General features: G+C 71.0%; 34 protein-coding genes. 14 read left to right on the top strand and 20 right to left on the bottom strand.

The genetic code is table 11. The annotated features are described in order from the left end of the window. Positions 1–402: 402 nt before the first annotated feature. From AB0I28_RS17315 to AB0I28_RS17305, 3 genes are read right to left on the bottom strand one after another with little or no spacing between them, the layout of a single operon-like run. A complete protein-coding gene (locus tag AB0I28_RS17315; protein WP_357494264.1) occupies positions 403–1,176 on the bottom strand; it encodes a methyltransferase domain-containing protein in 774 nt (257 codons plus the stop codon). A 46-nt stretch (positions 1,177–1,222) separates the two neighbouring features. After that, positions 1,223–1,663 carry an SRPBCC domain-containing protein gene (locus tag AB0I28_RS17310; RefSeq protein WP_357494262.1) on the bottom strand — a complete coding sequence of 147 codons (441 nt, stop codon included), beginning with the start codon at positions 1,661–1,663 and terminating at the stop codon, positions 1,223–1,225. Between the two features lie 55 nt (positions 1,664–1,718). Next, on the bottom strand, positions 1,719–2,714 hold the full coding sequence (locus tag AB0I28_RS17305; RefSeq protein WP_357494260.1) for an NAD(P)/FAD-dependent oxidoreductase: 996 nt from the start codon (positions 2,712–2,714) through the stop codon (positions 1,719–1,721). 114 nt (positions 2,715–2,828) lie between these two features. Here AB0I28_RS17305 and AB0I28_RS17300 point away from each other — a divergent pair, with 114 nt between their 5' ends. The 6 genes from AB0I28_RS17300 (at position 2,829) to AB0I28_RS17275 (ending at position 8,045) form a co-directional block, all read left to right on the top strand. Further along, complete coding sequence (locus tag AB0I28_RS17300; protein WP_357494258.1) at positions 2,829–3,257, top strand: DUF6210 family protein; 429 nt, start codon at positions 2,829–2,831, stop codon at positions 3,255–3,257. Between the two features lie 166 nt (positions 3,258–3,423). After that, positions 3,424–4,716: a PhoH family protein gene (locus AB0I28_RS17295; protein ID WP_357494256.1), complete on the top strand. Its 1,293-nt coding sequence runs from the start codon at positions 3,424–3,426 to the stop codon at positions 4,714–4,716. A gap of 89 nt (positions 4,717–4,805) precedes the next feature. Next, positions 4,806–5,471 carry a lytic transglycosylase domain-containing protein gene (locus AB0I28_RS17290; RefSeq protein ID WP_357494254.1) on the top strand — a complete coding sequence of 222 codons (666 nt, stop codon included), beginning with the start codon at positions 4,806–4,808 and terminating at the stop codon, positions 5,469–5,471. Positions 5,472–5,663: 192 nt separating this feature from the next. Continuing rightward, entirely contained in the window at positions 5,664–6,329 is a 666-nt protein-coding gene (locus AB0I28_RS17285; protein WP_357494252.1) for a lytic transglycosylase domain-containing protein, read from the top strand. Positions 6,330–6,618: 289 nt separating this feature from the next. Then, positions 6,619–7,617 carry a trypsin-like serine protease gene (locus AB0I28_RS17280; RefSeq protein WP_357494250.1) on the top strand — a complete coding sequence of 333 codons (999 nt, stop codon included), beginning with the start codon at positions 6,619–6,621 and terminating at the stop codon, positions 7,615–7,617. A 77-nt stretch (positions 7,618–7,694) separates the two neighbouring features. Next, on the top strand, positions 7,695–8,045 hold the full coding sequence (locus tag AB0I28_RS17275) for a carboxypeptidase-like regulatory domain-containing protein (protein WP_357494248.1): 351 nt from the start codon (positions 7,695–7,697) through the stop codon (positions 8,043–8,045). A gap of 2,244 nt (positions 8,046–10,289) precedes the next feature. Here the strand turns inward: AB0I28_RS17275 and AB0I28_RS17270 are convergent. From AB0I28_RS17270 to AB0I28_RS17240, 7 genes are all read right to left on the bottom strand, one after another. After that, positions 10,290–10,976, bottom strand: coding sequence for a lytic transglycosylase domain-containing protein (locus tag AB0I28_RS17270; protein ID WP_357494246.1), 687 nt, complete (start codon positions 10,974–10,976; stop codon positions 10,290–10,292). A 222-nt stretch (positions 10,977–11,198) separates the two neighbouring features. Further along, a complete protein-coding gene (locus AB0I28_RS17265) occupies positions 11,199–11,981 on the bottom strand; it encodes an isoprenyl transferase (protein WP_357494244.1) in 783 nt (260 codons plus the stop codon). A gap of 21 nt (positions 11,982–12,002) precedes the next feature. Beyond that, a complete protein-coding gene (locus tag AB0I28_RS17260; RefSeq protein WP_357494242.1) occupies positions 12,003–13,838 on the bottom strand; it encodes a phosphoenolpyruvate carboxykinase (GTP) in 1,836 nt (611 codons plus the stop codon). Positions 13,839–14,078: 240 nt separating this feature from the next. Continuing rightward, complete coding sequence (locus AB0I28_RS17255; protein WP_357494241.1) at positions 14,079–14,948, bottom strand: DMT family transporter; 870 nt, start codon at positions 14,946–14,948, stop codon at positions 14,079–14,081. 219 nt (positions 14,949–15,167) lie between these two features. Next, positions 15,168–15,749 carry a hypothetical protein gene (locus tag AB0I28_RS17250; protein WP_357494239.1) on the bottom strand — a complete coding sequence of 194 codons (582 nt, stop codon included), beginning with the start codon at positions 15,747–15,749 and terminating at the stop codon, positions 15,168–15,170. A gap of 104 nt (positions 15,750–15,853) precedes the next feature. Continuing rightward, positions 15,854–18,031, bottom strand: coding sequence for a hypothetical protein (locus tag AB0I28_RS17245; RefSeq protein ID WP_357494237.1), 2,178 nt, complete (start codon positions 18,029–18,031; stop codon positions 15,854–15,856). 117 nt (positions 18,032–18,148) lie between these two features. Beyond that, entirely contained in the window at positions 18,149–19,924 is a 1,776-nt protein-coding gene (locus tag AB0I28_RS17240) for a thioredoxin domain-containing protein (RefSeq protein WP_357494235.1), read from the bottom strand. Positions 19,925–20,573: 649 nt separating this feature from the next. On the opposite strand from AB0I28_RS17240, the gene AB0I28_RS17235 reads away from it, so the two are divergent. The 6 genes from AB0I28_RS17235 to AB0I28_RS17210 all read left to right on the top strand — a co-directional run bounded on the left by AB0I28_RS17235 (position 20,574) and on the right by AB0I28_RS17210 (position 27,403). After that, positions 20,574–21,998 (top strand): hypothetical protein, encoded by a 1,425-nt coding sequence (locus AB0I28_RS17235; RefSeq protein ID WP_357494234.1) that lies wholly within the window; start codon positions 20,574–20,576, stop codon positions 21,996–21,998. A 95-nt stretch (positions 21,999–22,093) separates the two neighbouring features. Further along, a complete protein-coding gene (locus AB0I28_RS17230; RefSeq protein ID WP_357494232.1) occupies positions 22,094–23,008 on the top strand; it encodes a hypothetical protein in 915 nt (304 codons plus the stop codon). Between the two features lie 4 nt (positions 23,009–23,012). Beyond that, the gene (locus tag AB0I28_RS17225; protein ID WP_357494230.1) at positions 23,013–23,948 is read left to right on the top strand and encodes a LysR family transcriptional regulator; all 936 of its coding nucleotides are present in this window, start codon (positions 23,013–23,015) and stop codon (positions 23,946–23,948) included. Positions 23,949–24,003: 55 nt separating this feature from the next. Then, a complete protein-coding gene (locus AB0I28_RS17220) occupies positions 24,004–25,176 on the top strand; it encodes an MFS transporter (protein ID WP_357494228.1) in 1,173 nt (390 codons plus the stop codon). A 201-nt stretch (positions 25,177–25,377) separates the two neighbouring features. After that, a complete protein-coding gene (locus AB0I28_RS17215) occupies positions 25,378–26,496 on the top strand; it encodes an LCP family protein (RefSeq protein ID WP_357494226.1) in 1,119 nt (372 codons plus the stop codon). A 61-nt stretch (positions 26,497–26,557) separates the two neighbouring features. Further along, positions 26,558–27,403, top strand: coding sequence for an NAD-dependent epimerase/dehydratase family protein (locus AB0I28_RS17210; protein ID WP_357494224.1), 846 nt, complete (start codon positions 26,558–26,560; stop codon positions 27,401–27,403). A gap of 207 nt (positions 27,404–27,610) precedes the next feature. Here the strand turns inward: AB0I28_RS17210 and AB0I28_RS17205 are convergent, their stop codons facing one another. From AB0I28_RS17205 to AB0I28_RS17195, 3 genes are all read right to left on the bottom strand, one after another. Continuing rightward, on the bottom strand, positions 27,611–27,808 hold the full coding sequence (locus AB0I28_RS17205) for a helix-turn-helix transcriptional regulator (protein WP_357494293.1): 198 nt from the start codon (positions 27,806–27,808) through the stop codon (positions 27,611–27,613). A gap of 73 nt (positions 27,809–27,881) precedes the next feature. Continuing rightward, positions 27,882–28,733 carry an ABC transporter permease gene (locus AB0I28_RS17200; RefSeq protein ID WP_357494222.1) on the bottom strand — a complete coding sequence of 284 codons (852 nt, stop codon included), beginning with the start codon at positions 28,731–28,733 and terminating at the stop codon, positions 27,882–27,884. Next, on the bottom strand, positions 28,730–29,614 hold the full coding sequence (locus AB0I28_RS17195; RefSeq protein WP_357494292.1) for an ABC transporter ATP-binding protein: 885 nt from the start codon (positions 29,612–29,614) through the stop codon (positions 28,730–28,732). The genes AB0I28_RS17200 and AB0I28_RS17195 overlap by 4 nt, the downstream gene beginning before the upstream one ends. 168 nt (positions 29,615–29,782) lie before the next feature. Between AB0I28_RS17195 and AB0I28_RS17190 the strand changes: the two genes are divergently transcribed. Together AB0I28_RS17190 and AB0I28_RS17185 are read left to right on the top strand one after the other, a co-directional pair. Then, positions 29,783–30,712 carry an ADP-ribosylglycohydrolase family protein gene (locus tag AB0I28_RS17190; protein WP_357494220.1) on the top strand — a complete coding sequence of 310 codons (930 nt, stop codon included), beginning with the start codon at positions 29,783–29,785 and terminating at the stop codon, positions 30,710–30,712. A gap of 46 nt (positions 30,713–30,758) precedes the next feature. Next, positions 30,759–31,124 carry a hypothetical protein gene (locus AB0I28_RS17185; protein WP_357494219.1) on the top strand — a complete coding sequence of 122 codons (366 nt, stop codon included), beginning with the start codon at positions 30,759–30,761 and terminating at the stop codon, positions 31,122–31,124. A 1-nt stretch (position 31,125) separates the two neighbouring features. Here AB0I28_RS17185 and AB0I28_RS17180 read toward each other — a convergent pair whose 3' ends face one another. From AB0I28_RS17180 to AB0I28_RS17150, 7 genes are all read right to left on the bottom strand, one after another. Next, positions 31,126–31,923: a hypothetical protein gene (locus tag AB0I28_RS17180; protein WP_357494217.1), complete on the bottom strand. Its 798-nt coding sequence runs from the start codon at positions 31,921–31,923 to the stop codon at positions 31,126–31,128. Between the two features lie 2,286 nt (positions 31,924–34,209). After that, positions 34,210–35,076 (bottom strand): gamma-glutamyl-gamma-aminobutyrate hydrolase family protein, encoded by an 867-nt coding sequence (locus AB0I28_RS17175; RefSeq protein ID WP_357494215.1) that lies wholly within the window; start codon positions 35,074–35,076, stop codon positions 34,210–34,212. After that, on the bottom strand, positions 35,073–35,837 hold the full coding sequence (locus tag AB0I28_RS17170; RefSeq protein WP_357494213.1) for a 3-oxoacyl-ACP reductase: 765 nt from the start codon (positions 35,835–35,837) through the stop codon (positions 35,073–35,075). The genes AB0I28_RS17175 and AB0I28_RS17170 overlap by 4 nt, the downstream gene beginning before the upstream one ends. Before the next feature lie 25 nt (positions 35,838–35,862). Further along, the gene (locus tag AB0I28_RS17165) at positions 35,863–37,209 is read right to left on the bottom strand and encodes an aldehyde dehydrogenase family protein (protein WP_357494211.1); all 1,347 of its coding nucleotides are present in this window, start codon (positions 37,207–37,209) and stop codon (positions 35,863–35,865) included. Positions 37,210–37,214: 5 nt separating this feature from the next. After that, on the bottom strand, positions 37,215–38,564 hold the full coding sequence (locus AB0I28_RS17160) for a glutamine synthetase family protein (protein WP_357494291.1): 1,350 nt from the start codon (positions 38,562–38,564) through the stop codon (positions 37,215–37,217). 96 nt (positions 38,565–38,660) lie between these two features. Then, positions 38,661–41,213, bottom strand: coding sequence for an ATP-dependent Clp protease ATP-binding subunit (locus AB0I28_RS17155; protein ID WP_357494209.1), 2,553 nt, complete (start codon positions 41,211–41,213; stop codon positions 38,661–38,663). A gap of 328 nt (positions 41,214–41,541) precedes the next feature. Beyond that, on the bottom strand, positions 41,542–42,720 hold the full coding sequence (locus tag AB0I28_RS17150; protein WP_357494207.1) for a cytochrome P450: 1,179 nt from the start codon (positions 42,718–42,720) through the stop codon (positions 41,542–41,544). Between the last annotated feature and the right edge of the window lie 656 nt (positions 42,721–43,376).

The raw sequence follows: 43,376 nt of genomic DNA, 5'->3' as shown, positions 1-43,376 counted from the left end.
TCCTGACAGGCATGGGATCGGGCTGCGGCACCTCCTCCGGTGCCGGGTCCCCGGCGTCTTGTTACGCCTGAACTGGCGGGTACCCGGCGCGAAGCCGCCGGCCCCGGCCGGAAGTGACGCCTGAACTGCCGGGCCCCCGGCGCGAAGCCACCGGCCCCGGCCGGAGGTGACGCCTGCCGGTGGTGGGCCGGGTGAGTGATGCCTGACCACCCGAGGGCTGTCACGCCGGGTCAACAGGTCCCCGGTGCCGGGTACGGCTCACCTGGCGGGTACCCACCTACAGCAGCCGAGCCGTCCCACCCCGGGCTCACGGCAGATGCCAAGCGACCGAGGCTCCCCCTGCCGTGCCCCACCTACCCGGCCGCCAGCCCTCCCCCACCCCAACCTTCCGAACCCCACCCCTCACACCTTCCGCGCCGTCACCAGCGCGAAGCCCAGGTACTCACCACCGTCCGTCTCCAGCATCTCCACCACCGGCGCGTTCGCCTCCTCGCCCCCCGGCTGAACCTCCGCGCACGCACGCGCCCACAGCAGCCAATCCCCCCACCCATCCGCCTGCATGCGCGCCGACGTCACCGTCACCAGCTCGGTGACCTCCCACTGGAACCGCCACCACTCCGGCGTATGCCACGCGATCGCCTCCCAGCCCACCACCGCCTTCACGTGCGCGGGGATCGCACCCAGGTCCCTCACCTCGCGCGTCATCCCCGGCGTCGCCATCCCCAGCTGCCCACCGGGCCGCAGGAAACCGGCGAGGTAGGGCAAGTACCCGTCGGCGGTACCGAAGTACTCGAACGCGTCCACGCACACGATCGCGTCGAAGCTCTCCGGTTCGAAGGGCAGAACATGCGCCTCGGTATGCACGGCCTCGACCTTGTCGGCGACACCGGCCTCGGCGTGCACGGCCGCTGCCTCCTCCGCCGGGACCCACCAGTCGGCGGCGACGACGTCCACACCGAACTCGCGCGCGAGGAACACCGAGGTGGCGCCCTTCCCCGACCCGAGGTCGAGCACGCGCATGCCCGGCCGCAGGTCGAGGTCGGTGGCCAGGTCCTCCAGCAGCCAGAGCGGGTTCGGGCCCATGTCGAGGCCGATCAACCAAGCCGGGTCATAGGTCGACGAACGCGGATAGCGCTCAGGGCGCACGAGTGCCTGGACGGCGGTCTTGTCGGTCATGACGCAAAGCCAAACCGACGGGACAGGCGGAGGCAAGCGGGTTTCGCTAGACCCCCGCCACGAGTCTGGGCAAGAAGAACTCCCACCCCGCTCGGTGGCTCCCGGCGTCGGCGCGTCCGGCTTCGTCGTCGGCGTAAAGCCCGTGTGTGAGCGTCAAACGCGTACGCCCTCCTTCGGCGACCGCCTCCACGGCAACGCGGTACTCGGGCACCATCGGCTCGTGTTCCCACGCCCAGGTGAACCCCACCCGTCGAGCGGGTTCGTGCGCGAGCAACTCGCCCCGCATCGTCTGCCCCAACCTCGCGAACGCGGCCACGTACGGCTCCCCCACCATGCCGACGGTCAGTTCCGCAGACCACCAGCGGGCGACCGCCTCGGGCGTGACGAACGCGGCGATCAGCGCGGCCTCCGACCCGGCGGGCGCCACGGCCTCGACGGTCAGCAGCAGGCACCCGTCGGACTGGATGTCGAGCCTGGTCAGAGTCATGTGGGGAGTATGCCCGCCGGGTATGACACTCGGCGGGCGCGAGACAGCGGGCGGGCTATCCGGCGTCGGAGGAGTGCCCCGGGAAAAGGTGCGCGGAGGGGTCGATGGCGACGGCGGCGTTGTTGACCGCGGTGGCCGCCTCGCCGAAGCCGGTGGCGATCAGCCGGACCTTCCCCGCGTACTCGGTGATGTCCCCGGCCGCGAACACGCGCGGAAGGTTCGTGGCCATGGACGGGTCGACCAGGATGTGCCGGCGGTCGAGTTCGAGTCCCCACTCGGTGAGCGGCCCCAGGTCGGCGACGAAGCCGAGCGCGGCGACGATCGTGTCGGCCGGCAGCGAACGCGGGCCGTCCTCGCCTTTCACCGCGACCTCGACGCCGGTGACGCGCTCGTGCCCATGCAAGGCCGTGACCTGGGCGTTCACCACGATGGGAACGTCGAGCGCCTTGACCCGCTCGACGGTGTGGGCGTGGGCGCGGAACTTGTCACGCCGGTGGACGATCGTGACGCTGCGGGCGATCGGGTGCAGCGCGAGCGCCCAGTCGAAGGCGGAGTCCCCGCCGCCGACCACGACGACGTCCTCGTCGGCGTGCACGGCCAGCTGGGGCACGAAGTACACGATCCCCTCGCCGGTGAAGCCGTCGGCGGCAGGCAGGGGGCGCGACGTGAAACTGCCGATGCCGCCGGTGATGAGCACGGCTCCGCAGTCGAGGGTGCTGCCGTCGTCCATGGTCAGGCGCGGCAGGTTCTCCTCGTCGTAGGACAGCTGTTCAGCACGTCTGCCGAGGCGGTAGCCGGGGTTGAACGGCGCGGCCTGCTTGACCAGGTTCTCGACCAGGTCGCGGCCGCGGATCTCGGGGAAGCCGGCCACATCGAAGATCATTTTCTCGGGGTACATGGCGGTGATCTGGCCGCCGGGCTCCGGCAGCGCGTCGATCAGTGTCACCGCCAGGCCGCGAAATCCCGCGTAATAGGCCGCGAACAGGCCGGTGGGACCGGCTCCGATGATCGCGATGTCGGTCTTGTCGGGGCGTCCGGACACGTTCGTCATGGCACTCACCGCCCTAGGAGGCGAAGCTCGTCCTTCGACGGTATCCGAGATGGTCGTACGGTTAAAGGTCCACACGGTCCTTGAGCGAAGGGGTCGCGCGGGGGAGACTGCCATATGCCTTCGACTCGTTACGTCTTCCTCGACCCGATCGGCGCGAGCACCGGCGGATGGCTGTCGGTGATCATGAACGCGCCCACCGGCGTGGTCTACCAGACCCAATACGGCGGTACGGCCTGCCGGCCGGGCGCCGTCGAGGGCTATCTGGTGCCGATCTTCGGCGACGAGCCCGACGAGGGCCTGCGCGATCTGTTCGAGCTGCACTTCCAGGGCGCCGGCACGCGCGGGCACGACTGGAACGACGCCGAACTGACCCGGCTGCGCACTTTGATCGCCGAGGTCGAGTACTGGGTCTGCGACGGCCGCGACGAGACCCCGCACCCGCTCGTACTGGACGAACGCCTGCTGCACGAGGTCGACGAGGCGTGGATTCCGGTGTCCACTCCCGACGGTCCGGGAATCCTCACCTGGATGAACTCCGACTGACGGGTGCGCGACACGCCGGGACATCGACACTGGTCAAAACACCGGCGCAGGTTGACTTTCGAGGAGATCACTCCGCGTTGTTCTGGTGCAACCAGTGAAATCGCGGCTACCTTCAAGGTCACGGGTGAGCTCTCCCGGCTCACCCCCGGCTTCGTGGGAGCTGATCGTGACGACACCTCGCACGTTCGTTCTGGACACCTCGGTGCTGCTGAGCGACCCGGCCGCCTTCCGGCGGTTCGCCGAGCACACCGTCGTGCTCCCGCTCGTGGTGATCTCCGAGCTCGAAGGCAAGCGGCACCACCCGGAACTCGGCTGGTTCGCCCGCCAGTCGCTGCGACTGCTCGACGAGCTGCGCATCAAGCACGGCCGCCTCGACCAGTCGCTGCCGGTCAACGAGGTGGGCGGCACGCTGTGGGTCGAGCTCAACCACGCCGACGCCGCGGTCCTCCCGCACGGATTCCGCATCGACGCCAACGACCACCGGATCCTCGCCGTGGCGCTCGGGCTGGCCGCCGACGGCGCCGACGTCCGGCTGGTCACCAAGGACATGGCGCTGCGGGTCAAGGCGGCCTCGGTCGGCCTGCCCGCCGAGGAGTACCGCCACGAGCAGGCCAGCGACCCGACCTGGTCGGGCATGGCCGAGCTCAACATCAGCGACGAGGACATGTCGGCGCTCTACGCCGGTGAGGCCGTGTCCCTCACGGAGGCCGCCGACCTGCCCTGCCACACCGGGCTGGTGCTGTCGGGCAACAAGGGTTCGGCGCTGGCGCGCGTGCGCCCCGACAAGACGATCACGCTGGTCCGCGGCGACCGGGAGGCCTTCGGCATCCACGGCCGCTCCGCCGAGCAGCGCGTGGCCCTCGACCTTCTGCTCGACGACTCGATCGGGATCGTCTCGCTGGGCGGGCGCGCGGGCACCGGAAAGTCGGCGATGGCGCTGTGCGCGGGTCTCGAACAGGTCCTGGAGCGCAACAAGCACCGCAAGGTCATGATCTTTCGTCCCCTGTACGCCGTGGGCGGCCAGGAGCTGGGCTACCTGCCGGGCACCGAGGCCGAGAAGATGTCGCCGTGGGCGCAGGCCGTGTTCGACACGCTCGGCGCGGTCACCAACGACAACGTCATAGAGGAGGTCTTGGAGCGCGGGATGCTCGAAGTCCTTCCCCTCACGCACATCCGGGGCCGCTCCCTGCACGACGCCTTCGTGATCGTCGACGAGGCGCAGTCGCTGGAGCGCGGGGTCCTGCTGACCGTCCTGTCGCGAATCGGGGCCGGTTCGCGGGTCGTGCTGACCCACGACGTCGCCCAGCGCGACAACCTCCGCGTCGGGCGCCACGACGGCGTCAGCGCGGTCGTGGACGCCCTCAAGGGACACCCGCTGTTCGCGCACGTGACGCTCACCCGTTCGGAGCGTTCCGAGATCGCCGAAGTCGTCACCGATCTGCTGGAGGACCTGCCCTAACGTAGGCGCGCGTGGCCGGGCTTTACATCCCACCGGGAATCCGGCAGGGTGGGGCCCGGCCTGCGTCGCCGAGTGAGAGGAACGAGCGCGTGCTGCGAACGTTGACGCGCATCGGATGCCGGACTTTCGCGGTACTCCTCCTCTTCGCCGGCGTGGCCGCCGGCATCAACCTCGGGCTGGGTTCCGGGAGCGTGCACGACGACCGGGACACCCGTGAGACCGCCGCCGACGCCGCCCGCGCCGAAGCCGAGGACGCCACGACCCGCGACTGGTGGCGCGAGTACACCGAGTCCGCCGCCGACTCCGACGCCGAAGGCAAGGCCGAGGAGCTGACGAAGATCGTCGGCGAGCAGGCGAGCAGCGCCGACGAGGAGTACGAGCGGCGCAAGGAGGAGAAGGAGAACTCCATTCCGGGCGTCGATCCCGGGGAGATCCCCGACGACTGCGACGAGTACTCCGGCAATCGCGCGATCGGCTGCACCCTGCTTCTCAAGGAGGGCTTCGGTCTCGACCAGATGCCGTGCCTCGACAAGTTGTGGGACCACGAGAGCGGCTGGAACGAGCGGGCCGAGAACACCGGTTCGGGCGCCTACGGCATTCCGCAGGCCCTGCCCGGCAGCAAGATGGGGACGAGCGGTTCGGACTGGCAGACCAACCCGGCGACGCAGATCGACTGGGGATTGGGCTACATCCGGGGCCGCTACGGGGATCCGTGCGGGGCGTGGACGCATTTCGTGAACAACGGGTCGTACTGAACCCGACACGACCGGACAATATGGGCGGTGGTTCCCCCACCGCCCTTTTCGTTCCCGGTAGAGTTCTCCTGTTTGGGCCGTCGGGCTTTACATCGTGCCGGGATTCCGGCAGGGTGGGGCCCGGCTTGTGACCGCCGTCCCGCCTCATGAGGGACGCGGCTCGCGAATGTCGCCGGATGAGAGGAACAACGCGTGCTGCGTACGCTGACGCGCATCGGCTGCCGAACCTTCGCCGTACTCCTGCTGTTCGCCGGCGTCGCCGCCGGAATCAACCTCGGGCTCCAGCCCGGTGGTGGGCACGACGATCGCGACACGCGGGAGACCGCCGCCGACGCCGCTCGTGCCGAGGACGAACTGCGGACCACCCGTGACTGGTGGCGCGAGTACGCCGAGTCGGCCGCCGACTCCGACGCCGAGGGTAAAGCCGAGGAGCTGACGAAGATCGTCGGCGAGCAGGCGAGCTCCGCGGACGAGGAATACGAACGCCGCAAAGAGGAGAAGGAGAACGAGATCCCCGGTGTCGATCCCGGTGAGATCCCCGACGACTGCAACGAGTACTCCGGGAACCGCGCGATCGGCTGCACCCTGCTTCTCCAGGAGGGTTTCGGTCTCGACCAGATGCCCTGTCTCGACAAGTTGTGGAACAAGGAGAGCGGCTGGAACGAGCAGGCGCACAACACCGGTTCCGGGGCGTACGGGATTCCGCAGGCGCTGCCTGGCAACAAGATGGAGTCCAGCGGTTCCGACTGGGAGACCAACCCGGCCACCCAGATCGACTGGGGCCTGGGCTACATCAAGGGCCGCTACGGCGAACCTTGTGAGGCTTGGACCCACTCGGTGAACAACGGCTGGTACTGAGAACTGAGGACCGGCGCCGGCAGGCGCCATCTGAGAGAACTGCGCGAAAGGGCGGTGGAGGATTCCTCCACCGCCCTTTCGTCGCTCCTGAGTGGACTGTCCACAAAGGCCACGGAGGTGGCAGATCAACGACACAGCCGCCACTTTCCGTAGCGCCGGGGCAACGCTGGGACCCGGATGCGCCGGGGGGCGATGACGTTGCGAGGTCACTGCGAGACTCGGCGTCGAGGATGTTGAAAGCTTCGCGTCCCGTGCGTCCGCTTCCAACCCACGCAAAGCAGGAGCGCACATGCTCAAGCACGTTCGTAACCGGGGGACGATCCTGATCGGTGCCGTAGTGGCCGTTCTGGTGCTCACCCTCTCCCCGCAGGCCGCCGCCGATCCGGCCGCCACCGGCCTGTTGAACCCGACGGCGCCCACGTCGCCCGACGGACGCACCATCGACCCGGCCGTGCTGGCCGAGCGGATCAACACCAGGATCGCCCCGGCCACCGCGCCGTCGACCAAGAGCGCCGCCTCCGACGGCGCCGACCGGCGTTCGGTGCAGGCCCAGGAGGGCATCATCGGGCCCATGTCGGCGCCCGGGACCTCGACGGTCATCGGGCCCGACGACAACAGGTACGCGACCAACCCCGCCGACTGGTACCCGGCCAGTTCGACGGTGTTCTTCACCCGGACCGTCGGTGCGTCGGTCAACCGCTGGTGCACCGGCTGGCTGATCAACGCCAACACGGTCATCACGGCCGGCCACTGCGTCCACACCGGAGGCTCGGGCGGGTCCTGGTACAGCGCGGCGTCCTTCACCGCCTGGCCGGGCCGCTTCGGGGCCAGCACCCCGTTCGGGTCCTGTTCGGTGTCGCAGGTCCACTCCGTCTCCGGCTGGACCGTCAGCAACAACCCGGAGTACGACTACGGCGCCATGAAGCTCAACTGCAGCGTCGGCAACACCACCGGGACCTTCGGATTCATGTGGCAGAGCGCGTCGCTGGACGGCACGGCCACCTACAACCGCGGGTACAGCCAGGACAAGGCTTTCGGTGAGCAGTGGGCCAGCTACGACCAGATCCGCGCCTCGCAGGTCCGGCGGCTGTTCTACCAGCACGACACCGAGGGCGGCAACAGCGGCGGCCCGGTCTACACCTACAGCAATACCAACTGCGGTGGGCCGTGCGGCGTCGCCGTGCACGCCTACGGCACAGGTGGTGGCGCACCGGGCGCGACCAACAACAGCGGTACGCGCATCACCGAGGGCGTCTTCAACAACTTCATCTACTGGGAAGGCCTGTAACAGGCCGACAGTGGCCGCCGGTGGACGGAGGAACCCCGTCCACCGGCGGCTCGGTCGTACGGAAAAGGGGTGTGCTCGTGTCGGACTCCATGTCCTTCGATCCCGACCGCTCGGTCACCGACCCGCCACCGTCCCCGCCTCCAGCGAGAGGCGCCGGGACGGTGCTGGTCGCTGTGTCCACTCAGGACGGTCGGCCGCTGGCCGACATCGGTGTGGAAGTGCGCGCGATCGGCATGGAAACGCCGTGGACGGTGGCGATGGATCTGCCTCGCACGACCGACCTGCGCGGGCAGTACATCTGGACCGGCCTGCCGGCGGGCGAGTACGCCTTCGCCGTGCGCGTGCCGGGGCGGCGGCGGTCGCAGCCCCGGCGGGTGCGGCTGGCGGCCGGGGAGACGCGGGCGGTGGTGTTCACGGTGGAGGGGTGAAGGTGAGGGGTGGATGGTGCTGACTCCGCGCGGTGGAGGGTGAGGAGTCGGTGAGAGGTGGGGGTATCGGCTCCGCGCGGTGGAGAGGTGAGGAGTGGAAGGCGCGACTCCGCCCGGTGGACGGGCGGTGGCGCAGCCGTGCGGCGCTGAGGTGTGGTGAGGCGAGCGCGGCTGTTTGATGGGTGCGCGGTTCGCGGGGAGGGCGCTCCGACGATGTGCCGGGATGCGCCGCCGTGCGGCGACGGAGACCTTGGGGCGGGCGAGGAGGCCGACGAGGCCGCCGCCGAGGGCGGTGAGTTCGCCGGTGGGCAAGCGAGACCGATGCGCCGGTGATGATTCCCGGGCCGAGATCGCCCTCGCGATGGCGGTGATGGCGCCGGCGCCCGGGCGAGGGTCCGGCGACGAAGCAGCTGCGAGCCAGGGCTCGGTGGCGTGGCGGTGGAGGTGGCACTCCCGAGCGATCTCGCCGGTGTGGCTCGCCGAAGATCCGGTCGCTTCGTCCGCCGCGACCCGTGCCGCGTCACCGGCGGCTGGCGCGACTCACCGGGCACTCCGCCGCCGTCATCGAGGCTCCGGCGACGCAGAAGTGCAGGCGACATGAGGCCGCTTGGGAAGCGGCGCGCGGAAGCGCGGCACGAGCGGGCGTAGGAGATGGGCAAGCGGCTGTGGGTGTGGCGGCGTGGCGGTGTGGTGGCGCGAGCGCGGGGCGGGATGGGGCGCTATTCCTCCCTCAGGGACTCCTCGAACCGCTTCAGCACCGCTTCGGTCAGATCGGCCCGCAGTCATCGAGCTCCGGCGACGCAGGAGTGCACAGGAGGCGTAAGTGTGGGCGGCGTAGGCGCCATGCGCGCGTGGGAGGCGGTGGTGGCGGAGGCGCGGGGCGGCGGGAGAGCTCGGCGCAGACGGCGCCTGCGATAGGCGGTGAAAGCATGGCGGCGCGACCGGCGCGACCGGCGCGAGCGGAGGAAGGTGGAGGGGTGGGGCGGTGCGGGCCGCAGGCGGCGCAGACATGCGGCAGGCGGGCAGGTGGCGTCAGCAACGCAGGCGCCACGAACGTGCGGGACGCGCGAGCGACCCAGCTGTGATGGGCGTGGCGGCGCGAGCGGCGGGCGGCAGGACGCGGCGCAGGCGTGGTGACGCAGGGGTGCGGAAAAGGGGCGGCGCAGGCATGACGGCCCCACGAGCGCGCGGGAGGCGCGAGCTGCTCGGCCGCGAGGCGGAGGGGGCGGGCGGCGTGTGAAGGCGGGGCGGCTCAGCCGAGGAGCGGTGTGAGCGGCGCACGCGAGGCGGCGTGGGGCGGCACAGGGGGGGTGCAGACGTGCGGCGGGCGGGCTGGCAGGCAACGTCAGCAGCGCAGGCGCCACAGGCGAGGGAAGGCGCGGGCGGGCAGCGGCGCAGCCGTGAGGTGGTGGGGCATGGCGGCGGAGGCGGGACCAAGATCGGCGGGCGGAGGCGGTAGAGGCGTGGCAGCCTGCGGAGGCGGGAGCAACGCGGCCGTGGAGCGCTGGCGGCGTGGCGGTACCGGCCGGCAGGAGCGGGGCGGGCAGGCGGGCAGGCGGGCAGGCGGGCAGGCGGGCAGGCGGGCAGGCGGGCAGGCGGGCAGGCGGGCAGGCGGGCAGGCGGTACGAGTATGAGCGGCGCGGCCGTGCAGCGTGGGGACGGCGTGCGGGAGGGCACCGGCGGCGTAGTCAGTAGAAGCGTGCGTGCGGCGTCCGCCGCTTAGGCGGCATGGCCAGCGTGAGCGGCGTGGGCGGCATGGCCCGGCATGGGCGGCATGGCCAGCGTGAGCGGCATGGGCGGCATGGCCAGCGTGAGCGGCGTGGGCGGCATGGCCCGGCATGGGCGGCATGGGCGGCATGGCCCGGCATGGGCGGCATGGGCGGCATGGCCCGGCATGAGCAGTGTTAGCGGTGCGCAGGAGCGTCGGCGAAACCGCACCCCATCTCTGCGCGCCGGGCCCGTGCGGCGACGCTGCCGAACCTCGGCCACCGCGGTCGGTGGCCCGGTGCCCCACTCCCACGCCCACTCTCCCCACCCGCAACGAAAACCGGCCCGCCCCCGGAAGGGACGGGCCGGCCGTCGAGCGCGGACCCGAGAGCCCGACGCCTAACGCCTATGACCTGTGGCCTGTGTGACGCTGACCGCTGACCGCTGGCCTTGGCCTGCGGCCTGTGCTGACCGCTGGCCACTAGCCAATAGCCAATAGCCCATAGCCTGCAACCTCTGGCCTAAGACCAGACCAACCTAGTACCAGTTGTTCGCCTGCCAGAACCCCCACGCACCGCAGGGACTGTCGTACCGCCCCTTGATGTACCCGAGGCCCCACTTCACCTGCGTCGCCGGGTTGGTCGCCCAGTCGCCGCCCTCGCTGCCCATCTTGCTGCCGGGCAGCGCCTGCGGGATGCCGTAGGCACCCGACGACGGATTCTCCGCCTTGTGGTTCCAGCCGCTCTCGTGGTCCCAGAGGCTGTTGAGGCAGCTCCACTGGTCCATGCCGAAGCCCTCGTCGACCATCACGGCGCAGCCGATCGCACGGTTGCCCGACAGGTGGTCGCAGGAGGCGGGCACGTTGACGGAGGGGCCGGAGCCCGAACCGGTCGTGTCCGTCTGCTCTTCGGTCTGCTTCGGCTCCTCGGTGGGCTTCTTCGGCTTCGGAGGGGTCTTCTCCGGAGTCGGAGCGGGACTCGACGGCGTGGCCGAAGGGGCCGTCCGGTCGGTACCGCGGGCGGCCTCGTCGTCGATGCGGCGGCTCGACGAGTCGCCCGCGAAGGAAGAGGCCGGGGTGGGTTCGCCGCCCGACACCACGCCCAGAAGGGCGGCGCCGACGACGAGCAGGCCGACCACGCCGAGGCTCACGTACCGGAGCCGGCCGGGCGAGGCGAACCTCGCCAGGCGTTCGCGGTCGAAGACACGCAGGAACTTCTCGCGCACGTTGTGGTCCTTCCGTTGGGAGCTGGGCCAAGGACGGACCATTCCCGAAGACGAAAAGACGACGGCTCACCGGCACGCGGTGACCATGACGAAACTCACTGCAACCACCGCTAAGCGGAATCCGACATGTCCGGAGCATCCGAAGGCAAGAGTCATACCGACGGATCACAGAGTGTGACCGACTTCATCGCACAGATGTTCGGTGACTCGGGTCACCATGATCTAGCTGCCGAAACGCCTCTGCCGGTTGGCGTAGGAACGCAGCGCGCGCAGGAAGTCGGCGTGCCGGAAGTCCGGCCAGTTCGCGTCGAAGAAGAAGTACTCGGCGTACTCCGACTGCCACATGAGGAAGCCCGACATCCGCTGCTCACCGCTGGTGCGGATCACCAGGTCGGGGTCGGGCTGGCCCTTGGTGTAAAGGTGCTCGGCGATGTGGTGGACGTCGACGATCTCCGCCAGCTCCTCCAGCGAGGTCCCCGTCTGGGCGTGCTGGTGGAGGAGGGAGCGGACGGCGTCGGCGATCTCGCGGCGCCCGCCGTAACAGATCGCGAGGTTGACCTGGGCGCCGCCGGTGCGCGTCCGGGTGCGCTCCTCGGCGGCCTTGAGCGCGCCGAGGTGCTGCGGCGGCAGGAGGTCGATGGCGCCGATCATGTTGAGGCGCCAGGGCTGGCCGTCCTCGGCGAGTTCGGTGGCGAGGTCCTCGATGATCTGGAGGAGCGGGTCGAGCTCGGCCGCCGGCCGGGAGAGGTTGTCGGTCGACAGCAGCCAGATGGTGATGTGCCCGACGCCCATGTCGTCGCACCAGCGCAGGAACTGCTTGATGCGCTCAGCGCCGACCCGGTGGCCGTCGTTGGGGTTGATGTAGCCCATCTCGCGGGCCCAGCGTCGGTTGCCGTCGACCATGACCCCGATGTGCCGAGGCAGCGGCTTGCCGGCGAGCTTGCCGGCAAGCCGCTTCTCGTAGACCCGGAGGAATACCTTGTAGATCAGATCTTTCAACCACACGGGTCTGAGCCTAGTCGCGGTTTATTCCACGCCAAGTCGGGCCTTCAGGGCATCGAGCTCGGCCCACAGGACTCCGGGGAGTTTGTCGCCGAACTTCTCGAACCATTCCTGGACCAGCGGGAGCTCGGCGCGCCATTCCTCGACGTCGACCTTGAGCACCGCGGCCAGCGACTCCGCGTCGAGGTCGAGGCCGTCGGTGTCGAGGGATTCGGGAGTCGGGACGAAGCCGATGGGCGTCTCGACGGCCTCGGCGCGGCCTTCGAGGCGCTCGACGACCCACTTGAGGACGCGGCTGTTCTCACCGAATCCGGGCCAGAGGAACTTGCCGTCCTCGTCGCGCCGGAACCAGTTGACGTAGAAGATCGCCGGCATCTTGCCGCCGTCCCCGCCGTCTTGTCCCTTGCCCATCTCGATCCAGTGCCGGAAGTAGTCGGCACCGTTGTAGCCGATGAACGGCAGCATCGCCATGGGGTCGCGGCGGACCACGCCGACTTTGCCGACGGCCGCGGCGGTCGTCTCCGAGGAGAGGGTGGCGCCGAAGTACACGCCGTGGGCCCAGTCGCGTGACTGGGTGACCAGCGGGATCGTGGTGGCGCGCCGGCCGCCGAACAGGATCGCCGAGATCGGCACGCCCCGGGGGTCCTCGTACTCGTCGGCGAGGATCGGGCACTGCTGGATCGGCGTGCAGAAGCGGCTGTTGGGGTGACTGGAGGGCGTGTCGGACTCGGGCGTCCAGTCCTCGCCGTGCCAGTCGGTGAGGTGCGCGGGCGGCTCGCCCATGCCCTCCCACCAGATGTCACCGTCGTCGGTCAGGGCGACGTTGGTGAACAGCGAGTTGCCCTTCTCGATGGCGCGCATCGCGTTGGGGTTGGTCTTCCAGTCGGTGCCGGGCGCGACGCCGAACAGGCCGTACTCGGGGTTGACGGCGTACAGGCGGCCGTCCTCACCGAAGCGCATCCAGGCGATGTCGTCGCCGAGGGTCTCGACCTTCCAGCCGGGGATGGTCGGTTCGACCATGGCCAGGTTGGTCTTGCCGCACGCCGAGGGGAAGGCCGCGGCGATGTAGCGGACCTCGTCCTGCGGGCTGGTGAGCTTGAGGATGAGCATGTGCTCGGCGAGCCAGCCCTCGTCGCGGCCCATGGCGCTGGCGATGCGCAGCGAGTAGCACTTCTTGCCCAGCAGCGAGTTGCCGCCGTAGCCCGAGCCGAAGGACCAGATCTCGCGGCTCTCCGGGAAGTGCGAGATGTACTTGGTGTCGCTGCACGGCCAGGAGGTGTCGGCCTGTCCCTCGTCGAGGGGTGCGCCGACGGAGTGCAGCGCGGGGACGTAGACGGCCTCGTCGCCCATGGCTTCGAGGACGTGGGATCCCATGCGGGTCATGATGCGCATGGAGAGCGCGACGTAGGCGGAGTCGGTGATCTCGACGCCGTACATCGGGTTCTCGGCGGTCAGCGGGCCCATACAGAAGGGGATGACGTACATGGTGCGGCCGCGCATGGAGCCGCGGTAGAGCTCCGTCATCGTCCGCTTCATCTCGGCCGGCGCCATCCAGTTGTTGGTGGGTCCGGCGTCGGCCTCGTCGACCGAGCAGATGTAGGTGCGTTCCTCGACGCGCGCGACGTCGGTGGGGTCGGTGCGCGCCCAGAACGAGTTGGGCTTGAGCTCGTCGTTGAGGCGGACCAGGGTGCCGGCCGCGACCAGCTCGTCGGTCAGGCGGCGCCACTCCTCGTCGGACCCGTCGCACCAGACGACGCGGTCGGGGGTGGTGAGTTCAGCGACCTCGCGCACCCAGGCGGTCAGTCGGCTGTGATTGGTAGGTGGATTTTCCAGCCCGGGGACCATGACCGGAACGCTCATCGTCGCCTCTCCTCGTGGGTCTACGTCTGACCGAAGAACCGCAGGTGACGCTGCGGATTCGTGGGAATGACCTCAGCGTAAGCCCAGCTGTTGAGACAGGGGCGGGAAGAGCTTGTGAAAGAATGCACAAAGTTGCACACGGCGGCGGACGTGTGCGCATGCGCGCGCTCAGTGCCCGAAACCGCCACACGTTCGCGCACTGTCCGCGCGTATTTCAGGACCTTGAAAGATCTTGCAGAGTCAGACTCGCGCCAGCGCCAGCGCGATAACGCCACCGAGCACCACGACCGCACCCGCAATCCGACGTGAAGCACCTTGTTCGCGCAGGAGCAGCCAGCCGAGGAGACTGCCCACGACGATGCTCAGCTCACGCGCGGGCGCGACGAGGCTGACGTCGGCGTAGCGGTAGGCGAACAGCACGAGGATGTAGGCCATCGGCGCCAGCAGTCCGACGACGATCACCGGCACGCGGTGCTCGCGCCAGACCCGCGCGATCTCGTCGCGGCGGCGCAGCGTGTAAGGCGACAGGACCGACACGCGCACGGCGTTGCTGACCCAGTCGAAGATGAACGGCGAGATGGCCAGCGGCCCGACCGCCCAGGCGTCGAAGATCGTGTAGGTAGCGATGACCAGACCGGTGGCGATGCCGTAGAGCACGCCCGCGGCGACCTTCCCGCTGCCGTCGCCCTTCTGACTCAGGCCGATGATGAGGATCCCGGCGACCACGCCCGCCGCGCCGAGCAGCCCGATCGGGCCCGGGCGCTCGCCGAAGAAGAGCATCGCCATGAGCACCGACAGCGCCGGGCCGGTGCCGCGCGCCAGCGGGTAGACGACGGTGAGGTCGCCGTGGCGGTATCCGCGTTGCAGGAGCGAGAAGTAGCCGAGATGGATCAGCCCGCTGCCGACCAGGGCGACCGGCACCCACGGTGTCCACTGTGGAGGGCTGAGGATGAGGGCGGCCACGCCGACGGGCAGGTACACGACGGTCGAGACGGCCGCGTTGAGCCAGATGAAGACGACTCCGCCGTCGGAGGCGCGCTTGGCGTAGAGGTTCCACACGGCGTGGGTGACGGCGGCGGCGAGGACCAGGACGATCGCGAGGGGGTGCACGTGGGGTGACCCTAGCGCGAAGCGCGGGTGAATGATCATCCGTTCCGGGGAGCGGGACGACGCCGGACCGTCTACTGTGGTCTGCCGGCTCGCCTGGGACGACCAGAACCCTTACGGGGCGACGGAGAGTCCCCTGCCGCCGAGGAGCCGCCGGCCGGCCGGGCACGCCGGCTGAACCACGACGCGAGCGGGCCGCCGTCGCGGCCCGCTTTCGTTCGTCTAGGTGATGTCGGGACCCTGCCGGCGCAGCGCGTCGACGGTCGTCATGGCCTCGCGCAGCTCGGCGAGCCAGGAGTCGGCGTGCTCCCCGACCAGCCGCACGCACCAGCTCAGGGCGTCGGAACGGGAGCGGGCGACGCCGGAGTCGACGAGCGTGTCGAGCACCCAGCGCTCGGGCTGACGCAGACGCGTCATCACGGGCACGGTCATGTGCGTGAAGATCTCGCGGGTCGTCCCGCAGGAGGCTCCCCAGCTCGCCTTGCGGCGGAAGCGGTGGGTGATCTGCTGCGAGATCTGGATGCGCTGCTCGCGGGTCGACTCGCGGAAGCGCGAGACGCGGCCCTCCTCGGCCGCGGCGCGGTCGGCCTCGGTGGCGTCGTCGTCGACGGTCGGCTCGGCGAGGCGGCCGATGATGATCATCTCGTCGCGGTCGGCGAGGACCTCGGGCATGCCGAGGAACCAGTCGTCGGGCACGCGCGCGCTGATCCAGGCGGCGGCGTCGTCGGTGGGCGGCAGGTCGGCGTACTGCCACCCGCCGGACGGCGTCCACATTCCCGTCCACTCGGGGTTCTGGTGCTGCATCTTTCCTCCCTTACGCCGAAACACGGTATCGACGATTACAGCGTTACATGGTTTACGTCGTAGCGCCATGCGCGCGGAGGCGAATCAGGGTCATCTCAGGGTCGTCAGCGGTGGTTTTGCCGTTCTTGCACCACTACGCACAGCGGCGTCGAGGCGTCACGGGCGCCGAGCGGGTCGTCGGCCAGGAGCGCGGCGACGATGTCCTCGCCCGGCGCGGCCGAGCGGTCGGTGACGGTACGGCCGAGCACGGCTCCCGACCCGGTCACCAGGTAGCAGCCGCCGAAGTGCTCGGCGGCGGCCGACGAAAGCTTCCCCGCGATCTCGGCGGTCAGCTGCGCGCTGAGCCTGCCCGGCTGGCGCGGCGGCGCGAGCACGCCGACGTCGAGCGGCGCGGGCGCGCCCTCGGCCGGACCGCGCAGGGAGCGCACGGCCACCGATCCCAGGGTCCGCTCGAACCACTCCGGCCTGCGCAGGAGCCGGCCGCAGGCGCCGGCGATCGTCGCGCGCAGGACCCGCCCGCGCCCGACGTCCTTGATCGCGACCTGGGTGCACCACTCGTCGGCGCTGGTGAGGTTGGCCGCCAGCCGAGCCAGGCGCCCGGGCCGGATCTCCCACATCGGCGTGCAGCGGCCCTGCGCGACCGCCGCCGCGCGCGCCGACACCAGCAGGTACCAGGGCTGCCGGGACCCTTCGACGAGCCGGTCGCCGGCGATGAGCTCACTGACGTACCAGGCGACGGCGTCGACGAAACCGCCCGTGCCGTCGTCGGGGCCGAACCAGCGGGTCTTGACCGGGTGGCGCTGCCAGGTGACCCCGCCGCGGACGGTGCGGCTGCGCGGGAGTCGCTGACGCGGGACCGCCACGGCCGGGTGGTGGGCGCGCAGCCACAGCTCGACGACGTAGAGCCGCCAGAACCAGGCCGCCTCCTCCTCGACGCGCGTCGGCGGCACGCGTCCGTTGAGCAGCGCGGCGAAGGAGCGCAGCACACGGCGCTGATTGACCCACGGACGGCCGGCGAAGGCCGGGGAGGTGAAGACGCGGTAGGCGTGCTCCCGCGCGGTGATCAGCAGCGTGCGCAGCGGGACGGGCACGCGGACCTCGTCGGCGAGCCTCGGCGCGGGGTCGGGCAGGGTCGAGCGGACGAAGGAGCCGAGTTCGCAGCGCAGGCCCTCACCGGCGCCGGCGACGTCGGGGAAAGGAGTGCGGACGCCGACGCCGAAGCGCGCCGCGACACGGTCGACGAGCCGTGACAGGTGCCCGGGGCGGGTGGCGCGGGCGTCGTCGGCGGGCAGCAGGCGCTCGGCCCCGGCCGTGTCGAGGAGAACGTCGACCTCGCCGGTGGCGGCGCGGGCACTGGCCCACAGCACGTAGGAGGCGGGGTCGGGCATGGGCTCGCCGAGGTCGCGGACGAACTCGGGCATCCCGGTGGCGAAGGAGGCCGCGTCGAAGGTCAGCGGGCGGTGGCGGTAGCTCCCCTCGTCGAGGGCGCGCAGGACGGTCGCCGCGTAGGTCTGCTCGTCGTCGGACTCGCCCTCGTAGACGGCGGTGTAGACGGGGACGGGCGCGACGGGCGCGCCGAGGTCCTCGGCGTACTCGGCCTGGGCGCTGACCGCGGCGCCGAGCAGGGCCGCGCCGGGCAGGCCCTGGGCGAAGCGGACGCCGACCCGCTCGCCGCGCGCCGACCAGCGCAGCGCGACGGGGACGGGCGCGTACGCGGTCGCCTGCAAGGACCGGGACGCGGCGACGGTGACGCCCTCGGCGCGGGCTTCGAGGACCTGGTTGGGCAGGACGCGGCGGATGCCCTCGAAGAAGGTGGCCTCGGTGTCGTCGCAGACGCCGGTCTCCAGGAAGCGGTCGAGGACCTCGCGGTCGGGCGTCGGCGGCATCCCCGCCGACAGCAGAGCGGAGGGCTCGGAGCCGACGAGGACCGTGCCGTCTTCGAGGCGGGCGTAGTAGAGGCTCGGCCCGTCCCCGTTGCGAGCGAGGTAGAGGCGGCGGCGGGCCGGGTCGGCGATCACCATCGCGTAAGGGTGCGGCGGGCCGAGCAGCGCGCCGACCCCTTCGTCGAGGTAGCGGGCCATGAGCGCGCTCGTCTCGACCACGCCGTCGGCGACCGCCGTGGCGCCTTCGAGGGTGTGCACCGACGGGAGCTCGGCCCGGGCGACCAGCCCGATGCCGCGTTCATGCCAGGAGGCGCTGTCCGCGCCGCGAGCGGCGAGCCCGTCGGACAGCGCCGAAAGGACGGATCGGGACGCCTCTAGGCAGGCGGCGATTCCAGGCATTGCGTACCCCCAGGCAGACGGCTGCGCGCGGTCCGCTCGCGCCCGATCGCCGTGCGACAACCGATCGTAGTCGTTCGCTACCTCAACGCACGAGCGGCCGAACGGGTGACGGCCTGGTCACCACCGGGTGGACTCGGCCGCGATCCCGAGACCGCCCGCGAAGCGCGGATGCTTGCGCAGGACGGGTTCGGCGACGGCGAGCGCCCGGTAGGCGGCGTCGCGGTAGTAGGGATCGCCGGTGACGCGGGCGTACTCGCCGTAGGCGGTCGCGGCCAGGGCCCAGCCGGAGGGGGTGGGGCCGTCGGTGGGGTCGGTGGGGCGGTGGACGAGGACTTCGGCGTCGTCGGCGGTGTCGTGGAAGCCGCCGTCGCCGGTGGTGAAGTGGCGGTCGACGAGGTCGAGGACGTCCTTGGCGCGGGCGAGCCAGCCGCCGTCGGGATCCTTGGCGTGGCGGGCGAGGAAGGCGCTCGCGACGGCGGCGTGGTCTTCGAGGACGCCCTGCGCGGTGCCGGGCGCGCCGTCGCGGGAGACGCGCCGGAGGCGTCCGTCCACTGTGTGCACGTCGGCGAGGAGGCGGGCGGCGCGGTCGGCTGCCTCGTCGGCCCATGTCTGGTCGCGGTGGGCGGCGTACTCGGTCAGCGCGGTGACGGCCAGCGCGGCCCAGGCGGCGACGACCTTGTCGTCGCGCGCGGGCTGCGGGCGGGTGTCGCGAGCGGCGAGGAGGCGGTGGCGGACGTCGGCGAAGCGCTGCGGGTCGTCGGGGTCGGCTTGGAGCTGGAGGACGCTGGCACCGTGCTCGAAGGTGCCTTCGGCGGTGACGGTGAACAGTTCGGCGGCCCAGGCGCCGTCGGCTTCGCCGAGTACTTCGGTGAGCTGGGCGGGAGTCCAGACGTAGGTGGCGCCCTCGACGCCGTCGGTGTCTGCGTCCAGGGCGGCGGCGAACCCGCCCTCGGGGGTGCCGAGGGCGTCGACGATGAAGCGGGCGGTCTCGTCGGCGGTGCGGCCGTGGATCTCCTTGCCGGTGAGGCGATGCAGGTCGGTGTGCAGGCCGAGGAGGAGGGCGTTGTCGTAGAGCATCTTCTCGAAGTGGGGAACGATCCACTCGGTGTCGACGGCGTAGCGGGCGTAGCCGCCGGCGAGCTGGTCGTAGATTCCGCCGCGGGCCATGCGCTCGGCGGTGTGGTCGACGATCTGGAGGCTGCGGGCGTCGCCGGTGCGGATGTGGTGGCGCAGCAGGAATCCGAGGGCCGGGGCGGTGGGGAACTTGGGCGCCCCGCCGAAACCGCCGTTGACGGGGTCGAAGGCGCGGTGGATCGCCACGGCGGCCTCGTCGAGCACCGAGGTCTCCACCGGCGCGCCCGCCGGGCAGGGGCCGTCGATGGGGCAGGCGTCGGTGACGTCGGCGAGGTCCGGGCCCGAGGCCGCGCAGGCCTGCACGATGGCCTTGCCCTGGTCGAGGAGTTCGTGCCGCTGGGTCGCCCAGGCCGTACCGACGGCGTTGAGGAGGCGGACGAAGTGCTCGCGCGGGTAGTACGTGCCGGCGAAGAAGGGCGTGCCGTCGGGGGCGGCGAAGACCGTCATCGGCCAGCCGCCCTGGCCGGTGATGGCGATGGTGGCCTGCATGTAGACGGCGTCGATGTCGGGGCGCTCCTCCCGGTCGACCTTCACCGGGATCGTGAACTGGTTGATCAGGGCGGCGACCTCTTCGTCCTCGAAGGACTCGTGGGCCATGACGTGGCACCAGTGGCAGGCCGCGTAGCCGATGGAGACGAAGAGGGGCAGGTCGCGCTCCTTGGCCTCCGCCAGGGCCTCCTCACTCCACTCGCGCCAGTCGACGGGGTTGGCCGCGTGCTGCTGGAGGTAGGGGGAGAGGGCTGTGGCGAGGCGGTTCATGGGTTCAGGGTTGCACAGTGGGGTGGGCGGCGGTCCGAGACGGCGGGGGCCGGGCTGGTGGATCTCATGCCCCCATCCACTCCGCCAGGGACCTCGCACCACGGGGCCCGTCATTGTGCGAAGCGGTCCACCCCCGCCTTTCCGGGCTGCGGGACCGGCACCTTAGGCCGCCCCGCAAGGCAGGGCGTTCGCGAGTCGGCGCCCATAGGCTTGCGCGCTAAATCCTGCCCGGGCCGAGTGCCCGTCCGCGCAGGGTGGAACTGGGGAGGAAGTCATGCGCCCGTCGCCCCTGTCAATGCCAAGCCGCCGCAGACCAGCACGCTCGGACACAGGTTCCCGCCGAAGCGAAGTCGCCGCGAAGCGTCTCGAGAACCCGCTCATCTACCGTGCGGTGCTGCGGGTCGAGGACACCGCCGACCACGTGATGTTCGCGCAGACCCGTTCCTGTTTCACGGCCTGGCTTGAGCACAAGGGTCTGCACGACCCTCGTTCGAGCGGTGTCCACAGGCTCACCAACGCGTACACCTACGTCGCCACCGACGCGTTCACCGATGACGGCCGCCAGTCCGCCCACCGACTGCGGCTGCGCGAAGACAAGACCCCGGTCGGTGAGGGCACCTGGCAGACCACCCTGACCGCCGCTGTCGGCTTGCCCGACAAGTCCTCACTGATCAGCATCGAGCTGGAACACATGCCCGACCCCCAAGGTCGCGCCCCCAACCCGATTCCACCCCGCCTCATCCGTGAAGTACTCGACACCCTGAATATCACCGACGGCTCGATACGTCTGACGGCCGAGCCACAGAGCATCCAGCGAGACGACGTCTCCACCGCCATCGACATGATCATCGATCCCGATCGACAACTTCCCGTCGTCATCGCCGCCGAGTCCTTCACCGTCGACGATCGGTGGGAGCGGTTGATCAAGGATGTCGCCAAACTGACACTCGGCACGGCCGTGGTCTGCCGGGTCTCGACCGACGCGCTCGACGAGCTGAACACCGCGATCGGCGAGCCGCATCGCATCGGCCCCGGAGCCATACGCACCTTCCTGCCCGACGTCGAACTCGGCAGCCCTGCCGACGCCCGTCGCCACCGCGTGCTCTCCTATCGGCGACTCCAGGATCCCCAGTTCAATCGCGCCGATCTCCGGATCGCTCGTCTTCCTCGCCTGTCGGCGATCCACACGCCGCTTCCCGAGGTACTGGCGGATACGGTGTTCCGCCGGGGCAACACGGCGGTCCTCGACGACCTGCAGTCCCGGCGTTCCGCGGTGACCTCCGCCGACGGCCAGGGCTCGGAAGCGCTGGCGGAAAATCTGAGACAGACCACCGAAGCACTGGATCGAGCACTGCTCGCGCTGGCTGAATCGAACGACTCGCGAGACCTCGCCGAGCTCGCCCGCCGGGCCCTCGAACAGGAAGTACTGGAGCGGACATCCCAATGGGAGGCCGAGGTCGTCGATCACGACGAGACCCAGACCGAGCTGTCCACCGCGCGGCGATGGCTCGCCGACCTCCAGCGTCGCCTCACGGAGGTCGGGCACCATGAGGGCGTCTATTCGCCACCGGAAGGCGGGCTGCCTCCCAAGTCCTTCGATGAGCTCAACGAACGCGCGCCCGCCGAACTCGAAGGGCTGAGGCTTACGTACGACCTGGGAAAAGCGCTCGAACTCGACGAGGACCTGAAGTCCTCGACATGGGCGGCGAAGGCGTGGGACGCCCTGAACTCCCTCGCCTCGTACAGCTGCTATCGACGCGACCCCGGCTTCAGCGGCACCTTCCGGGACTTCTGCGAAGCCGCGCCGCAAGGAATGCGCGTGTACCCGATCACCCAGATCGCGATGACCGAGTCCGACACCGTACGCAACGATCCCCGCATGGCGAAAGAGCGCGTCCTCCAAGTCCCGATCGAAGTGGAGCCATCCGGGTCCCTGTTCATGCCCGCCCACATCAAACTCGGCAGCAAGGGCGGCCTCTCCCCTCGGATCTACTTCTACGATGACACTGCGGGAGCGACCTCCACGGTGATCATCGGGTATCTCGGCCGGCATCTCACCAATACACGTTCATGAACCGAGCACCTCGAAGGCGGAGGATCGCAAGCACCCGCCCCGTTCCCCCCACAAAAAAAGATGAACCCGCCGCCCCCGCCCAGTACCGTTGCCGAATGACGCCCGCCGCAGCGCAGCCCCCGCCGGAGCTGGTGATCACCTGCGACGAGTCGGGCTACGAGGGCGAGAAACTCGTCGGCGGCACGACCCGCCTGTTCGTCCACGGCAGTGTGCGCATCAGCTCCGCCGACGCCGACGAGTGCCTGCGTGAACTGCGCCGCCGCATCAAGTCCCCGGCGACCGAGTACAAGGCCAACCACCTGCTGCGGGAGAAGCACCTCCCGGTCCTGCGCTGGATCCTGGGCCCCGACGGTCCGCTGCTCGGCAACGCGCACATCTACCTCATCGACAAGACCTACTTCCTCCTCGCCAAGCTCATCGAGGTCTTCGACGAGCCCGACGACGCCGCCGCCCGCCACCTCCTCGCCGAAGGTCCGGCGAGTTTCGGGGCCGCGCGCTGGGCCGCCTTCCTGGAGGCCGCCAACGGGGTCCTGCGCATCAAGGAGCGCGTCGAGGCACTCTCGCCCATCGACACGTTCTTCCACATGCTCGACGTCCTCCACCGGGGCGGCCCGCTCGACCGCCTGCGGGGGCGGCGGGAGCGGGCGGAGAGCTTCCGGGCCGGCCTCGCCGAGGACCCGGCGGCCTTCCCCGTCCTCGACGCGCTCATCCCGGCCATCGAGCGCGCGGTGACGCACTGGTCAGCGGGCGGCGCGGGTGTCGCGGTCGTCCACGACCGGCAGAACGCCCTCTCCCCCGAGCGGGTCGTGCAGCTCAAGGAACTCTGCCCCGACCTCACCGGACTGAGCCTGTCGGCGTCGTTCACCGACGCGCGCGTCCAGCTCGCCGACATCATGGCCGGCACCGCCCGCCGGATCATCGAGCACCGCCTCAACGGCGTCGACAATCCCGAACTCGTCGCGCTCTTCGATCCCTACGCCGACACCGGCTCTCTCCTGGTGCGAACCTGACCTCATGCCCGGCGATCTGGACGTCCGCTCGCTGCGCTACTTCGTCACCGTCGCCGAGGACCTGCACTTCAGCCGGGCGGCGGCGCGCCTCTACGTCGCGCAGCAGGCCCTCAGCCGCGACATCGCGCGCCTTGAGGAGCGCCTGGGTTCGAAGCTGTTCGAGCGGACCACCCGGCGGGTGTCGCTCACACCCGCCGGGGAGTGGCTGCTCGGCCGGGCGCGGCGGCTGCTGGCCCTCCACGACGAGATCCTGCGCGGCGACACCACCGGGACGCCGTTGTTCGTCGACGTCGCCGCTCGCGGCATGACACCCGGCCGGATCCTGTCCCACGCGCGACGGGACCCGTCGCTGGAGTTCTTCGCGCGCTTCCACGACGGCCTCGGCGAGTCCCTGCCGCTACTGTCGGCGCACCGGCTCGACGCGGTCTTCGGCCGCCCGGAGGGCCCGCCACCGTCCGATGTGGACGGGATGCTGGTCCGCTGGGAGCCCATGGCCCTGCTGATGCTGGAGCACCATCCCCTCGCCGAGGCCGCCGAGGTCCCCCTCGCCGCGCTTCGCGGCGTCCCGGTCTGCTGGAGCACCGGCGACCACGCCTCACCGGAGTGGCGGCGGGCCGCGCACCGGCTCCTCGTCGACTCCGACGCCGAGCCGTCCGTCGAGCACCCGCACGTCGTCGGCGACGAGGAGATAGCCCACCACCTGCGCATCCGCGACGTCGCCGTGCTCACCCTGGTCTCCCAGCCGCCGGTCGCCGGGACGGTCCTGCGCCCGCTCGCCGACCCCGTGCCGGTCTACCCGTGGCGGATGCTCTGGCGTCGCGGCGACACGCACCCCGGCCTGGCCGCCCTGCGGGCCGCCGCCGCCGAACTCGCCGAGACCGAAGGCTGGCTGGAGCGGCCCGAGGGCAGCTGGGCACCGATTGACAACGCGAGCAGGTGAATCACCCCTCAACAGGTGTTGGACCCCGACCGGCCGCCCGGGCGACAGTGCGGGCATGAAACCGACCATCGCCCACTACGCCCTCACCGGCGCCCTCAACGCCCTGTGGGGCGCTTCGCTGCCCGCCACCGACGCGCGCCTCGACCTCGGCGAGGCGCGGCTGGGCACCCTCCTGCTCGCCCTGAGCCTCGGCGTCCTGGCCGCCATGCCCGCCGCCGGCTGGGCCGCCGACCGCTGGGGCGCCCGGCGCCTCCTTCGCGTCACCGCGCCCGCGACGGCCCTGGCCCTGGCCGCGCCCGTGGCCGCGCCGGGCTTCACGTCGCTGCTGGCGGCCGCGTTCGGCCTCGGCCTGCTGATGGGCGCGCTGAACGTCGCGTTGACCGTGCGGGCCGTCGCGGTCGAACGCCTGCGCCGCAAACCCGTCATATCCCTCATGCACGGAATGTGGACCTTGGGGGCGGTCGCCGGGGGCGCGGCCACGGCGGCCGCCCTGCACGCCGGCGCCGAAGCGCGCTGGTTCGTGGCCGTCGGCGGGCTCGCGCTGGCGCTGGGCTTCGCCGCGACGGGCCGGCGACTCGGACCCGACGCTCCACCACCCGCGCCGACCGAGAACGTCGCAGGCAAGGGCCCCGGCATGGGAGCTCTCGTACTGCTCGGCGTGATCGGCGCGGCGGCCTTCCTGACCGAGGGCGCGGCGACCGACTGGGCCGGAATCCACGCCCGGCGCGTCCTCGGCGCCGACCCGGCGACGGCCTCGCTGGTCTACACCGCCTTCTTCGCCGCCATGACCGCCATGCGCTTCGCCGGCGACGCCGTCCGCACACGCCTCGGCGCCGCGACCACGGTCCTCGCCGCCGGGGTCACCGCATCGGCCGGCTATGCGCTCGTCCTGCTCTCACCTCTGACCGGGCTCGGCACCGCGTTCGCCGGCTGGATCCTCGCCGGGATCGGCATGGCCGTGGTCTGGCCGGTCGTGACCAGCGCACTGGGCGCCGCAGGCGCCTCCGGACGGCGGCTCTCGACGGTCGGCGCCATCAGCTACGGTGGCGGGCTGGCCGGACCGGCGGTCATCGGCTTCACCGCCTCGGCGTCCTCCCTCTCGGCCGCCCTGGTCATCCCGGCCGCGCTGGCGCTCGTGGTCGCGCTCGCCGCGCCGCCCGTCCTGCGGGCCCTCACCACTGTGGACGGTCCACAGGGGAGGCGGACTGGACCGGGGTACGTAACATGATCCCTCGGGTCGAAGCGGACGCGGCATCCCAGGCGATCCCGGCGAACGGCGAAGCGGGAAAACCCGTGACAATCGGTCTCTCGGTCGCAATAGGTACGGATTTCGGGAGTGGTGCAACCGGGCCGTTCGGCCAAGTCGTCGACCTGGGTAGCATTTTCCGGCCGACGTGATTAAGGTCGCGTCGGCAGTTGAGGAGCAGTGATGGGCAGCAGGCGAGGCACCCGGCGGCGCAGCGGCGGCGGAACGAAGCGGCGTTCGCCGCTCTGGGCCAAGATCATGGTCGGCGTGGGCACAATGCTCATGGCCGTCTCGATCGGCGCCGTCGGCTACGCGAACATCATGCTGGACAAGGTGAACGACGCGGTCAACACCGCCTGCCTCCTCGACGACTGCGAGGCGTTCAAGCCCGGCGAGGAGATCAAGGGCCCGCTCAACCTGCTCATGATCGGCTCCGACATGCGCAAGGACTGGGCCGCGGCCCAGTCCGACTCGATCATGATCCTGCACATCAACGCCGACCTGACGGCCGCCAACATCATCTCCATCCCCCGCGACCTCTACGTCGACATCCCCGACTGCGGTGAGGGATGGGGGAACAATCCGTGCACCGAGAAGATCAACACCGCATTCTCGGCGGGCGGGCTGGACATGGCCAAATCGGTCAAGAACCTCGCGACCACGCTGACCGACCTCACCGGGCTCGAGAAGTTCGACGGCGTCGCGATGGTCAACTTCGGCGGCTTCAAGGACCTCGTCGAGCTCTTCGGCGGAGTCGAGCTGTGCGTGCCCTTCGCCATGGACCTCGAACACCCCAAGGACGCCAACGGCAACCGGCCGCACGTGAAGAAGGGCTGCCGGGAGTACGAGCCCGACCTCGCGCTGGGCATCGTCCGCGAGCGCTACGCCTACGACCCGAGCAACCCGGACTGGAAAGAGGAGTACGGGATCGGCGACTACGGCCGCCAGCGCATGCAGCAGCACTTCATCAAGCAGCTCATGAAGCGCGCCAAGCAGGAGGGGTACATGACCGACCCCTTCAAGGTCACCGAGCTCATCGAGGCCATCGGCGACCAGCTGCTCCTCGACCTCAAGGGCCGGGCGGTCACCGACTTCGCCTACGCCATGCGCAACATGGACGCCTCGGCGATGACCACGCTCAAGGTCCCCTCGGAACCGGCGATGATCGGTGAGACCTCCTACGTCGTGATGCAGCCCGGCGAGCAGGAGGACACCGCCCAGGAGCTGTTCAAGGCGCTGACCGAGGACTCACTCGACCAATGGGCGCTGTCGAATCCGAAGTGGGTCAACAAGACCGGCTGACCGGCGCCCCCCGGTCGTGATCTACTGCGATCGAAGCGAGAGCCACCGGGGGGAGCACATCGTGAAGGTCCTGGTCGTCGGCGCCACCGGCTACATCGGAGCGGCGGTCGTGCACGCGCTCGTCACGCGCGGGGACGCGGTCGTGGCGATGAGCCGGTCGGGAAAGTCGCCGCACGAGGGCGCCGAGGGCGTGGTCGGCGAGCTGGCCGACACCGAGGTGCTGTCGGCGGCGGCCGGTGAGGCCGACGCGGTCGTGCACGCCACCGCTCCCACCGGTGACGAGTCGGTCGAGACCGCAGCGATCGACGCGCTGACCCGGCCGGGCCGTCCTCTTCTGTACACCAGCGGGATCTGGGCCCTCGGTGCCACGGGCCGCGACCCGGTCGACGAGTCGGCGCCGGTGAACGCGCTGCCGATCGCCGAGTCGAGGCTGCGGATCGAGCGTCGGGTGCTGGCCGGCGGCGGGACCGTCATCCGGCCGGGGATCGTCTACGGGCAGGGCGCGGGGATACCGGCGATGCTGGTCGGCTGGGCCGCCGAGTACGGGTCCGGGCGCTACATCGGCTCGCCGGCGACGCGCTGGCCGATGGTGAACGTCGGGGATCTCGCCGACCTGTTCGTGCGGGTGCTCGCCTCGGCCGAGCCGCCCCGGATCTGGCACGCCGTCGACGAACCGGCGGTGTCCACCGTGGCCCTCGCGGCCGCCGCCGACATCGCCGCCGGCGGTCCCGGCCGCGCCGAGCGCTGGTCGCTCGGGGAGGCGGCCGAGGTCATCGGCGAGCCCCTGGCGACCGCGCTGTCCACCGACCAGGCGATCGGGTCGGCGCACACCGCCCGGCTTGGCTGGGCGCCGAAGCGTTCGGCCGTCGAGGATGTGGAGCGCGGATCCTACGTCGCCGGTGGATGACGGGCGGATGGAGACACGCGATCTCAAGGCGGCCAATGTCAACGTCTTCTGGACCGGTCCGGCGACGGCCGAGCCGGCGGCGGTGACGCGGCTGCTGGCGCCGCGCGGGTGAGGTGGGCGTGAGTTGCCCCGCGGACCGCGATGGCGGTCCCCGGGGCGAAACCATGACCGGCGCGGGCCGGGCGACGGGCACCACCCGGGCTCCGGTCAGCCGCTCCCGATGCGCGGGAACGGCGCCGTCGAGAAGACCACCTCGACGGCGACCTCGAAGTACTCGGCGATGCGCAGCGCGAGGTACAGACTCGGGCTGTACTCGCCGCGCTCCAGGTATCCGACGGTCTGGTAGTGGACCCCCAGGGCCTCGGCCAGCTGCCGTCGGGTGATCCCCCGCTCGGCGCGCAACATCGCGATCCGGTTGTAGATCACCTCATTGCTCAACGCCGGTGCCCTCCTGCTCGCTCGTGTCCGAAACCGCCCATCAGGTTATGCGCTGCATGGCCCGCTCCCGGCGCTCGGCCACGGCCGAACCGGATTCGCGGCGGGCCATCCGGCGCAGCACGATCGGGGCGAGGACCAGTCCGAGGAGGGCCCACAGTCCCAGTACCCCGAAGGTCTCCAGGAGCCGCCAGGATCCGCCGATCTCGGCGGCGGCCATGTCGGACGGCAGGAGTGCCGCGCGCATGCCGTGGCCGAGCCAGTAGATCGGGAAGGCCTGCCCGATCCCTTGCAGGAACGACGGCATCTGGCTCAGCGGGTAGAAGATCCCCGAGATCGCCACGAGTCCCATGATGGGCATCATGATCAGCCCGAGCATGCGCGGGTTGGAGAACACCGAGCCGAGCACCGCGCCGATCGGCATCGTCGCGACGAGGCCGAAGACGAGGACGGTGATCAGCAGCAGCCAGGAGCCCGGGCCGTCGAAGGCGACGCCCTCGAAGACGAACAGGCCGGGGATGAGCACCAGCGCGGCGCCGAAGATCACGAAGATCGAGGTCTCGACGATGATCCCGATCAGGTAGGCGGTCATCCCGCCGGGCAGGGTCTTGGCCCGCAGCAGGGTCCCGTCCTCGCGCTCGACGGTGAGGGTCTGCACCACCCCGAGGAGCCCGCCGAAGGCGATGTTGAGGCCGATGAGGCTCGGTAGCGACATCGAGCCGAGCGAGACCGGCGCGCCGGGGATGTCGACGCCGCGCAGGAAGAAGATGACGACCATCGCGATGACCGACGGGAAGAGAAAGCCCGCGAGGCCCTCGTAGGAGCGCAGGGTGTGCTTGGTCTCGATCCAGCCGCGGGCCAGGCCCGCGCGGATGGGTGTGGTGCGGACGTTCACCGGCCACTCTCCTCGAACTCGCGGATCAGCGCGTCGCCGCCGCCGGACTCGAACTGGCGGACCAGTTCCATGTAGGTGTCCTCAAGGCTCGCGCGGCGAACCTCCAGGTCGGCGATCTGCTCGCCGTACTGCTCGAAGAGCTTGCGGACGTAGGAGGTCGCGTCGGTGGTGGAGTGCACGAACAGCTCGCCGCCCCGACTCCACTTGACCTCCGCCTCGGTCGACATCCGCCGCGACAGGGCGTCGGCCGAGCCGTTGGCGATGATGCGGCCGCCGGCCAGGATCAGGATCCGGTCGGCGAGCTTCTCGGCCTCGTCGAGGTCGTGGGTGGTCAGCAGGATCGCGGTCTCGTCGATGTCGGCCAGGCGGTGCACCAGGTCGTGGAACTCCCGGCGGGCCTTGGGGTCGAAGCCGACGGTCGGCTCGTCGAGGAACAGCAGGGCGGGCCGTCCGACGATGCCGACGGCCACGTCGAGGCGCCGTCGCTGCCCGCCGGAGAGGCTGCCGACGCGCTGGTCGGCCTGCTCGGAGAGGCCGACGGTGGCCATGAGGTCGTCGGCGGGCCAGGGGCGCTTGACGGAGTCGGTGGAGTAGGGCGCGTAGTAGGAGCCGAAGTGGGCGAGGAGTTCACGGACGCGCCACTTGCCGTGGTCGCGCCAGGACTGGAGGACCACGCCGAGGCGGGCGCGCCAGTTCTCGTCACCCTTGGCGGGGTCGACGCCCAGGACGCTGACCTGGCCGGCCGAGCGCATCCGGAAGCCTTCGAGGATCTCGATGGTGGTGGTCTTGCCCGCGCCGTTGGGTCCGAGCAGGGCGATGACCTCGCCGGGCCGGACCTCGAAGTCGACGCCGTTGAGGACGTCTTTGTCCCCGTATCGCATGCGGAGATCACGGACGGCGAGGACGGCGTCGGTGAAGGGGGCTCCGGCCGCGGGGGCGGCGGGGTTGGGGGTGTGCGTCACTGACATGCACCCTCTCCTTGGCATCTTAGGTTCGCGTCAAAATGTAGCAGGTGTACTACATCTGATCCAAGGGATATGGTGTGCCGTGTGAATGAGCGTGTGGAGCGGGCCATCGGGGCCGTCGTCGGTTCGGCGGTGGGCGACGCGCTCGGCGCGCCGTTCGAGTTCGGCGTCGCCGGCCTGTTCTCGGGCCGCTTTCCCGTTCCGGGCGGCGGCGAGATGTGCGGTGGCGGCGGCTGGGATCCCGGCGAGGCGACCGACGACACGCAGATGGCCGTGCACGTCGCCGAGTCGCTGCTGGAGCGGCACGGCTTCGACCCGGCCGACATGTTCGCGCGCTTCCAGCGCTGGGCCGCCGACGACCCGAAGGACATCGGGCTCCAGACCGAGGAGGTCCTGACCGGCGGCATGCCCTGGGACCTGGCCGCCGCGATCCACTTCCAGGTCAGCCGGCGCGCGGCCGGCAACGGCTGCCTGATGCGCGCGGCGACCTCGGCGGTCTACTTCGCCACCGGCGGACAGACCGCGACCATGGACGCCGGCCGGCGGATCGCCGCCCTCACCCACGGCGACCGCGCCGCCTGGGAGGGGACCGCGGTCTTCCACGAACTCGTCCGCGTCGCGCTCGACGGCGCCGACCCCCTCGACGCGCTGCCCGCCGTCGTCGACCTCGTCCACGCCGACCACCGTGAGCGCTGGGCGACGGTCCTGGCGCCCGGCTGGCATCCCGAGCAGGCGACCGAGTTCAACGGCGCCGTGTGGCCCTGCCTGGGCTCGGCGGTCTGGGCGCTGCGCGCGACCGGCGGCTTCGCCGAGGCGCTGCGGGCGGCGGTCGACCTCGGCGGCGACACCGACACCGTCGCGGCGGTCACCGGCGGCCTCGCGGGCGCCCGCTACGGGTTCGGTGCGATCCCCGCCCGCTGGACCGAGCCACTGCACGTGCCGCTGCCGGGATCGGGTGGACGGGTGCTGCGAACGGCGGACCTGGTGGGCCTTGCGCGGAGGCTGACGGGCTGAGCCGCACTGCCCCCTACGACCGTCGCAAGTGGACTAAGGTCCGCGCATGCGCATGCTACTGGGCCTCGCGGCCGTATCGATGGTGCTGCTGACCGGCTGCGGCACTCCCGCCGAAGCACCCGGAACCACCGCACCAGATGTGGACTCCTGGCTGGACAAGAAGGACCGCGCCTGCGAGGCCGCGGCCGACCTCCCCCTCAGCCCGGAGGGCATGAGCCCCGCCGAGACCGAAGCGTGGGTCAAGGAGGCGGCCGGCGTCGCCGCGACGGCCGTGCAGACCTTCGACCCCGAGATCACCGCACTCGCCGAGCCGCTGGTCGACGGCGTCGACGACGGCACCGCCGCCGACGCCGACGAGGCGCAAGCCCTGCTGGAGAGCCTGCCCACGGTGTGCACCGATCAGGCCGGGTAGGTCACGCCCACTCCCCCGGCCACCCCCACTTCCCCGCGACCGACCAGCCCGCCGGCTCGTCGGCGAACTCGATCTCGTTGATCGGCGTGCCGTCGGGCGAGCAGAACAGCACGCGCTCCACCGACAGCACCGCGAGCGCGGTGCCCCAGTAGACCGCGGCGGCGTCGGCGGGACCGTCGAAGCTCGCCACCCGCCCGGGATCACCGTCGAGGTCCCAGATCTCGACCGCGTCGTCTCCGGTGACGACCGCCAGCCTCTGGCCGTCGGGCGACCAGGCGAGGCCGGTCATGTCGGCGACCACGGCCTTCTCCAGCACCGGCACCGACGGCAGGCGGTGCGCCTCGCCGCCCTGGTCGAAGATCCGGATCCCGCCCGGTCCGCCGACGGCGAGGCGTCCGCCGCCGCTCCACACGAGCAGCGAGGCGTCCTCACGCTCGGCGACGTGGGCGTCCGCGCCGGTCGCGGCGTCGGCGATGTGCAGGGTCTCAGCGTCGTACCAGGCGACGCGGGTGCCGCCCGGGTCGAAGGCGGCGGGAATCGAGTGGTGGTCCCACCAGGAGTGGTCGAGGCCGTGCTCGACCGTCCACAGAAGACTTCCGCTGGCGACGTCGACCGCGTAGACATCGGCGAACCCGAGGCAGTGCACGCGCGTCCCGTCGCGATCCCAGCCCAGCACGCGTTCCACGTCCAGCTCCAGCTCACCCGGCGACGCCTCGAAGGCCGGGCCGAGCACGGCGGCCATGAGGCGGGGTTCGTCCTCGGCCGGCTCGGGGGCGTCCTCGGAGTGGTACCAGTCCACGCCGCCGCTCTCCAAGGGCACGAGCAGACCCGGTACCGCGTGGTCGTCGAGCGGACCGATGCCGATGAAGGCGCGGCGCCCGTCGGGGGCCAGCGCGAACGGGGGCGGCCGGTTCCCGCCGTTGGTGACATAGGCCGTCGCGAGCGGAGTCCGCTCGCCGGCGTGCGCCCGATCGGGCCGACCTCACGGGAGTTCGCCAGTTCGCGCACGGGGGCGGTGGCCAGCCGGTGGGCCTCGGTGACGCCGTGCCCGGCATAGATGTCGGCGAGGCGGGTGCGCAGCGGCGGGAGGTCGCGGTCGGCTTCGAACGCGGTCCAGTCGGCGGCGGTCAGGCAACGGTGGAGTTCGGCCGCGGACAGGTCGGCCGGGCCGGGAAAGGTCATGAGCGGCCGAGCTCGATCCCGAGGACGCCGGCCAGTGAGTGCCGGAGCAGCATGCCGGTGGCGACGGCGTGCTCGTAGGCCGCCCGCACGTCGGGGAATGCCGGCGTGGCACCCCAGCGGTACGGCCAGGAATGGCGGGCGCCGACCTCCCAGTTCACGACGGCGTCCACATCGGACATTCGATCCACCGGCGCGATCACCACCCCGTCGCGCTCAAGCGCGACACCCCAGGTCTGGTCGTCGAGCGGAAAACTCGGGTTGAGCCGCCAGTGGGCACCGTGGTCGTGGCCCTTGGGATCCAGCAGCGGCTTCGGCGCCGACGCGGTCCGCGCGAACTCGACCTCGCCGAGCACGCTCCCGTCGCTCCGCCAGAAGCGGACCGTCTCGGGACCGACGGCGGCGATCACCCCGCCGGCTCCCCACACGATCCCGGTGGCGTCGGCGGGCGCTTCGAGGACCCTGCGCCGCACCGGTCTGCCGACCAGCGACCAGATCTCGACGCCTCCGCCGGTCAGCGAGGCCGCGCGATTGCCGTCGGGCGACCAGGCGAAGCCGAGCAGGTCGGGCATCGCCTCGTCCCTGGCGACCGGCCGAGTGTCGAGGTGAAAGGTCTCCTCACCGCCGTCGAAGACGTGCACACCGTCGTCGGTGAGGGCCGCCAGGCGCTCGCCGGAAGCCGACCACACCAGCGATCGGGCATCGAGGAGGTGGCGGGCCAGGACCGCACCGGTGGCCGCGTCGGCGATCACGACCTTCCCGGAGCCGGTGCAGGCGACGAAGCGGCCGTCGCGGCTGAAGGCCACCGGGACCTCGGCCGACCAGTGGCTCGCCCGGCCGCCGTGCGGCAGGATCCAGGCGACCTCGCCGTCGGTGGTGTCGACGGCGAAGACGTACTCGGCCGAGACGAAGCGCAGGAAGGCGCCGTCCGGGGACCAGCCGGGGCACCATTCGACGTCCAGGGCCGGCTCGCGGTCGACGCCTGCCGGGCGGGCGCCGATCACCGAGCGAATGTGGCCGGGCACGTTCTCGGCGAGGGCGGTGAAGTCGCCGCCGTAGGGGCGCTTCTTCTTGACCTGGGCGGGATCCCAGACCACCGCGCCGCTCTCCACGTTGACCACGGCGCCCCTGACCGCGCCGTCGGTGTGCGCGTCCACCCAGACGCTGCGGGCGTCGGGGCTCAATCCGTACTGCGGCGGGCCGTCGGCGCCGTCGGTGACATCGGCCTGGGCCATGGGATAGGAGTAGTCGGCGAAGGACTTCCACACGCCGACGCGGTTGGTGTGGAAGGCGGCCGCGATTCGCGCGGAGTCGGCCGACCAGCGCAGCGCGTCGCGGTACCCGCTCCCGCCGACGCCGCCGCTGACGGCGTTCGAGTGGTGGATCGCGTTGACGGGACGGCCGGTCGCCAGTTCGAAGATCTGAATGGTGCCGCCGCCTCGGTAGGCGATGCCCCAGGCGCCACTGCGCGTGTCGTCCTCGGCGGGAGTGCGGATCCCGCTGCCCACGGCCAGCCAGCGTCCGCAGGGGCTCAGCGCGGCCGACCGGATCTTCCCGGCGGGGTGCGCATAGGGGTGATGCAGCCGCGCGAGTTTCTCCCGCCCGGTGATCTTCGCGGTGGCGAGCCGGTGGATGTCCCCGATCCCCTGGGACGCCTCAAGTTCGGCGAGGCGGGCCCGCAGGATCGGCAGATCGCGTTCGGGACTGAAGGCCGCCCAGTCGGCGGCCTCCAGGATCGCGTGCAGCTTGCCGGGGTCCGCCCCGGCGATCGCCGACAGGTCGGCGAACTCACCGGGCGCCGGCTCGGCCTTCGGTCCCCGCACCAGCAGGCGCAGCGCGGACTCGGCCAGGATCGGCACGCCGATGACGTTGCCGTACTTCAGTCCCGAGTCGATCTCGGTGAAGATCAGGTCGACGTTGCGCGAAGGCGTCTTCTGGACGGTGCCGCCGAGCGCCTCGATCCCTTCGGTGGCCTCAGTTCGGGTGATGTGGTGGAATTTCCCGCTGAAGGCGACCTTCTTGCCTTTGACGTCCATGGGCGCAGATCGTAAGGGATCGATACGACAAGCCCTAATCCCGCCGCGTCGACGAAGGCGGCGAACAGCCCGGTGTCGGCGTCGACCTCGGGATGCCACTGCACGGCCAGCGCGAAGCGGTGTCCGGTGAGTTCGACGGCCTCGACGCAGCCGTCCTCGGCGCGGGCCGAGACGGCGAGGCCCTCGCCGAGGCGGTCGATCGCCTGATGGTGGTAGTGCGCGGGTGTGAACCTCTCGGCACCGGTCGCCCCGGCCAGAGCGCTGCCGGGTACGACGTCGACGGGCACGCGTCCGTACTCGCCGGGCGCGGGCGCGTGGACACGGCGGCCGAGGACCTCGGGCAGATGCTGGTGCAGGGTTCCGCCGCGGACGACGTTGAGGACCTGCAGGCCCCGGCAGATGCCCAGGAACGGCAGGCCCCGACCGAGGGCGGCGCCGACCAGCGAGAACTCGGCCTCGTCGCGGAAGCCGCGGACGAAGCCGGTCTCGGGGTGGGCGGGCGCGCCGTAGCGCGCCGGGTCGATGTCCCCGCCGCCGGCGACGACGAGGCCGTCGAGGACGTCGACGAGGCCCGCCGGAGCGCCCGCGGGCGGCAGGAGGACGGGCTGGCCGCCGGCCTCCGTCACGCGGTCCACATAGGACTGCGGAAGGAGGCTGGCGGGCACGTCCCAGGCGGTGAAGCGGGCGCGCTCGACGTAGCAGGTGATCCCGATGACCGGGCGCTTCACGGCGCTCACAGCGGAGTCACGTAGGCCCCGGAGATGCCTCCGTCGACGAGGAACTCGGCGGCGGTGACGAAGGCCGCGTCGTCGCTGGCGAGGAAGGCCACCGCGGCGGCGATCTCGGTCGCCTCGGCGAAGCGGCCCATCGGGATGTGCACCAGGCGGCGGGCGGCGCGCTCGGGGTCGCTGGCGAACAGCTCCTGGAGCAGGGGCGTGTTGACCGGTCCCGGGCACAGCGCGTTGACGCGGATGCCCTCGCGGGCGAACTGCACGCCGAGTTCGCGGCTCATCGCCAGCACACCGCCCTTCGAGGCGGTGTAGGAGATCTGGGAGGTCGCCGCGCCCATCTTGGCCACGAAGGAGGCGGTGTTGATGATCGAGCCCTTGCCCTGCTTCTGCATGTACGGGATGACCGCCTTGCAGCACAGGTAGACCGAGGTCAGGTTGACCTCCTGGACTTTGCGCCAGGCGTCGAGTCCGGTGGTGAGGATCGAGTCGTCGTCGGGTGGGGAGATGCCGGCGTTGTTGAAGGCGATGTCGACCCGGCCGAAGGTGTCCACAGTGGTCCTGAACACCCGGGCGACGTCGTCCTCGCTGGTCACGTCGGCGGCGACGAACAGGCCGTCGACCTCTTTCGCGGCGGCGTTTCCGGCGGTCTCGTCGATGTCGACGAGCACGACCTTGGCGCCCTCGTCGCGAAAACGCCGGGCGGTGGCCAGGCCGATCCCGCTGGCCGCGCCGGTGATCACCGCGACGCGGTCGGACAGTCGCTGCATCTGCTGCTCCTCGCTGACTTGGCTGCTACTCACTGGAGATGAACACGTTCTTGACGTCGCTGAAGGAGTCGAGTGCGTCGGGCCCCAGTTCGCGGCCGATGCCGGACTCCTTGACCCCGCCGAAGGGGGTCCAGTAGCGCACCGAGGAGTTCGAGTTGACGCTGAGGTTGCCGGCCTCGACCTCGCGCGCCATGCGCAGCGCACGCCCGACGCTGCCGGTCCAGATCGACCCCGAAAGGCCGTAGGGCGTGGCATTCGCCAGCGCGATCGCCTCGTCCTCGTCGTAGAAGGGCGTCACCGTGGCGACCGGCCCGAAGACCTCATCAGTCCACAGTGGATCCTCCTGGCCGACGTCGAAGTAGGCCATCGGGGGCATCCAGAACCCCTCGCCCGTCGGGCATTCGCCGACGACGTCGGCCTCACGTTCGAGGTACCCGCGTACGCGCTCGCGATGCGCGGCGCTGATCAGCGGCCCCATCTCGGTGTCGTCGCGAGTGGGATCGCCGACCTTGACGCCGAGCAGCGCCTCGGTGAAGCGTTCGCGGAACTCCTCGTAGGCCCCTTCCTGCACCAGGATCCGCGAGCGCGCGCAGCAGTCCTGCCCGGCGTTGTCGAAGACCGCGTAGGGCGCCGAGGCGGCGGCCTGCCTGATGTCGGCGTCCTCGAAGACGATGTTGGCGTTGTTGCCGCCGAGTTCGAGGGTGACGCGCTTGACCCTCTCGGCGGCCGTGCGCGCGACCTGCTTGCCGACCTCGACCGAGCCGGTGAACACGATCTTGCGCACGGCGGGGTGCTCGGCCAGAAGGGCGCCGGTCCGGCCGTCCCCGGGGATCACCTGGAACACGTGCTCGGGGATCCCGGCCTCAAGGGCGAGCCCGGCCAGCCGCAGCGCGGTCAGCGGGGTCTGCTCGGCGGGCTTGACGACGACGGTGTTGCCCGCCGCGAGCGCCGGAGCCACGCCCCACGTCATGATGACCATGGGGAAGTTCCACGGAACGATCACGCCGACCACACCGAGGCTCTCGTGGAAGGTCATGTTGACGCCGCCGGGCACCGGGATCTGCTTGCCCACCTGGCGTTCGGGCGCCGCGGCGTAGTAGCCGAGGACGTCGGCGACGTTGCCCGCCTCCCAGCGCGCCGAGCTGATCGGGTGGCCGGCGTTGAGGGTCTCCAGACCCGCCAGCTCCTCCTTGTGCTCCTCGACCAGGGCCGCGAAGCGGCGCAGCAGCCGGGCCCGGTCGCCGGGCGACACACGGAGCCAGTCCGACCACGCGATGTGCGCTCGGTAGACGGCGTCGTCGACGGCCGCCTCGTCGGAGTCGGGCAGCTCGGTGATGAGCATGCCGGTGGCCGGGTTGACGATCTTCTGCATACGCCTCACATCCGTTCGAAGCCGCGGCGCAACTCCCAGTCGGTGACGGCGGCGTCGAAGGCCGCCAGTTCCACCCGGGCGTTGTTGGCGTAATGATCCACCACGTCCTCCCCGAAGGCTTCACGCGCCACCGCCGAGGACTTCCACAGCGCCAGCGCGTCGCGGAGGTTGGCCGGGACGCGGTCCCCGTCGGCGTCGTAGGCGTTGCCTCCGAAGGCTTCGGGCAGTTCGAGTTCGTTGTCGACGCCGTGCAGTCCGGCGGCGATGATGGCGGCCACGGCGAGGTAGGGGTTGACGTCGCCGCCGGGGACGCGGTTCTCGAAGCGCAGAGAAGGACCGTGACCGACCAGCCGCAGCGCGCAGGTCCGGTTGTCGACGCCCCAGCGCACGGCCGTCGGCGCGAAACTGCCCGGCGCGAAACGCTTGTAGGAGTTGACGTTCGGCGCGAACCAGAGCGTCAGTTCGCGCAGCAGCGCCAGCTGCCCGGCGATGAAGTGCTCACCCAGGCGCGACAGGCCGTGCGCGCGGTCGCCTGACATGGCGACCCCGTCGGCGTCGCGCAGGGAGAAGTGGATGTGGCAGGAGTTGCCCTCGCGCTCGTTCGGCTTGGCCATGAAGGTCAGCGCCTTGCCCTGCTGGGCGGCGAGCTCCTTGGCGCCGTTCTTGTAGATCACATGGTTGTCGCAGGTCGCCAGCGCCTCGGCGTAGCGGAAGGCGATCTCGTGCTGGCCGAGATTGCACTCGCCCTTCGCCGACTCCGGATAGAGCCCGGCGGCGGCCATGTGGTTGCGGATGGCGCGCAGGAGCGGTTCGACGCGGGCGGTGCCCAGCAGCGAGTAGTCCACGTTGTACTGGTTGGCCGGGCGCAGGTTCCGGTAGGACTTGTCCCAGGCGGCCTCGTAGGACTCGTCGTAGAGGACGAACTCCAGTTCGGTGCCGGCGTAGGCGGTCAGGCCGCGCTCGGCGAGACGGTCGAGCTGGCGGCGCAGGATCTGGCGCGGCGACTCCGCGACGGCCCGCCCGTCGGTCCACGACAGGTCGGCGGTGACCAGCACCGTCCCCTCCTGCCACGGCACCGGGCGCAGCGTCTCCATGTCGGGAGTGAGCACGAAGTCGCCGTACCCGGTCTCCCAGGAGGAGTTCGGGTACCCGTCGACGGTGTTCATGTCCACGTCGACGGCCAGCAGGTAGGCGCAGGCCTCGGCGGCGTGGTCGAGGACCTCGTCGAGGAAGTAGCGGGCGGCCAGCCGTTTGCCCTGGAGTCGGCCCTGCATGTCGGTCAGGGCGAGCAGGACGGTGTCGACGCGGCCGGCGTCGACGTCGGCGCGGAGCTGGTCGACGGTGAGCTGTGGCATGCGCGGCTCCGGGGGACTCGGGTCGGTCACGTCGGGACAGTATGTCGGCAATCGCCGCCCGGTAGGGAGATGCCGCGACGTGACCGGGGCCCGGTGTCAGGTCCGCGTCGCGCCCTCCTCGGCGCGTTCCTCGGCCGTCTCGGCGTCGATGGCCTCGCGCTGCGCGGCCTTCTCGACGGACAGGTTCAGTTCGCCGTCGACGACCGTCACGCGCACGGTGTCGCCCGCCTCGGCCTTGCCGGACAGCAGGAGCTGCGACAGGCGGCCTTCGAGTTCGCGCTGGATGGTGCGGCGCAGCGGCCGCGCGCCGAACTCGGGCTGGTGGCCCTTGTTCGCCAGCCAGTCGACGGCGTCGTCGGACAGTTCCATCCCGACGCCTTGGGCCTTGAGGCGCCGTCGGGTGCGGTCGGCGAACAGCAGCGTGATCTGCCGCAGCTGCGCGCGGTCGAGGCCGCTGAACAGGATGATCTCGTCGACGCGGTTGAGGAACTCCGGCCGGAACCGCTGCCCGAGGGCGTCCATCAGCTCGTCGCGCAGCGAGTCGACCGACTCCCCCGCCGCCTGCGCGTCGAGGATCCGCTGGGCGCCGACGTTGCTCGTCATGATCACGATCGTGTTGCTGAAGTCCACCGTGCGGCCCTGGTTGTCGGTGAGGCGGCCGTCGTCGAGGAGCTGGAGGAGCGTGTTGAACACGTCCGGGTGGGCCTTCTCGACCTCGTCGAACAGCAGCACCGAGTACGGGCGGCGGCGGACGGCCTCGGTGAGCTGACCGGCCTCCTCGTAGCCGACGTACCCGGGAGGCGCGCCGATGAGGCGGCTGACGGTGTGCTTCTCCTGGAACTCGCTCATGTCGAAGCGGACCATCGCGCCCTCCTCGCCGAACAGCGCCTCGGCCAGCGCCCTGGCGAGCTCGGTCTTGCCCACACCCGTGGGACCGAGGAACATGAACGACCCGTCGGGCCGCTTCGGGTCGCCCAGCCCCGCCCGCGCCCGCCGCACCGCCTCCGCGACGGCCACGACCGCCTCGTCCTGCCCGACCACGCGGTCGTGCAGGTGGCGTTCGAGCTCCAGCAGCCGCTCGCGTTCGGCCTGGTTGAGCTGCGAGACCGGCACGCCCGTCCGGCGCGCGACGACCTCGGCGATGTCCTCGACACCGACCTCCGGCACCGGCCCGGCGGCCCGGCGCTCGCCGTCGAGGTCGCGCTGGGCGGCGGTGATGTCGTCCTTGAGCGCGCCGGCCCGCTCGTACTGCTCGGCGGCGACGGCCGACTCCTTCTCCCGGCGCAGCTCGTCGAGCTTCTGCTCCAGCACCCGCGTGTCCGGCGCCGGGGTGCGCGAGCGCAGGCGGACGCGGGCGCCGGCCTGGTCGATGAGGTCGATGGCCTTGTCGGGGAGGAAGCGGTTGGTGATGTAGCGCGCCGACAGCTCCGCGGCCGCCGTGAGCGCCTCGTCGGTGAAGCGGACCTGGTGGTGGGCCTCGTAGCGGTCGCGCAGGCCGAGGAGGATGCCGACCGTGGCGTCGACGCTCGGCTCGGGCACCAGGATCGGCTGGAAGCGGCGTTCGAGGGCGGGGTCCTTCTCGATGTGCTTGCGGTATTCGTCGAGGGTCGTGGCGCCCACGACGTGGAGTTCGCCGCGCGCCAGGGCCGGTTTGAGCATGTTCCCGGCGTCCATGGAGCCCTCTCCGCCCGAGCCGGCGCCGACGACGGTGTGCAGCTCGTCGAGGAAGAGGACGAGGCCGCCCTCGGCCTCCTTCACCTCGTCGATGACCTTCTTCAGGCGCTCCTCGAACTCGCCGCGGTACTTGGAGCCGGCGACCATGCCGGCGAGGTCGAGGATCACGACGCGGCGGTCGGTGAGGGTGTCGGGGACGTCGCCGTTGACGATGCGCTGGGCGATGCCCTCGACGATGGCGGTCTTGCCGACGCCCGGCTCGCCGATGAGGACGGGGTTGTTCTTCGTGCGGCGGGAGAGGACCTCGATGGTGTCGTTGATCTCCTCCTCGCGGCCGACGACCGGGTCGAGCTTGTTGGCGCGGGCCTCCTCGGTGAGGTCGCGGCCGTACTGGTCGAGGGTGGGGGTGCTGGTCTGTTCGCTCGGGGACCCGCCGGAGTCGTCACCGCTGACCATCGCGCGCAGGGCGCCGCCGGCGGGTGTCTCGGGATTGGCGGCGAGACCGAGGAGGACGTGCTCGGGGCCGATGTAGCTCGCGCCGGCCTCGCGGGACTGGGCGTGGGCGTCGAGGAGGGCCTTCTTGGCGGCGGGCGTGAGGGCGGGGGTGCCGGTGGGGTCGGCGGGTTCGGCGTGCTCGGCGGCGGACTTCATGGAGTCGGCCATCGCGTCGGGGTCCGCGCCGGCCTGTTCGAGCATGGTGCGGGTGGGCTCCTCCTGGGTCGCGGCCCACAGGAGGTGGGCGGTGTCGACGTCGGGGCTGCCCCACTCCTCGGCCTTCTCGACGGCGCGGGTCAGGAGGCTGCGGGCCTGGCGGGAGAGCAGGCGGCCGAGGTCGACGCGCTGGACGGCGGAGCGGGAGAAGGGTGGCTGGGAGGAGGAGCCTCCGCGGGCGCCGGAGGTTCCGGAGGCGGAGGCGCCGGGGCCGCCGAAGAAGCGGCTGAAGATGTCGTCGAATGCGCCGAATGGGTCCGTCATCGCGTGGCTCCTGCTCCCTGGTGCGTGGTGGATGTGCGCGGCACCTGCGGTCACGTTCCGCCTCTTCGACCCGAGACCGATTCGCCGACCCGTGCGGTGGTGCCGTGGTCCGTCGACACCAGTCTTGCGAGCGGACTGGGCTATTTCAGGTGATTCGCCGGGATGACGGAATATGAGGCTGTTTCGGGATGCAGAAGTGTCATATGTGGTGCGTACGCCGGTCTGTGGGGCCTCCTTGGGGTAGTAGGGCGCGCGATTCCCCGATGCGTGCCCGACGGCGCGCCGCCAGCGCGGACCCGGGCGGCAAGATCCGCCAGTCGCAGTGCCCCTACCACTCCACCGGCAACCGCTCCACGCCGTAGACGATCGACAACTCCCGGAACCGCAGGTCCTCGAACGGCACCGCCATCCGCAGCCCCGGGAACCTCCGCAGCAGCGCCGGGTACGCGATCCGCAGCTCCATCCGCGCCAGTTCCGCCCCCACGCACCGGTGGATCCCGTACCCGAACGCCATGTGCGACGACGACGTCGCCCGCCCCGCCACGACCTGCCCCAGGTCGGCACCGATGTGCTCGTCGCGGTTGGCCGACGACAGCGAGCAGATCACCATGTCGCCCTTCGACAGGCTCTGCCCGCCAACGGTCAGGTCCTCGCGCACGAAGCGCGGGAAGGCGACCTGCACGACCGTCATGTACCGCAGCAGCTCCTCGACCAGCGCACCCGCCCGCACGTCGTCGCCCACCATGGCGTCGCGATCCGCCGGGTTCATCAGCAGGTGGAGGCTGCCGAGGGCGAGCATGCTCGTGCTCGTGTCGTGCCCGCCGGTCAGGACGCCGTCGGCGATGCCGGCCAGCTCACGGTCGTCGATCTCGGGGTGTTCGCGCAGGAGCGCGCCCAGCAGCCCGTCGCCGGGGTCGCGGCGTTCGCGCGCGACGAGGTCCTCCAGGTAGTCCAGCGACTGCCCGATGGCGCCGATGGAGTTGAGGATGTCCCCCGAAACATCGAAGCGGTCCTCGGCCTGCCGCAGGAAGTCGACACGGTCGGCGTACTTCACCCCCAGCAGTTCGCACACGACCAGCGCCGGGATCGGCACCGCGAAGGTCTCGACGAGGTCGGCGCCGGGCCCACGGCGCTCCAGGTCGTCGAGGCACTCGGCGACGATCGCCTCGATGCGCGGAACGAGCCGCTTGAGCCGGCGCATCGTGAACTCCGGCGTCAGCAGCCTGCGCAGGCGCGTGTGATCGGGCGGGTCGGTGAACCCGAGGCCCCCGGGGTTCATCTCGACCGAGATGCCCACATCGGCCAGTTCGGTGACGTTGGAGAAGTCGTTGCTGAAGCGTTCGGTGTCGCCGAGGACGGCACGGACGTCGTCGTAGCGGGTCACCAGCCACGTGGCGGGGCCGATCGGAACGTCGAGGCGCACGATCGGGCGCTCCGCGCGAAGCTCGCCGATCGCGGCGACCGGGTCGAAACCGGTTCGTTGGAAGGGCAGTGTCGCTTCGGTCATCAGGCGGATCCTTCGGTCTTTTGGGGCTCCCCCGGTAGTCGCTGCCGCGGGGCCCGTGGTTCCCCACCCTCGGACCGCGGTGACTCAGCGCACATCAAGCTACCTGGCCTGAAAGTACGCCTCATTGCCACCGGCCGAGCACTCCTGGTTGCATTGACCCGTGAGGCACGACGCCCGCGCCGCCGCAGCCCGCTCGGTCCCGTGTCCATCGCGACCGGGGGCGGCACCGGCGGGGGCCATGCGCGACCTGGCCGAGCAGGCCCGCGACGGTGAGCACCTTCACCGGCCGCGAGCACGCGCTCGCCGACCTCGACGTGGTCCTCGACGCCCACGGTGTGCCCCGCGCGGGTCTGATCGCGGTCACCGGGTCGGGTGGGACTGGCGCGATCCTGGCCCCGTCGACGTCGAGATCCCCGACCTCGACGACATCGCCGACGCCCTCGCGTGGCTCGACACCCGCCATACGGCCCTCACCGCCGTCGCCGCGCACGGTCGAGGCCCGCGGCCACCACGAACACGCCACCCACCTGGCCTCATGCTCGACCTCGCCGCCGGCCACCTCGCCGTCGAGGACCCCGACTCCGTGCTGGAGTTCGCCGGGAGACCGCGCGGGAGCTGTTCGCGCGGATCGGCGCGGCGGAGGCCGCCGGGTCCTG

This window comes from Phytomonospora sp. NPDC050363, from assembly GCF_040655735.1.
In the GTDB taxonomy this organism is placed as follows: Bacteria; Actinomycetota; Actinomycetes; order Mycobacteriales; family Micromonosporaceae; genus Phytomonospora.
This window is presented reverse-complemented; position numbering and strand designations above follow the sequence as displayed.

What these genes read in the sequence shown, in the direction of transcription:
- AB0I28_RS17315 (WP_357494264.1), bottom strand. Translation starts at nt 1,176, where the DNA reads ATGACCGACAAGACCGCCGTCCAGGCACTCGTGCGCCCTGAGCGCTAT.
- AB0I28_RS17310 (WP_357494262.1), bottom strand. Translation starts at nt 1,663, where the DNA reads ATGACTCTGACCAGGCTCGACATCCAGTCCGACGGGTGCCTGCTGCTG.
- AB0I28_RS17305 (WP_357494260.1), bottom strand. Translation starts at nt 2,714, where the DNA reads ATGACGAACGTGTCCGGACGCCCCGACAAGACCGACATCGCGATCATC.
- AB0I28_RS17300 (WP_357494258.1), top strand. Translation starts at nt 2,829, where the DNA reads ATGCCTTCGACTCGTTACGTCTTCCTCGACCCGATCGGCGCGAGCACC.
- AB0I28_RS17280 (WP_357494250.1), top strand. Translation starts at nt 6,619, where the DNA reads ATGCTCAAGCACGTTCGTAACCGGGGGACGATCCTGATCGGTGCCGTA.
- AB0I28_RS17260 (WP_357494242.1), bottom strand. Translation starts at nt 13,838, where the DNA reads ATGAGCGTTCCGGTCATGGTCCCCGGGCTGGAAAATCCACCTACCAAT.
- AB0I28_RS17250 (WP_357494239.1), bottom strand. Translation starts at nt 15,749, where the DNA reads ATGCAGCACCAGAACCCCGAGTGGACGGGAATGTGGACGCCGTCCGGC.
- AB0I28_RS17245 (WP_357494237.1), bottom strand. Translation starts at nt 18,031, where the DNA reads ATGCCTGGAATCGCCGCCTGCCTAGAGGCGTCCCGATCCGTCCTTTCG.
- AB0I28_RS17240 (WP_357494235.1), bottom strand. Translation starts at nt 19,924, where the DNA reads ATGAACCGCCTCGCCACAGCCCTCTCCCCCTACCTCCAGCAGCACGCG.
- AB0I28_RS17230 (WP_357494232.1), top strand. Translation starts at nt 22,094, where the DNA reads ATGACGCCCGCCGCAGCGCAGCCCCCGCCGGAGCTGGTGATCACCTGC.
- AB0I28_RS17225 (WP_357494230.1), top strand. Translation starts at nt 23,013, where the DNA reads ATGCCCGGCGATCTGGACGTCCGCTCGCTGCGCTACTTCGTCACCGTC.
- AB0I28_RS17220 (WP_357494228.1), top strand. Translation starts at nt 24,004, where the DNA reads ATGAAACCGACCATCGCCCACTACGCCCTCACCGGCGCCCTCAACGCC.
- AB0I28_RS17215 (WP_357494226.1), top strand. Translation starts at nt 25,378, where the DNA reads ATGGGCAGCAGGCGAGGCACCCGGCGGCGCAGCGGCGGCGGAACGAAG.
- AB0I28_RS17205 (WP_357494293.1), bottom strand. Translation starts at nt 27,808, where the DNA reads ATGTTGCGCGCCGAGCGGGGGATCACCCGACGGCAGCTGGCCGAGGCC.
- AB0I28_RS17195 (WP_357494292.1), bottom strand. Translation starts at nt 29,614, where the DNA reads ATGCGATACGGGGACAAAGACGTCCTCAACGGCGTCGACTTCGAGGTC.
- AB0I28_RS17185 (WP_357494219.1), top strand. Translation starts at nt 30,759, where the DNA reads ATGCGCATGCTACTGGGCCTCGCGGCCGTATCGATGGTGCTGCTGACC.
- AB0I28_RS17170 (WP_357494213.1), bottom strand. Translation starts at nt 35,837, where the DNA reads ATGCAGCGACTGTCCGACCGCGTCGCGGTGATCACCGGCGCGGCCAGC.
- AB0I28_RS17165 (WP_357494211.1), bottom strand. Translation starts at nt 37,209, where the DNA reads ATGCAGAAGATCGTCAACCCGGCCACCGGCATGCTCATCACCGAGCTG.
- AB0I28_RS17160 (WP_357494291.1), bottom strand. Translation starts at nt 38,564, where the DNA reads ATGCCACAGCTCACCGTCGACCAGCTCCGCGCCGACGTCGACGCCGGC.
- AB0I28_RS17155 (WP_357494209.1), bottom strand. Translation starts at nt 41,213, where the DNA reads ATGACGGACCCATTCGGCGCATTCGACGACATCTTCAGCCGCTTCTTC.
- AB0I28_RS17150 (WP_357494207.1), bottom strand. Translation starts at nt 42,720, where the DNA reads ATGACCGAAGCGACACTGCCCTTCCAACGAACCGGTTTCGACCCGGTC.